The following is a 56,999-nucleotide window of genomic DNA, read 5'->3' as shown; positions in this document are numbered from 1 at the left end:
CGGTCGTACGGAAGCTTTCTGGCCGAACTTCCTTTTAAAGGAATGGCTCGTCGGATCCGTCTTCCTTATCGGCTTTTTGATATTGACGGCTGCTCACCCGTCACCGCTCGAGCAGCAGGCAGACCCGAACAACGCTGGTTATATTCCTCTGCCTGACTGGTATTTCCTGTTTTTATACCAATTCTTGAAGTATCAGTACGCAGGCGGAGATTATATTGTGATCGGAGCAATCGTCATACCCGGTCTTGCTTTCGGAGCACTGCTCCTCGCGCCATTTCTTGACCGCGGACCTGAACGTCGTCCACATAAACGCCCGATCGCTGTCGGGCTGATGCTCATCGGATTCATTGCTACGTTCTGGCTGACATATGAATCTGTTACGCATGCCGATTACGAGATGCGTGCGGAGAAATATGGTGTTAATATAGAAGCAGTCGAGTCAACGATTGACAAATCAGATCCGGGCTATGCCGTGTACGAAGCGAACTGCCTGAGCTGTCACGGAGACGCGCTTCAAGGGCAGGGGAACTACCCTTCCCTCATTGATGCGGAGCTGACGGTGGATCAGGTGAAAGACATCGCCGTTAACGGTAAAGGCGAAATGCCTGCTGGTATTTTCGGCGGCACGGATGAAGAACTGCAGCAGCTCGCTGAGTTTGTCGTTTCTGCCGGTTCCGGTGAAGGCGGCGGATCGGAGGAAGAAGGATCTGCTGAAGAAGATGCAGCGGAGTCGGAGGAAGGTGCGGATGACGCTTCTGAAGAAGAAGGATCCGCTGATTCTGAAGAGGCTGCAGAGGAAGAATCATAACTAAAGAACCGATCTTTTCGCCGCGCTTATATAAGCGCGGCTTCATCTATGTAAGGAGGCACCACGAACATGAGAAGTCTTATTTCCTATGTATTAACGAGTCGTTCTTTTCTTATCCTTTTATTTGTAGTTAATTTATTCGGAACGATTTATGGATTTATTTGGTACGAACCACAGTTGTCCATCACAGAACCTAAGTTCCTGCTTTTCGTTCCTGACAGTCCTACAGCAAGTATGTTCTTTACCATTTTTCTTGGGTTTTATCTTTTCGGGCGAAACGTCCCGTATATAGAGGCCCTTGCGCTTATTACCTTAATGAAGTACGGCGTCTGGGCTGTCATCATGAATATACTGACGATGATGGAATATGGTTCCCTGCCGTGGACGGGATATATGTTGATCATTTCTCACAGCGCTATGGCTGTTCAGGGAGTTCTGTATGCCCCGTATTACGCAATTCAGCTCAGACACCTGGCTTTCGCCGCTGTGTGGACACTCCATAATGACGTCATTGATTATGTTTTTGAACAAATGCCGATTTATCCGGCAATTGTCGAACATATGAATGAAATTGGCTATTTTACGTTTTGGCTGAGCATTTTGTGCATAACACTCGCATACATACTGACGCAAAGGCATAAACCAACGGTCTAAAAAGCTCTTCTCTCACATACGTTTTAATTAAGACTTCAGTGGGAGGGGAGAGCTGGATGGGACGGGCATGGAGCATAATATTAATCGCTTCCCTTATCTTTTTATTTCCGGTGGCTGTTCATGGAGAGAAAACGGTGGATCTTTCTGTTTCTTTAGACGGTTTTGTGGAGCAGTATGAACGGTTAGTCTACGACGGGAAAGAGGAGCTTGCGGAAGAGCTCTTGTATAACCGTTTCGCTGATATGGAAAACTATATGAAGACAAGATCTATGGAAGAACAGTTCGTTTGGTCCACAGTCCTGGATCGCGTTAACAAAAGGATGTCCGCTGAGGAACTGAAAACGATCGTTAAAGCTTTTGAAACCCTCTCTTCCCAAAAGTCCGGATCTGATATGGATATGATGGAAGAACTTCATTCGTTTGCAGATCGTGCTTCAGACCTGAATATTCCGGCAGCCGTCCTTACGTATGAATGGGAAATGCACCGTCCTTATTACGAAGAGATCCTGGGGCAGGAGTCCGTCTCCATCATTACCAACAGCTTAAGCAGTATGACAGGTGGGAGTATGTCGGCAAGGGAGAAGCTGTTGGCTGAGCTTAACTATATAAAAGCAGAGTCTCCCAAAGAAGACGGGTTCATGCTTGCGATTGGCGTTGTCGGTGGATCGATCCTTGTCACCTTAACCTATGTCGCCATTCGGAAACACCCCTCACGTTCAAAAAATAGACACAACCTTAGAAGGCAAAACAGTTGATTTTGTCCGACATTTTGACTAAAATTGACCTAAGCTAATACATCCAAGATGGAGGAGTGAACCATGAGTTTTCTCATTTATTTCGCCCTGATTCTGATCATTCCGATCTGGGCCCAGTCTAAAGTTAAAAGTACGTACAAAAAATACTCAAAAGTACCGACATCATCCGCTATGTCCGGAGCAGAAGTCGCACGAAAGATATTAGATGACAACGGTTTGTATAATGTCGCTGTCGAAGAAGTACGTGGACAGCTGACAGACCATTATGATCCACGTTCGAAAGTTATCCGTCTGTCCACAGATAATTTTCATGGACGTTCCGCTGCAGGCGCTGCTGTTGCCGCTCACGAAGTAGGGCATGCCATCCAGGACGCTCAGGATTACGCGTTCCTGCGTTTCAGAAGCGCGCTTGTACCTGTGGCGAGTTTCGGTTCCAACATCTCCATCTTCTTAATTATCGGTGGTTTTCTTCTTGGTATGATGCAGCTTGCTGTTGTGGGGATCATCTTCTTCGCAGCTGCCGTGTTGTTCCAATTGGTCACGCTGCCGGTCGAATTTGACGCATCAAATAGAGCGATGAGTCAACTCGTTTCCACCGGCATTATCCGTAATGATGAAGAACGGAAGACGAAGAAAGTATTGAATGCTGCTGCGATGACTTACGTCGCTGCTGCACTGGTCGCACTCGCTGAATTGCTGCGATTCGTCTTCATGTTCGTAGGTATGAACGAAGAATAAAACGAACCCCCTCGGATCCCGAGGGGGTTTTTTGTGTTTTTATTCAATAGGGTTTTTATTCTCATCCAAGGTGAATCCTTCTCCCATGACATCGTGTACATGATTGACTGCGACGAAGGCGTGCGGATCAATGTGGTCTATGATTGATTTCAACCGTACGATTTCGTTTTTGGCAATGACGCAGTACAGGACATCGCGCTTGGCGCCAGAGAATGAACCCCGGCCTTCCAGTACCGTTACACCTCTGTCCATTTCTTCCATGACACGTTTCGATATTTCCTCGCTTTTCTCGGAAATAATGGTCGTCCCTCTTGCAGCATAGGCACCTTCTTGGATGAAATCAATGACCCTGGCACCTATGAACACGGCCAGTAGAGTGTACATGCCGCGGATATGGTCCAGGTAAGTAAGGATCGAGACAAGGATGACGACCGCGTCGAAGGCGAACATTGCCCGTCCCATACTCCAGCCGAAATATTTATTGATCAGGCGGGCAATGATATCCACCCCTCCGGTCGTTCCCCCGTATCGAAAGATGATTCCGAGCCCGATTCCTATGAAAACCCCTGCAAATAAAGCCGCAAGTGTCATATCAGACGATAAAGGGATATCGATCATATACAATTGGGAAATTTTAATGAAGACGGATACAGCGACGATACCGATTAAAGAGTAGTAAAACGTGACTCTCCCCAAGCTCTTCCAACCAATGATAAGGACTGGAATGTTGAGCACAATATTCATGACGGCCGGGTCCCAATTAAACAGATAAAGAAGGAGCAGAGTAATCCCTGTGAAACCACCTTCTCCAAGCTGATTCTGAATATTAAAGTGGACCAGCCCAAATGAGAAAACAGCGGAACCGATCAAAATAAACAGGATGTTCTTCAAGCGCAAACCGAAAACTTTCAAACGACCACCTCCATAAAATCTGTCCATTTTCCATTATAGTTATAGTGTCGACAGCCGGCAATAGTGTATGGTCTTGTAGAAAAGCTAAATGATTTGTCAAAAGCCGTCCTATTGGCTAACATTTAGAGAGAGTTTATACTAGAAAAGAGGGGTTTCATGGGCAATTACACGACGAATGATATTCAGGAACGTGTGGACCGTTACATATCGCAATTCAAAGAGGGCTATTTTTCGCCGCTTGCTCTTCAGGCACGATTAACGGAAGAGGTCGGAGAGATGGCGAGGGAGATTAACCACAGGTACGGAGAAAAGCCGAAAAAAGAGACGGAAGCGGATAAAGCACTGGAAGAAGAGCTTGGAGATGTACTTTTCGTATTGACTTGCTTCGCCAACTCTCTAGATATGGATTTGTCAGAAGCGTTTGAACGATCCATGAGTAAAATCGAGACGAGAGACAAAGATAGATGGACAAGAAAAGAAGGGAGTTCTGGACATGAATGAAATCAAAGTAATCGTTGCAGGACCGCGTGGCAAGATGGGGAAAGAAGCTTTGCAAATGATTGAAAAAGAGGAATCGCTCATCCTTGCTGCCTGTATCGATCGTAAGAATGACGGCATGCGGGTAAAAGAGATTAAAGGACTGACTGAATCGGAAGCGCTTATTTACACCGATGCGGCCGTCTGCCTCGCAGAAACAGATGCGGACGTACTTGTGGATCTGACAACGCCTGAAAACGGGTATAAGCACACGAAGCTGGCGCTGGAGAACGGTGTACGTCCGGTTGTAGGAACAACAGGCTTCACGGAAGAGGAGCTCCGCGAACTTACGGCGCTTGCAGAAAAGAATAAAATTGGTGCGGTCATCGCTCCAAACTTTGCCATTGGAGCAGTTTTGATGATGCAGTTCTCTAAATGGGCGGCCAAATATTTCCCTGATGTGGAAATTATCGAAAAGCACCATGATCAAAAACTTGATGCACCTTCAGGGACGGCATTGAAAACGGCGGAGCTCATTAAAGAAGTGAGAGAGGCTCACAAACAGGGACATCCGGAAGAAAAGGAAACGCTGCCTGGTGCCAGAGGAGCAGATGTTGAAGGTATGAGGATACATAGTATGCGCCTGCCGGGCCTTGTGGCGCATCAGGAGGTGACTTTTGGAGGGCTTGGAGAGACGCTTACCGTCAAGCATGATTCCATACATCGGGAATCTTTCATGAGTGGTGTTAAACTTGCCTCCGAAAAGGTAATGGAACTGGATATGCTTGTGTACGGTTTAGAGCATTTACTTGACTGAAGAGAGGGAGAAGGACAGATGAAAATCGCGTTGATCGCTCACGACAAGAAAAAGAAAGATATTATAGAGTTTGCGGACCGATACAAAGAGGTTTTAAAGAAACATGATCTTTATGCGACAGGGACGACCGGGATGCAGATCCATAGTGAAACAGGACTTGAAATTACACGTTTCCAGTCCGGACCCCTTGGTGGCGACCAGCAGATCGGTGCGAAAATTGCGGATGAAGACATGCATATGGTTTTGTTTTTCCGCGACCCTTTGACAGCTCAGCCGCATGAACCGGATATAAGCGCTCTTCTACGTCTTTGTGATGTTCACCAAATTCCCGTAGCAACGAACCGAGCAGGGGCAGACATTATGATCCGTGCGCTCGACCATGAAGACTTTGAGTGGAAAAGCATCATAGAACACAACAGAAAACAGGAGTGAGCAGGTAATGGCTAAAATAGGAATCACATGTTATCCCACGGTTGGTGGCTCGGGGGTAATTGCGACAGAGTTAGGTAAACTTCTGGCAGAAGAAGGCCATGAAATCCATTTTGTCGCATCTCAGGTCCCCTTCCGGCTGAACAGGGTGTATCCCAATATTTACTACCACGAGGTGGAGGTCAGTAATTATCCCGTTTTTCAACATCCACCCTATGATTTAGCGCTGGCTGCCAAAATGGCCGATGTTATAAACAGGGAAGAATTGGATATCCTTCACGTTCATTATGCCATGCCGCATGCCATTTGTGCTATTTTAGCCAAACAAATGTGTCAACGGGATGTTAAGATTATTACCACGCTGCATGGAACGGATATTACGGTACTCGGTATTGATTCCGCTTTAAAACAGATGATTAAATTTGGTATTGAAGCGTCCGATCGAGTAACAGCCGTCTCCCACAGCCTTGTGGAGCAAACGAAAGAAATGATTCAGACAGACCGTAATATCGACGTCATCTATAACTTCGTAGATGAACGGGAATATCATAGAAAAGACAATTTCGGCTTGAGAGAACAGTATGGGATTAAAGAAGATGAGTCCGTTCTCATTCACATCTCAAACTTTAGAAAAGTCAAACGTGTACAGGATGTCATACACACCTTTGCTGAAGTGGCAGCGGAACGTCCGGCTAAACTGCTTCTTGTAGGGGACGGTCCCGAGTATTCCGACTGTCACCAGCTCGTCAGAGAGTATGAATTGGAAGAACAGGTCCTTTTCCTTGGAAAACAGGATAACGTCAGTGACCTGCTTTCCATTTCCGACCTTAAATTGCTCCTGTCAGAAAAAGAAAGTTTCGGGCTTGTTCTTTTGGAAGCGATGGCGTGCGGGGTACCTTGCATCGGTACCAATGTCGGGGGTATACCGGAAGTGATCACCCATGGTGAAGCCGGCTATGTGACGGAACTTGGAAATATCGAGCAGATCGCGCACTTCGCCAACAGAATTCTGGAAGACCGCGAGCTTCATCGATCCATGTCAAAGGAAGCAAAGCGGCTGGCTCAAGAGAAGTTTGCAACGAAAACGATACTTAGACAGTACGAAAACCTCTATGAACAGGTGTTGAAGGATGAGTAGGAATTCTATTTTCCGTGAGGCATTCGAGGTTTTGGCTGAAATAGAAGCGGCTGGAGGAGAAGCCTATGTCGTTGGAGGTGCAGTCAGGGACTATTTGAGTGGTCGTCCTGTAGGGGACATCGATATAGCATCATCAGAACCACCGGAACGGATTCAGGAGATTTTCGACAAAGTGATACCGGTCGGCGTCGAACACGGAACGGTCATCGTCCGCTACCGGTCTGAATCTTATGAGGTGACAACGTACCGTAAAGAAGCAACCTATTCCGATTTTCGGCATCCGGATGAAGTGACGTTCGTGCGCTCCATTTCCGACGATCTTGCCCGCAGGGATTTCACAATTAATGCAATGGCAATGGATCGACATGGAACAATTATAGATCCATTCAACGGGAGAGAAGCTGTAGACGCTAAACGGATTGAGGCTGTTGGAGATCCTGTCCAGCGTTTTCGGGAGGACCCTTTACGGATGATGAGGGCTGCCCGGTTTCACAGTCAGCTTTTGTATACGCTCGATAAGAAAACAGAGGATGCATTGAAGAAAGAAGCATCGATGCTCCGTCACATATCCATTGAGCGAATTGCGGAAGAAATGAGAAAGCTGTACGCCGGAGAAGGTTATAAAGAATCGTTGCAGCTGTTGGAGCGTACCAGCCTTAAGCAGGAGCTTCCAATCCTTCAGGGTATGGAACTTTCTACTATTATCCCTTCAGGCAGGCTTGTCAGCTGGGGGGAATTGGCGGCATTTCTATGTTTGAGGTCTCCAGAATGCACACCGGCAAAATTCGTCAAGCAGTGGAAACTCTCTAACCGGATCCGCCGGGAAGCAGACCAATTGACGGAGGCTTTTTGCACTTATCAGGAGCAGAACGCCATCCGCCCCTGGCTCGTGTACCGTCTTCCTTTCGAGTTGTTTCCATCTTTCAGTAGACTGGCAGCGGCAGAGGGGACGGCACAGGAGCAAAAGGTATTATCCGATCTCCATGCTCTTTATGAAGAACTCCCAATTAAAACGCTGAAGGAAGCAGCTTTTCAAGCGGAAGATCTAATTGCAATGTTCCCGGACAAAAAAAGAGGGCCGTGGATTGCAGATAAGATGAAAGCGATGGAGTACGAGATTGTTACAGGTAAATTGAAAAATGAATACGACGCGATAAAGGAGTGGGCTGTGTCATGGAATCCACCCGTAAACGACTGATCCGTCTGCTGGATCAAAAAGAGGGCTACATTTCCGGTCAGGAGCTTTCCGAGCAGCTGGCCATATCAAGGACTGCTGTTTGGAAGCATATGAACGAATTGAAGAATGACGGATACGAAATTGAAGCGGTGCAGAAAAAGGGATATAAAATTGTTTCGTCGCCGGATAAGATCAGCGGCAATACCCTCCAATGGGGACTTGATACCAAATGGCTTGGTCATGAACTGCATCATTATGATCAAGTGGAGTCCACGCAGGACGTCATACATCAAATGGCTAAACAAGGAAAACCTCATGGTACGGTTGTGATCGCGGATGAGCAGGTGAAAGGAAAAGGACGGATGGCTAGAAATTGGTATTCTCCGAAAGGGAAGGGGATATGGATGAGTATCCTTCTAAGACCCGATCTCCCACCTGTACAGGCACCACAGCTGACTTTGCTTGCAGCAACCGTGTTGGCTAAGATGGTCGCCGAACGATCCGGTCTTGAGCCGAAAATCAAATGGCCGAACGATCTTCTGATTAATCATAAGAAGGTGTCCGGTATACTAACCGAGATGCAGGCGGAACAGGATACAATCCAGTATATCGTTCTCGGGATGGGGATGAACGTCAACCAAAGTAGGGAAGAAATACCGGAAGAACTTCATCATAAAGCGACATCACTGCGAGTGGAAGCAGGAGAGGAATGGGACATTCAAACCACCATCCAGCATATTCTGCACTTGTTGGAACAGTCATACGAAGAGTTCCTGAAGTTTGGGTTCGACCGTGTCAAAAAAGAGTGGGAGCATTATGGATACCGGATCGGGGAGGATGTGACCATTTCTACGATGAAGCGGACGTGGGAGGCAGTGCTTGTCGGCATAGAACCGGATGGAGCTCTGCTGGCCAGAGACAAGGAAGGAAAAGAAGAAAAACTTTATTCCGCTGAAATTCATTGGGGAAAGGGAGGTTATCATGCTTAACAAAAGTCATTTTCTGCAGATGAAGAAAAGTCAGGAGAAGATCGCCATGGTTACAAGCTATGACTACCCTTCCGCTAAGATGGCGGAAGATGCCGGTTCCGATATGATCTTAATCGGAGACAGCTTGGGGATGACCGTCCTTGGCTATGATTCTACAATTCCAGTAACGATGGATGATATGATCCACCACGGAAGGGCCGTAGCCCGTGGTGCAAAAGATACATTCAAAGTAATCGATATGCCGTTTATGTCTTACCACATTTCTAAGGAAGATACGTTGAGAAATGCCAAACGGTTATATCAAGAGTCGGGCGCACAGGCGCTGAAGCTTGAAGGCAGCGGGGAAGTGTCGGAAGCGATGAAACTTCTCATCCGAGCAGGAATCCCCGTAGTCGGGCACATTGGGCTTACTCCTCAGTCGGTCAACGTTCTCGGCGGCTACAAAGTCCAAGGGAAAAATTCACAGGATGCTTCCCGTATACTCGAGGAAGCTTTGGAGATTGAATCAGCAGGTGCAATGGCTTTTGTACTGGAGTGCGTGCCGCGGCAGCTTGCAGCGTTCATCACGGCTAAACTCTCCATACCTACAATCGGTATCGGGGCAGGGGTGGATTGTGACGGTCAGGTCCTTGTCTATCATGACCTGCTCCAGTACGGAGTGACACGCCTTCCTAAATTTGTGAAGTCCTATATGGACAGCAATCAGATTCTTGGAGAAGCGCTCCATTCCTATGTGACGGAAGTGAAAGAAAAAACGTTTCCAGAAGAGAAACATACATATACGATGGATGTTTCGGACTTACCGGAAGATTAAGGAGAAGCAGTATGGATGTTTTGAATCGAATCAGTGACGTGCAGTCGAAGGTGGAAGGTTTTGTTAAGAAAGGGAAGACCATCGGGTTCGTTCCGACGATGGGTTATCTGCATGAAGGACACCTACGTCTTTTGCAGAAGGCAAGGGAAGAAAACGATATCGTCCTGTTGAGCATTTTCGTAAACCCACTTCAATTTAATGAAGCGGAAGACCTTGCCGGTTATCCTCGGAATGAAGAGCGCGATGCAGCTCTGGCTGCAGAAGCCGGTGTCGATCTGTTATTTATGCCAACCCCGGAAACCATGTATCCCGAAACACCTTCCATTCGAATGGAAGTGACAAAACGGACGGATGTCTTATGTGGAAAATCCCGTCCCGGGCACTTTGACGGAGTGGTGACCGTCCTTACAAAGCTGTTTCATATTGCAAGGCCTACAAAAGCATATTTTGGAATGAAGGACGCCCAGCAGTATGCAGTGGTGGATGCACTCGTCCATGATTTTAACTTCCCGATACAATTGGTTCCAGTTCCAACGGTGCGGGAGAAAGATGGGCTTGCGAAAAGCAGCAGAAATGTTAATCTTTCGGAAGTGGAAAGGCAGGAAGCCCCAGCTATCTATCAAGCCCTCCTGAAAGGCAAAGAAATGATATTGAACGGCGAGGTGGAAAGTGCTCCTGTGCTGAATGCAGTCCAGGAGTTTCTTGAGAAACGAACTCGTGGTAAGATAGATTATATTGAATTATTGTCCTATCCGGAACTGGAGCCGGTTAAGGCTGTTAACAGACAGGTTATACTTGCGGCGGCAGTCTTTTATGACCAGGCACGTTTGATCGATAATATTGTTTTTCGACCGGACCGGGGATAAGGACAGGAACCAGGGGGAACAGAGCATGCTTCGAACGATGATGAAAGCCAAAATACATCGGGCCCGCGTAACGGAAGCGAACTTAAATTACGTCGGCAGTATTACGATTGACCATGATTTGTTGGATGCCGTCGGGATCTTGCCACATGAAAAGGTCCAGGTGGTGAATAATAACAATGGAGCCAGATTGGAAACCTATGTAATTGCTGGAGAGCGCGGATCGGGTGTGATTTGTTTGAACGGGGCGGCGGCAAGGCTTGTTCAAAAAGATGATATTGTAATTATCGTAGCTTATGCGATGCTTTCGGAAGAGGAGCTAAGCAGCTTCCGTCCGAAAATCGCGTTAATGGATGCGGATAACCAGATTCAACAAGTAGTGGATGAAGAGCCACCGTTACAGGCAATACCTTTATGAACAGATACCAGGAAGAACATGGGATCTTTGCCGATTAAGATAGGTGAGGGTCCTTGCTTTTTGTGAACGAAAGTAGGGGATGACATGACTACATTTGCAATCGTAGATTTAGAAACAACAGGAAACGCAGCTTCTAAAGGGGACCGGATTATCGAGATAGGGGTCGTGGTCGTCACGGAAGAGGGCAGAACGTTGGAGGAATTTTCCTCCCTTGTTTATCCAGAAAGAGAGATCCCTCCTTTTGTATCTTCCCTGACAGGAATTAAGGAAGAGGATGTCCTGGAAGCCCCGCTGTTTTCAGAAATTGCAGAGGATATTCATCCTCTTTTTGACCATGCCTACATAGTAGCGCACAATATTGAGTTCGATTTAGGCTTCCTTAACGACGAATTTAAACGATGCGGACTTCCGCCACTACATAACCCGATCATCGACACGGTGGAGTTCGCCAGACTTATGCTTCCCACATCCCCGACATTCAAACTGGGTCAGCTGGCTGAACGTCTTGGATTAGGGCATGACCGCCCTCACAGAGCACTATCCGATGCTCAGGTAACATCTGATTTACTGCTCTATTTATTGGGGCAAATGGAGGGTTTACCTGAAAAGACGCTCGATCACCTTATAAAGGTGGAACCAAAGCTTAAAAGTGATTTTCGGCCGTTTTTAATAAAATATATGGAAGGTAAGCGGTACGGACGAACTGTTAGTCGGGAATTCGACATCCATCACGGGATTCCCATCCGGAAACAGCTGCAGAGGAGCACCGATGTTTCTGGAACGCGCCTTCTGGATTTCCGTAATTGGAAGAACCAGGTCTACGAAGGGAATGAAGGATTGAAGAGCATCGTTCAGGGTTATGAAAACCGTGCTGGTCAAAAGGAGATGACCGACCACGTTTATCGTGCGCTGGAGAATAAGAGGCACGCAATTATAGAAGCCGGGACTGGGACGGGAAAATCCGTTGCTTATCTGCTTGCTTCTGCCTTTCATGCCTTAAAAGAAGAGAAACGAGTTGTCATCACAACGTACACGACCTCCCTTCAAAAGCAGCTGCTTGAAGATGAAATCCCTAAAATTGAACGGATGTTTCCAAGGCCTCTGAAAGCCGTTCTCTATAAAGGGAAAGGGCATTATATCAGTCTCGTTCATTTTCGTTATGAACTGGAGCATTCGAGTCAGGACAACTATGATATTGCTCTTACTAAAGGGATGATTCTCGTATGGCTGACACGGACGCGCACTGGTGATGTAGATGAAATTCAACTCCCTTCCAATGGAAGACAGTTTTGGCATAAAGTTTCCGCTGAGCAGTCATCGAAGAATGTGCAATTGGGCTACATAGATGATTCCTTCTTTCAATGGGCGCAGAAAAGGGCTTTGGAAGCGGATTTGATCATTACGAACCATGCTTTGTTTTGTATGGATATGGTCAGGGAAGACCCTGTGTTACCGGAATATTCGTGCGCTGTCGTCGATGAAGCCCACCACTTGGAGTCGGTGGCAAACCGTTATTTCGGAGTTCGGATGGATTACAAAGAACTGCAGCGTCATTTGAGTCAATGCGGGGAGATATTCCAAAAGGGCATGTACCGACCGTGGAAGCTTCCAACCGGCTTTTCTCAACACTTGCGTAAAGGCCAGTACGCTGTCGATGAGGCCAAAGAAGAATTGAGTCAGCTGTCCAAATATATACACCAGAATGTAAAAAAAGAGAAGCGCTCCGATAAGGGAAGAAGCGATGTAGGAAGAATGCAGTTTCTGCTGCAGCCTTCGGCATTGCCGTCTTTTATTACAACAGCGAAAGAAATGTCCCATCGTTTTCTTGCTGCCGTTCAGAAAATGGTCGTTCAAATGTCAGCTATGGAAGAGAAACTTGCCACTCTTCTTTCCTTGAAAGAAGATAATGGCATTCCCGTGGTCATTACTCGGATACAAACCCAGCTGGAATTGTGCAGGACGGTCCGTTTAGAGCTGATTCATTATTTCGACTTGGACCAAGACGAAGTGAAATGGATTGAAATTGAAGGGGAAGGTGCGGCAAACTCCATCTATCTTTTCAGTGAGCCATTTGACGTAGCCGGGTTACTCCAAAGGAAATTGTTCCATAAAAAAGAGAGTGTCGTTTTAACGAGTGCGACGCTCGCCACCGATCATTCCTTTGACTATATGAGGCGTTCCCTTGGATTGGATTTAAAGGAAACCATGGAAGTCCAGATTCCTTCTCCTTACGATTACCGCAACCAAGTTCAAGTAATGGTACCGAACGATTTCCCAAGTGTAAAAGACGATCCTGAATCGTTCATTGAAGCAATCAGTGAAGCCGTGTATTCTATCGCGCAGGTGACCAAAGGCAGGATGCTTGTCCTCTTCACCTCCTACGATATGTTGAAGAAGACCTACCTGCTGCTTAAAGAATTTATTGATCCCGAAGAATTCATGATTTTTGCTCAGGGTATTTCGAGTGGGAGTCGTGACAGGCTTAAGAAAAACTTCCAGGCGTTCGATCAATCGATTCTGCTCGGTACGAGTTCTTTCTGGGAAGGGGTGGACATCCCCGGTGATGATTTATCTTGCGTCATGATGGTCAAGCTGCCATTCCAACCGCCTGATCAGCCTGTGCAGGCGGTTCGGAAAGACCGTTTCAAGAAAGAAGGGAGAAACTCCTTCATGGAGAAATCTCTGCCAAACGCCATTATTCGATTCAAGCAGGGATTCGGTCGTTTAATTCGAAGTGACAGCGACAGAGGAATCATCTTCATCTGTGACCAGCGCCTTATGGAGGCCAAATATGGAAAACACTTCCTGGACTCGCTCCCGGAGGTGCCGGTAAGTTATCAATCCACACGTCAGCTCATTGATAAAATTGAAAATTGGTTGTAATAAGCGCAGAACAAATCAATAGAAACTGTTATAATGTAAGACGGGAAATTCAATACTGGTAATACAAAGTACCATGGAGGTTTGACGATGGACAAAAAAATTGAAACATTATCGACCGTCAGGATTCAGAAATCAGACGACTTATATAAAGTCGTCGATACCTTGAATCGGACATTAAAAGAAAATAATCTCATGTTTGGACTGGCTTTAGATGATGACGATGCTGAGACAGCAGTCTTCACGATTTACCGTACCTAAGTGGGTGTGGTTTTCTCTGACAGCTCTGGCGGTGGTTCTGCTTCTTGGTGTTTCCTTCCTTGTATGGATGTACACGAGCATCAGTCACGATAGAGAAGCTGGTCAGACAGAGGCGGAAGCTCTCGCATTAGCAGAGACGGACCTTGCAAATGTGGAGAATGTGTCAACCTACAACGGTAACATTCCTATCCATATCGTAAAGGGAAGTACAGAGAATGGCACAGAGCAACTTGCCTTTCTCGACCTTTCTGAAAAGAAGGTGCTGAAGGTGGAAGATATGAGTGGTCAAATATCTCCTGAAGCGATGAGACAACAGTGGCAGCAATCGTGTGCATCATGCCAATTCAAAGATATTCAATATGGATATGAAGAACAAGAACCAGTGTTTCAGCTCACGTATATAGATGAGCAGAACCGCTATGTATTCGACTATTTTACATTATCCGGCGATAATTTCGATCAACGTTTCGCCTTTAAACGAACCCAATAATAGGAGTGAAAAATATGCAATTAGCTGAACGTGTTCAATCATTAACGCCATCCACCACCCTGGCCATCACAGCGAAAGCCAAAGCATTAAAAGCAGAAGGGCACGATGTAATCGGTTTGGGTGCAGGCGAGCCTGATTACAATACTCCGTCCTACATATTGGATGCTGCCAAACGGGCGATGGACGAAGGTATGACGAAATATACTCCAGCTGGCGGAATTCCGGAATTGAAGAACAGTATTACGAGTAAGCTGAAACGCGATCAAGGGTTGAACTATACAAACGAACAGATTATTGTAACTACAGGAGCGAAGCATGCCTTATTTACACTGTTCCAAGTTCTTCTGAATGAGGGCGATGAAGTAATCGTCCCTGCACCGTACTGGGTCAGCTATCCGGAGCAGATCAAGCTTGCACAAGGTAATCCGGTGATCGTGGCAGCAGAAGAGGAGAACCACTTTAAATTAACTCCGGAACAGCTCAAGAATTCTATAACGTCACGGACAAAAGCGGTCATCATCAACTCACCGAGCAATCCGACGGGGATGATGTATTCCAAGGACGAGCTGGAAGCTCTCGGCAGCGTATGCGAGGAAAATGATATCCTTATCATTTCCGACGAAATCTATGAGAAGCTGATTTATACGGATGAGCAACATGTGTCCATCGCTCAGATTTCTGACGCATTATACGACCGGACCGTCATTATCAACGGTGTGTCAAAGTCTCATTCGATGACAGGGTGGCGAATCGGATTTGCCGCCGGAAACAAAGACATAATTAAAGCGATGTCCAACCTGGCTTCCCACTCGACATCCAACCCGACTTCTATCGCTCAATACGCAGCACTGGCAGCGTATACGGGCTCTGAAGAGAAGGTAGAAGAAATGAAAGAAGCATTTAAAGGACGTTTGGATGTTCTTTATCAACGGCTTGTGGAAATTCCGGGAGTGACATGCGTGAAGCCGCAAGGGGCTTTCTATTTGTTCCCGAACGTGAAACAGGCAGCAGAGCAAGGCGGTTTCGGAAATGTGGATGAATGGGTGAAGGCTCTTCTTGATGAAGAGAAAGTAGCACTCGTTCCGGGTTCCGGCTTTGGAAGTCCGGATAATGTCCGACTATCCTACGCAACTTCATTAGACCAGCTGGAAAAAGCTGCGGAACGAATCAAACGGTTCGTAGAAAATCATCAATCATAAAGCAATGTTGGAGGTATTATTTTGAAGACAACTATTAAAGAAGCAGCAAAATATATAGGAGAGAAAGTAACGATTGGAGCCTGGCTCAGCAATAAGCGGTCAAGTGGTAAAATTGCCTTCCTGCAGCTTCGTGACGGAACGGGCTTCATGCAGGGTATTGTCGTCAAAGCAGATATTGGAGAAGACAAGTTCCAAGAGGCCAAAGCGCTAACACAAGAGACGTCCCTTTACGTAACAGGTGTGATTGCCGAAGATACCCGCTCACCGCTCGGATATGAAATGCAGGTAACGGACTTTGAAATCATTCACGAGGCGGTCGATTATCCCATAACACCGAAAGAACATGGAACGGAATTTTTGATGGATCACAGGCACCTATGGCTGCGTTCCAAACGTCAGCATGCCGTCATGAGCGTTCGTAATGAAATTATTCGTGCAACGTATGAATTCTTCAACGATAACGGTTATGTCAAAATCGACCCGCCGATCCTGACGGGTTCATCAGCAGAGGGTTCGACAGAACTGTTTCACACCAAGTACTTTGAAGAGGATGCCTATCTTTCTCAAAGTGGTCAGTTGTACATGGAAGCTGCTGCGATGGCATTCGGTCGAGTATTCAGTTTCGGGCCGACTTTCCGTGCTGAAAAGTCGAAAACACGCCGTCATTTAATTGAGTTTTGGATGATCGAACCGGAAATGGCATTTATGGAACACGGGGAAAGCCTGGAAGTTCAGGAGCAGTACGTATCCCACGTTGTTCAGTCTGTGCTGAAAAACTGTGCCATTGAATTGGAAGCACTTGGGCGTGACACAGAAAAGCTCAAACAAATTCAGGCACCTTTCCCGCGCATCAGTTATGATGATGCGGTTCAGCTCTTGAAGGACAAAGGATTCGATGACATTGAGTGGGGAGAAGACTTCGGGGCTCCGCATGAAACAGCCATCGCCGAAAGCTATGATAAACCTGTATTCATAACCAACTACCCTGCTGAAATTAAGGCGTTCTACATGAAGCCTGATCCGGAACGCCCGGAAGTTGTCCTCTGTGCGGACTTGATTGCTCCTGAAGGGTACGGGGAAATCATTGGAGGTTCCCAGCGGATCGATGATCTCGAATTGATGAAACAACGGTACGAAGAGCACGGTTTAACGGATGATGCTTATAAATGGTACCTTCAATTACGGGAGTACGGCAGCGTTCCACACTCCGGATTCGGATTGGGTCTGGAAAGAACAGTTGCTTGGATCGCCGGCGTCGAGCATGTTCGTGAAACGATTCCATTTCCGCGTCTGCTCAACAGACTTTACCCTTAAGAACTGCATGAAATGTGGAAGAAGCACCGATGCCTCGCCTCTGGCGGATCGGTGTTTTTCATTCCATTTAGGTATATACGAAAAATCGGAGGGATTTGTTTGGCTAAATACCAAAGCTTCCAAAACATCATGGACAACCAAATGGTCGTTCCCAAGCATTTGTTGATGCATTATAAGAAGCTGAACATAAGCGAAACGGAACTTGTTATTTTGTTGCAGATACATCGTTTCCGTGCAGATGGTAACGGATTTCCTACACCCGAGGAAATAGCTGATCATTCCACGCTTTCTGCTCAGGACTGTTCCAAAGTATTGCGGAGTCTTATCCAGAAACGGATGCTGACGATCGAACAGAATCATAGCGATCACGTTTTGAATGAAAGTTACTCGATGGAACCGCTGTTTGAAAAACTTTTCACCGTAACGAGAGAAGTCCAAACGAGTAGTTCCGCTTCTTACAATGAAAATATATTCCCGCTGTTTGAACAGGAGTTTGGAAGGCCGTTGTCTCCATTTGAAATTGAAACCATTAATATATGGCTGGATGAAGAAAAACAATCACCTGCACTGATTAAAGCCGCGCTTCGGGAAGCTGTTTTGATGAGTAAATTGAACTTCAAATATATTGACCGTATTCTAAGAGAGTGGAACAGGAAAGGAATTCGGACTGTCGAACAGGCGAGGGAGCAGGGAAAGCAGTTCAGACAGGGCCAGCAGCCAAGACAGACGCGTCCGCAGGAAAGTAAGAAAAAGGATATATCGTTGTATTATAACTGGTTGGAGGAGGACTCTTAAGAACCGTTATGCTGAATAAAACACAAATTCGTTACTGTTTAGATACCTTTGAAGAAATGTTTCCGGAGGCGGAATGTGAGCTGAATCACAGTAATCCGTTTGAACTGCTCGTTGCTGTCGTTTTGTCTGCACAGGCCACAGATGCCCTTGTGAACAAGGTAACCCCCGGGTTGTTTGCCAAATACAAGACACCGGAAGATTATATTGATGTTTCCCTGGAAGAACTGCAGGACGATATAAAAAGGATTGGACTGTTCCGGAATAAAGCGAAAAACATCAAGAAATTATCCGAAACACTCATCCTCCAGTTTGACGGTCAAGTACCGCCTACTCAAAAAGAGCTGGAAAGTCTGGCGGGAGTAGGAAGGAAAACGGCGAACGTTGTCGCATCCGTCGCATTCGGGGAACCTGCGATCGCTGTCGATACCCATGTGGAAAGGGTGTCAAAAAGGCTTGGGATCTGCAGATGGAAGGATTCTGTGTTGGAAGTGGAAAAGACGTTAATGCGTAAAATTCCGAGAGAGGAATGGAGCGATACCCATCATCGGATGATTTTCTTCGGGCGTTATCACTGCAAAGCACAACGCCCGAACTGTGAAGCCTGTCCTCTGCTGGATTTATGCAGAGAAGGTCAAAAGCGTATGCGTAAAAAAGCACAACATGAAAAAAACACCCTCGAATGAGGGTGTTTTTTTGTTAGGCAGCAGGTTCTTCCTGCGGCTGTTGATCGGGCTGATCGGCAGGTTGGTCTTGAGCTGGTGGTTCCTCTTGAGGAGGTTCAGGCGTTTGCTGCTCGTCTGAGCCGTTATTATTTCCGCCTTGCCCGCCGTTTCCTTGGCCGTTGTTACCTTGCCCGTTGTTACCTGAATCATTTTCGTTTTCATTTCCTTGATCGTTTCCACTGTCGTCCGTTTGATCTTGATTTTCCTGTTCGTTCTCCTGCTGTTGTTCATCTTCCGGCTGTTCTTCGGTGTTCTCTTCCTGCGACTCGTCCTGTTCTTCTGCTTCCTCTTCCGGTTCTTCATTGGAACCAGGGGTATCGACACGGACGGTAGCAGGATCGCTGTTTTGAGCATCCTCATCGCTGCTGATGGCGGTAACGGAGAATTCGTAGCTTGAACCTTGATTGACATTGGTGATCTCCAGACTTGTATCACCGGTAGTCGTAAGTTCTCTGCTCTCTCCGCCGTCAATGGATGCTGCGACCCGGAAGGTGACTCCATCTGCATCTCCATATTTCCAACTCAGATCGATGCTTCCTGTTTCTTCATTGAATTTACCAGCTAATCCTTTAACGGAATCCAGTTTCTGGAACGTCTTACTAACTTTAGATGGCTGATTGTCAACGTGGAACAATTCGGTCACGATTCTGCTTTCCGGAGTATAGGCACTTGGAAGACGTGCAGGATTGGATCCTTCTTCTACATCGACGGAAACAACGGTGTCCGGTTTACTAAAGTCTTTCGTTTCCACCCCTTGCGACAACTCGGTCATCAGTGGTTTAAAGATCTGCTTCGGAATATCTTTCGAAGCATCGGACAATCCGCGTGAATTATCCTCTCCGTATCCGGTCCAGATCGATATCGTATAATTCGTCGTATAGCCGCTGAACCAGGAGTCAGGTGCCACATCACCAAAGTTGGTGGTTCCTGTTTTACCAGCTACAGGGAGTCCGGAAATATTGGCGGCACGCCCTGAACCTTCTGTCATGGTCGTTTTCAACATGTCTGAAATCATATAAGCAGTGTAGCTGCTCATCGCTGATTCCGGCTCTGGAGTAAGGTCAATAGTCCCTTCTCCGGGAACTTCTACTTTTCTTACCGTGAACGGCTCATTATACACACCTTCGTTACCAAATGCGGCATACGCACCGGCAAGTTGAACCGGATTGACGCCGGTATTACCGCCGCCGATTGCATCGTTTAAGGCCATTCCATCTTCACCGAAGTCGATGCCTAATCCTTCCGCAAAGTCCTGCCCTTTGCCGACGCCTACTTCCTGAAGGGTTTTAATAGCCGGAATATTTAAGGACCTGCTTAAAGCATAACGGGCAGAAACCCATCCGCGGAATTGATTATCGAAGTTGTTTGGGCTCCAGTTACCGAAATCGGTTTTCTCATCTTTAATTTGGTGATACGTAGAGATCTTGTCATATTCGATGGCAGGGCCGTAAGCCGTTATCGGTTTGAACGTCGACCCAGGCTGGCGATTGATATCTGTTGCATAGTTATAACCGCCTTTCTGATAGTTGCGTCCCCCGCCGATGGCGCGGATCGCACCGGTCTTAGTATCCGTAACTGCTAGGCTTGTTTGAAGTTCATCATCCGGCCACGCGATTGGACCTTCGTTGCTGAGCATTTGTTGGACATTATCCTGTGCGTCGGTATCAAGAGTGGTATAGATTTTCAATCCATCCTCATAGATTTCCGCACCATCCATTTTCTCTCGTACTTCTTCCTCCACGCGGTCGATGAACGCCTGGTAAGGTGTTGCTTTTTCCGTCTGGCGTTCGACAAGCATATCTTCCACCTTCACGTTACGCGCTTCTTCCGCTTCCGCTTCGGTGATCTTTCCGTGCTGGACCATCAGGCTGAGGACGGTGTTTTTTCGTTTTTGTGCCAAATCAGGATGATCGTATGGCATATATCCGCTTGGACGCTGAGGCAGTCCTGCAAGCAGAGCGGCTTCCGGGAGCGTGAGTTCGCTCAAGTCTTTTTTGCCGAAGTAAGTTTCGGCCGCTACCGCGACACCGTAGGCTCCGTCCCCGTAGTAGATCTTGTTCAGGTACATTTCAAGAATTTCTTCTTTTGTGTATTCCTGGTCGAGTTTTATTGCCAGGTACTGCTCCTGGACTTTACGTTTAAGCGTCTTCTCCTGGGAAAGGAACGACTCTTTGACAACCTGCTGGGTTATAGTACTGGCACCTTGTGCTCCGAAGCCGCCGGTTATGTTCGCAATGACGGCACCTCCGATTCGTCGGAAATCGATTCCCATATGGTCATAAAAGCGAACGTCTTCTGTCGCAAGAACCGCATCCTCCATGACTTGTGGAATATCGTCATAAGTAATTTTCGTTCTTTTTTCATCGCTGGCAAGGTCAGCAACCAGTTCATCATTTTGATCGTACACTTTCGAAGAGAAAGGAACGGATAATTTCGATGCATCGAGTTCCGGTGCTGTGACGATGTAGTAGCTGAATAATAGTCCTACACCGAGGGCCAGAAGTAAGCCGATGGTAAAGAGGATCATAAATATACGTTTTACTTTTCCGGTTTTCTTGGTTTTTCCTTTTTTCGTGCTTTGAGCTTGCTTTCTTCGTGCTGAACGCGATTGGCTGTCGTTGGACATTTATCTTTCCTCCATTTCAAAAATAGAGCTTATCGAGTACAGAAGCATAGTCGACCCGTGCCTGATAACGGAAAGGAATCAAGCTTCCTTTTTGTTTAATATAGGAGTAGGGAATCGATTTGCGACCTCCTTGCCACTGCTCGTCCCAATAAACGAATAAATCTTGAGCAGGGAGGAGATAGACCTCATCCAAAGGGGTGAATTTGACGATCAGAAAACTGATGCCGCCGTGAAGTTGAACCGCCTTCATATGATCGATCTGATGCTGGTGTACGTTACTTAAGGGAAAGGACGTTTTGTTTTTCGTCTCTTTCGCTTCAAAATCGATGTATTTCCCGCGATAAACTCCATTGAAGTCTGTCGTCGAAGCTTGTTTAAAGTATGCTTCTTTGATAACGGCAGCGCTTCGTTTCGGGTAATCCACATTTACAATTTGTACCGGTGTCGGTTTTTTATGGACCACGGCTGTCTGAGACGCAAGGTAGTGCTCGTTGGTCACATTAATATCCTCTTCCAAAGACATCCCACGGTTGCTGAAATCTGTCTTCGTCTTACCTTTTGGGGCGAGCGAATGCTTTATAGCGCGCTTCCCGTTGGGATAATTCAAACGCCATCCCTCCTTATAGCCATGAGAGTATCATAACAAAAATAAGGGTCGAAGGATATATCAAAATGGTTCAAATATGTTAGACGTGTGAACAACAAAAAAGTTTCATTTTTTCACAAAACCGACAAGTTTTTTTGGGGAGCACCGGCATGTTATACCCGGAATCATCAAACGTGAAACCCATCTAATTTATTCGTCAAGGGTTGAGGTTTTAAGGGGGAATCGTTGAAAAAAAGCTGCTGCTATAGCATAGCAGCAGCTCTGACGTCTTAGGTGGACGGACGATTCTCCCCCTCAAGCTTCGGGTTTCCCGTTTTGGCAGGTGTCGGTTTCTTTGCTTTTTGATCTTTTTTCTTCGCCATGGTCATGACCTCCTTTGTGTCGAAGGGTCTTGTGATAGTGGCTTGTTTTGTAGCTTTAGTTCTAGTCTTGTCAACGGGGAAGGACTTATGCATTCCCTGGCGAAAATGTTATTACCAGAAATGAGGAGGAGATTCTTTTGAAAAAAAGTCAGGTCGTCACACCGGTCGAATTCGAACAGCAGCTGTCCAACATCCGTGATAAGTTCGCCTTGCTGGAGCGCCGGCTGTCTATGAAGACGGATGAAATCGTCTTTTCGATGACGGTCTCCCATCGGAAGGACATAGAGAAAGTCAGGGAAGATGTTATGCAGTTGACGGTTAACAGACAGCGTGCAGGCGCTGCTTTACAAAGGGCACACCTTCTTTCAGCTGCTAAAGAAGCGAAACAAAGGACGGTCGGTTAAATTTTTGCTTCTATATTATCTTCCGTGCTAAAGTAGATGTAAAAAGGTGAGTCCTATGTCAATAAGAACGTATACAGAAGAAATGAAAGAGATGATCGACCAACTTCACCAAAAGTTCCTCAACACAGAAGGTCCTGTCGATCGAAGGAGCCACGAATTTTTTCAAATGGTTAAGAAAGAAACCGCACCTCTGTTTGATCTTACCAGCAATTGGATGGCGGCCGCGGAAGCATTCGTGAAAAACCGAAATTCCTCAGTTCATCCTAATCAGGTGAAATCCACCCACGAGAATGTCGAAATGATTATTTTGCACAGCTATTATTTGGATGTCGAGAGGAAAAGGTATAAAGAATTGTACCAGTCTTCTCATTATGTACTGGATATGCTCCTTTCAGATATGGATTGATATGTAAAAGAAGCTCCCGGATGGGAGCTTCTTTTCATTTTATTCTGCTGTCTTTCTTTTCGTGACCTTTGCAATAATCAAATAGAAAGATGGAACAAGCAACAAGGTTAGTATGGTCGAGAACAACAGACCCGAGACAATCGATATCGCGAGTGGTTTAAACAATACGTCTCCTGTAATGATAATCGGCACAAGAGCAGCGATCGATGTGAGGGACGTCAGAACAATCGGGCGTATTCTCGCCCTTCCTGCCTCGATGGCGGCTTCCCTTATAGAACCATACCTTTCAATGTTCTGCTCGATGAATTCGACCAGAATGACCGAGTTCCTTACTACGATTCCAGATAAAGAAACAATACCGAGAACTGCAAGGAAGCTCAATGGTTCACCGGATACAAACAGTCCTACGATGGCACCTGTAATCGCCAAGAATACCGTTCCTGTAATAAGCAGCGGCATCAACAGGGAATTGAACTGGATAGCAATCGTCAAGTAAATAAGGAACAAGACGATAACAAACAATTTAGCGACTTCCACGAAGAAGTCTGTTGTAGCATCTGATTCACCTGTTTCAACGAGGGAATAGTTCTCCGGAAGTTCGTTTTTGATTTTTGCGATCACGTCTTCTGCTCCAGCAGAGAACGTTTGATCCTTACCTTCCTCCGGATAGGCCTCGATGGTAATCGTCCTCGTACCGTCAAGGTGGGGAATTACTCCGATTTGTTCAACCTCTTCGGTAGAAATCGCGTCTTCAAGAGATATAGTTTCCGGAGGTCCGGATTGGCCTGCCGTGTTTCCGGCAATGGAAAGTGCACTTAAGTCGACGCCGTTCGCCACTCCGTCATCAATTTTCACTTCTATTGGAAGACGCTCCACGCCATTGTCGAAAGTACCAAGCGGCACGCCGGTATTTGCCAGTTGGATGAGCGATGTGACTTGATCGATCGTGATGTTATTATCTTTGAGTAATTCACGATCCGGATTATATTCAATAAAGGACTGTCCTTCACCAGCATTGACGGTCGCGATTTCTGCACCTTCAACATCCGAAAGCAGGTCCCGTGCTTTTTTCGCTTCCTCGACAAGTGGGGAAAGCTCCGGCCCTTGAATCTTCACTTGAACTGGTGGAGAAGGAGGTGGTCCGGATACAATCGTTTCCAGGAATATTTCAGAATCTGGAAATTCTTCTCTTAAAGGTTCTTCCCATTCCTTAATAAAATCGGATGCGCTCGTTTTTTCTCTGTCAATACGAACGAGCAGCTGTCCGGTATTTTCTCCAGAACGCTGAAGACCCGAATTAAAGATATTAGGAAGGCCGGATCCGGCATAAACAGCCGTTTCTGTAATATTTTCATCCTTGCTTTCCAAGTATTCTTCCATAGATTGCAGCTGATTTTTTGTCTCCTCGAGAGGTGTACCCTGCTGATTCTCGATGGAAATGGTAACTTCCTGGCGGTCGGCTGCCGGGAAGAACTCAAATGGAATTTTGATAGCCAATAAAGCAAGCAGAAGACAAAGGACAAGACCGGATATGGTCGTTAACCATGGTTTCTTCGTTGTTTTCGGAAGGATTTTGTCTGCATAAACTTTCTCCATACCATTGAACAGGCCGCCAAGCAGTCCCGTCTTCGCTTTCGTCTTCTTCTTACTGTTCCGTTTTCTTGCGTATTGAACAGTTGGGATGAATGTCAATGCGATAAAGGTTGAAGCAATGACGGTAAAGATGAGTACAGAAGGAAGGGCACGTATGAAATCGCCGTTGGAACCAGAGATGAACGTTAACGGGAAGAAGCTGAAAATAATCATCAACGTAGAGGTGATGATCGATTTACCTACTTCCTGTACACCCTTAATAGTTCCTTCCAAAGGCCCGTCTCCAAGCTGGAATCTTCGTTGAATGTTATCGTTAACGACAATGGCGTCATCAACAAGGATACCAATGGCTATAATCATTCCAATTATGGATATTTGATTGAGGTCCACCCCTGCATAAGGCAGCGGAATCAGTCCGATGATAATGGAAATGGGGATGGCCAAAGCAACCAAAAGGGCGGATGACAATGGAAGTCCCAAGACCATGATGACGATAACTGCAAAGAATGAAATAGCAAGGGATGTTATTAAGTTATTAAAAACTTCATCGATAATCGTACTTTGTGTATAAAAACGATCGACGGTTATCTCGCTTGGAAGCTCTTCTTTCAGGGTATCCAACTTTTCAGTGATTTGATCTTGAACGGAGGAGATGTTTACTCCTTCATCGGCCATTACCGTAACCGAAAGTGCCGATTGACCATCATAAGTAATTAAATCATCCGCATCCTCATTTGCCACTGATACGGAGCCTATATCTGACAATGTGACGGAATCTCCCTGGTCGTTCGTTCCGACCCCAAGATCATTCAGCTCATCCACGCTCTTAAATTTGTTGAAAATGAGCTGTTTGATTTCATTGTCCTGTTCTTCCGTTCCAATGGCTGCAGGACCGATTTCTTCCTGAATAGTACTAATAACGTTGAACGGTTGAATTTGATTCTCTTCGAGCTGCTCATTATCGAGAGAAACGGAAACCTTCTGATCCGGAAGGCCCTTAATCATAATGGAATCCACACCGTTAATCGATGTTAACTCTTCCTCCCAATCATTCAGTTGATCGCGGAGACCGTAAAGAGTTTCTGTATTTTCCGCGAGCAGATGATAAGAAGCTACTGCTGAGCCGGATACGTCCGTATTAATAGAAGGGTCTTGAACTTCGTCAGGAAAACTTCTGGAAACGTCTGATACAGCTTGATTGATTTTCGAATTTACCGTGTTTCGATCCGCATCCCCGGCCAGGGTCACGGTTATAGAACCGAAGCCGGCAGTGGAGGCGGAAGTTACTTCATCGACACCTTCAATGGAAAGAAGTTCTTCTTCCACAGGATTCGTGATGGTCCTTTCCACTTCTTCCGGTGTTGCCCCGGGATATACAGTCGATATGGATGCTACATTAACGTTGATCTCCGGAATTTCCCTTTTCGGAAGCTGTAGATAAGTGAAAATTCCCGTGAAAACGAGAAGCGCTATGAACACCCATACAATCTTTTTGTAAGTAAGGATAGATTTCACCTTGTTTTTCCCTCCCAAATCTATGTTTTATATGATGCATTCTAAGTATAAACTTTTTTCTGACACAGGTGTCAACTATTTAACCTGCCGATGTGCTGAGCCCTTATTTTGTAATCGCTTTACAAATTCAGAAAATTTATATATAATTACGTTCCCATATTAAGGGAGGGGATAACGTGGATCATACACAGTTGATCGAAGAAGCGAAAAAAATCAGAGAACATGCCTATGTTCCTTATTCGAAATTTCCTGTAGGTGCTGCTTTAATTACAGAAGACGGCAGTGTCTACACAGGTTGTAATATTGAGAATGCGGCATATCCTGTCAGCTGCTGTGCAGAAAGGGTTGCCATTTTCAAAGCTGTGTCGGAAGGTCACAGCAGGTTTCAGGCACTGGCTGTCGCCGCTGATACAAAGCGTCCGGTACCGCCATGCGGTTCCTGTCGTCAAGTAATGAGCGAATTCTTTACAACCGATACTACGATTTATACGACGAACCTAAGAGGCGAAACGAAGACGTTTACAATGGACGAGATTCTGCCGTTTTCGTTCCAGTCCACCGATCTAACCGGAGAATAATGATGCAAAAGGGTGTGTGAGCACCCTTTTTTTGTATGGAAAAAGGAAGGGACACAGCATAAAATAGGAATAGATGGTGATATCGCCCAGTACGTTCTCAGGAATGATGACATACGCTGATAAGGAATAACAGAACAAGGAGTGAAAGCTGTATGCATCATTCAATGCAAGGTTCCTGCGGTTGCGGTCCTGCTGCTCAACCTGCGTGCAACCGTCGACCTATCGTATGTCCCGTTCAACAATGTGTGGTAGATAACCACTTCGTAGAAAATCAGGATTATATTCATCCGACTCACGTGCTTGTCCAAAATCATCATTTGTTAAATAATTTCCATTACTTCCCTTATATGGTATCCGAACAGAACAGTTTCCAAACTCAAGAGTTCGCTTATCCGCAAGGGTCATCTCCAGACTATAACTGGATGGAGTATATGAACCAGGATATGGGGCAGATGCCTATGGGCGGTCAAGGGCAGATGCCGATGATGCCTCAGCAGATGATGGGTCAGGAAGGCCAAATGCCGATGATGAATCAAATGCCGATGATGGGTCAGGGCGGTCAAATGCCGCAGCAAATGATGGGTCAGGGCCAAATGCCGATGATGAACCAAATGCCGATGATGATGGGTCCTGAAATGGAATAACAGAATAAAATAAGCCTCGGGACCCGGGGCTTGTTTTATTTTTCCCAATATCCGTATTAAAATAGAGAAAGGTTACACGGATGCAGGAGGGTACATAATGAAGACTGTCGTCGTCACAGGATACAAACCGATGGAAATTGGTATATTTAAAGCCAACGACCATAAAATTGAATTTGTGAAAGAAACGATACGTAAACGATTGTTAGCCTATATGGAAGAGGGGCTGGAGTGGGTGATCCACTCCGGACAAATGGGTGTGGAACTGTGGACAGCAGAGGTTGTTCTGGATTTGAAGGAGGAGGGCTATAATATTAGGCTTGGAATCCTCCCGCCGTTCGAAAATCAGCAGGAGCGCTGGCCGGAAGATCTTCAGCAAGTGTATGAAGAAGTGACGATGCTGGCAGACTTCTTCCGCCCCCTCTACCAGAAAGGATATGACGGACCATATCAGTTCCGTGCCAGAGACCAGTTTCTGGTTGAGCACTCGGACGGCTGCCTCGTTCTTTACGATGAAGATACGAAGGGGAGTCCTGATTATTTCCTTAAAACGGCGGAAAAGTATAAAGAAACAAAAGATTATCAAATTCTTTACATTACTCCCCTGGACCTTGAAGAAACGGTAGAGGAAAGGCGTATGAGCGATCCGGATTACTGGAATCAATGAAACTTTCCATAAAGTCAAATTGACATTTGGCCAACCTTTTGAAAAAATATATATAATGTGCTGAACAGAGGTGAAATGATAATGAATTCAGAAGAATATCACTTGACAGGCAAGGCCATACTGGAGAAAGATTTCAAGACCTCCATGCGGGGGTACAACCAGGAAGAGGTCGATGAGTATTTGGACCTTATCATTCAGGATTACGATCGATTTCAACAGGAAATTGAGCGTCTACAACAGGAAAACGAACGCTTGAAGAAGCTCTCATCAAGAGAACAGGCGCCCCGCCAAAGACAAAGCAATACAGGTAATCACCAAGTCAACTATGATATTTTGAAACGAGTTTCCAATTTGGAAAAAGCGGTTTTTGGCAACAAATACGCTGATTGATGCAAGATTACCAATGACAAACAGAGTAATATCTGCTATACTTTGTCAAGTGCGTCACTTATGAACGTCACAACCAAACATTTGAATACTCGGGTAATCGCTGCATGTCCTACATGCAGAGGAAAGTCCATGCTCGCACAGGCTGAAATGTCTGTAGTGTTCGTGCTTGACGAAACCATAAGTCAAGGTAGTTCTTTTTGAACTAACGGCAGGGAAACTTCCTAAGTCTTCGGATAAGGAAGGAATACCTTGAAAGTGCCACAGTGACGGAGCCGTCGTAGAAATACGCCGGGTGGAACGAGGTAAACCCCGCGAGCGAGCAACCCAAATATAGGTAGGGGCACTCTCTGGAAGGAATCAAACGGAAGGAGAGGTCGTTGTAAGACGGCAGATAGATGATTGCCACCGGAGTACGAGGTTGACCACCGTCTGCAGTACTATGGAACAGAACATGGCTTACAGAGTATTCAAAGGTCGCTTTATGATGACAATACACCCTTCTGAAAAGCCGCTGCTTTTTAGGAGGGTTTTTTACTGTTCATACATAACTAAAGGAGGTAATCACTTGCAAAAGAAAATCACACTGATTGCAACTGCAGCCATGGGTTTGGAAGCAATTGTAGCAAAAGAAGTAAAGGATCTCGGATATGACGAAGTAACGGTGGAGAACGGACGCGTTATTTTCGAAGCGGATGTAAGCGCAATCCCACGTGCGAACCTATGGCTTCGTACAGCTGATCGTGTCAAGCTTCTTGTTGGGAGATTCAAAGCAACTACATTCGATGACTTGTTCGAACAGACGAAAGCATTGCCATGGGAACAATTCATACCGGAAGACGGAGAATTTCCTGTCATAGGTAAATCCGTCAAGTCCAAGCTCTACAGTGTTCCGGACTGTCAATCGATCGTTAAGAAAGCAATGGTCGACCGTTTAAAACAAAAGCATGGAGTTTCTTCTTGGATGAAGGAAACGGGTGCCTTTTACCGGACGGAGGTCGCTATTCATAAAGATGAGGTTCTTCTCACATTGGACACCTCCGGGAGTGGGCTGCATAAACGCGGTTATCGAGCAGGTCAGGGGGAAGCTCCCCTTAAAGAGACCCTTGCTGCTGCTCTCGTTCAAATTACTAACTGGCACCCGGATAAACCCTTTGTAGATCCTTTCTGTGGTTCAGGTACGATTGCCATTGAAGCGGCGCTGATCGGGCAGAATATCGCACCTGGCTTCAACAGGGAATTCGCTTCTGAAGGATGGGACTTTATCCCGCAGAAAGCATGGGATGATGCTTTTCAGGAAGCTGAAGAAGCGGCGAACTACGATCAACCCCTTTCCATTACAGGCTCCGATATCGATCCGAAGATGATAGATATCGCCAAAGAGAATGCAATGGAGGCAGGACTGGGTGATCTAATCACGTGGAAACAAATGCAGATGAGTGATCTCTCTCCTAAGCAGGAAGATGGATATATTGTCTCCAACCCTCCTTATGGAGAACGGATGGGAGAGAAGGAGCAGGTAGAACAGATGTACCGGGATCTCGGTTCGATCATGCGTGATCATCCATCATGGAGCGTGTACATCCTTACTTCCCATGAAGGTTTTGAAAAGCTTTATGGAAAGCCGGCTACAAAGAGACGGAAGCTTTTTAACGGATTCATCAAGACGGACTATTATCAGTATTTCGGTAAAAGAAATCGATAAAGGAGAGGTCGCGGGATGAAGGAAACAGTGAATGAGTTCATGGATTTATTAAGGGAACAAACTTCCTACGGGGAAGCGATTGGTTTAATTGCATGGGATATGCGGACAAAAGCCCCGAAAAAAGCGATGGATAACCGCTCGGAAGTCCTCGGTGTTCTTGCGCAGAAAGTCCATGAAATTCAAACCTCCGAAGCAATGCGGAACTGCATCGATAAGCTTAAAGGGAATGTTTCAGACCCTGTTGTGATCAAATGCCTGGAAGAGGCGGAGGAAACGTATAATAAAACAGCTAAAATTCCAAAAGATGAGTATCGGGCTTACGTCACCCTGCAGTCAAAGTCAGAATCAAAGTGGTCCGAAGCAAAAGCACAGAATGACTTTGCAGGTTTTCTCCCGTACTTAGAGAAGCTCGTAGAATTCAATCGTACCTTCGCTGACTATTGGGGTTATAATGGACATCGTTATAACGCGTTGTTGCACAATTATGAACCCGGAGTGACGGTGGAACTGCTGGATCAAGTATTTCCAAAGATAAGAAAAGCGTTGACAGAACTGCTCGGTCGTGTGAAAGAAGCTCCGGCCCAACCTGATCCTTCTGTATTGAAAGGGCATTTTCCTAAAGGTCAACAAACGGCGTTCAGTAAAGAAATTTTGAAGCGGATGGGTTATGATTTCGATGCAGGACGCTTGGATGAGACCGTTCACCCTTTCGCCATCGGATTGAACGTGAACGACGTACGGGTAACGACCAAGTACGATGAGAGCGACTTCCGAACGGCTGTTTTCGGAACAATCCATGAAGGCGGACACGCCCTTTATGAGCAAAATATTTCTGAGGATCTATCTTTCACACCCCTTGCTACAGGCACGTCCATGGGGATCCATGAATCTCAATCATTGTTTTGGGAGAATTTCATCGCCCGCAGTGAACAGTTCTGGGAAAATCACTATCCGCTATTTCAAACGTATGCCCCGGATAATTTCCGCGAACTTTCCCTTAACTCGTTCTTTGCTGCCGTCAACGAAGTGAAACCATCGCTTATCCGAATTGAAGCGGATGAGCTGACTTACTGCCTTCATATTATGATTCGTTATGAGCTGGAAAAAGCCCTTATCGCCGGTGATATGGATGCGAAAGATCTCCCTTCGCGCTGGAATGACAAAATGGAAGAGTACCTCGGTGTAAGACCGGATACAGATGCGGAAGGAGTCCTTCAGGATATTCACTGGTCCGGCGGTGATTTTGGTTATTTCCCATCCTATGCACTTGGGTATATGTACGCTGCTCAATTCGATGCGCAAATGAGAGAAGAAATCGACGTTGACAAAGCTGTTCGGGAAGGCGATTTTCGAATAATTAAGGAATGGCTGAAGGAAAAGATCCACCGGCATGGAAAAATGAAAAAACCGCTGGAAATTTTGACGGAAGTCACAGGAGAAGGACTTAATCCGGACTACCTGCTCCGTTATCTCGAAACCAAATATAAACATATATATCAATTTTGAATAAAAACCCCCTGGTGCTCAGATGCACCAGGGGGTGTGTTTTTAGGAAAGTTCTTTCATCATATCAGGTGCTGCAAGTCCAGCATCTTCAAATACTTTTCCGATCTTTTCATTGAATTCTGCTGCTTTTTCATCGGCTGCTGTGAAGTCTGCTTCTTCGATGCTCTCATCGAGAGCCTTGGATACTTCTTCGTAGTACGCTTGCAGGGATGGAACAGCTTCTTCAATCTGTGTCTTCACCTCATCGGATACATCCGCTTCTACTTCAAAACCAGTAGCGGCCTCAGCTGCTTCATCAGCCGCTGTTTTTGCTTCTTCACCGGCAGCTTTCACTGCTTCGGCATCCGGTTCTTCCGCGGATGCTGCTGTTTGATAAGCGGTGATCTTTTCTTGATAAGGATGGAACGTGTCCTTCATGTTCATCTGCGCATCGATGACGGCTTTTTTAGCGTCTTGTTCATCGCCGGATTTCTCATCTGTTTGTTCTGTCTGATCCGTGTTTTCTTCTGCCGATTCGTCGTCCGAGCTGCAGCCTGCAACGACGATGGCACTGGTCAAGCCCAAAGCCAATAACCATTTCTTCATGTGACCTACCCCTTTCTATATGTATAGCAAATTCCATTTTAAGGGAGACGGAGTAAAATGTAAAGAATTTGCTAAAATGTTAAACTATACTGATTATTCTAATATTTATTTTTTACTTTTAGAGGTGGGTCTTTCTTAGTTTTACGCAGGAATGAAGAATAATGGAATGTTTTTCTCCTTTTTGCAGATGATAAGGAAAAAAGGAGGCGGAAGAACATGCCTTACATACTAACAAGTGGTATTCAGGAAGCGGATTACTCTGCCAAACAGAGTACGGTACAGGATATGATCGATGACCTTTTCCCGTTGAAACCCCATGAGAAGAAACGATTGCTTCCTATTTTTGAGAACGCTCATATTTCCGAGCGGCAATTTTCTCAGCCTCTCGACTGGTTCCGTACCTCGCATGGATTAAAGGAAAGGAACGAGATATACCAGGATAAAGCACTCCGTTATTCGATCGGTGCGGTTGAGAAGTGTCTGAATAACAAGGAATTGTTGAAGGATAAGGTAATTCCCTCGGAGATTGACCATATCTTATTCGTTTCTTCAACGGGGATAGCAACGCCGACGCTCGATACCTATATCATGAACGAAATGGGGATGAGGGAAAATGTAAAGCGGACTCCGCTGTTCGGACTCGGCTGTGCAGGAGGGACGAGCGGGGTGGGGAAGGCGTACGAATGGCTGCTTGGTAACCCGGAAGGGAACGTCCTTGTTATTTGTGTGGAGCTTTGCAGCCTTACTTTTCAAAGGAAAGACCCACGGGTGAGCAACTTCGTAGGAACCGCACTTTTTGGTGACGGAGCTTCTGCAGTTCTCTTGACCGGGGACGCTTCAACATTAAATGAGAAGAGGAGAGGTTCTGTTCCAAAGATAACCGGATTCGATTCAAAGACGAAGAAGCATAGTACGGATGTGATGGGCTGGCGTATTGTAGATACCGGATTTGAAGTTATTTTTAATAAAAGCATTCCGAAATTGGTTAGAGATTTTTGGAGTGGACATGCAAAGGAAGTATTGGATCGGAACGGTTGGAGAGTGGAGGAGCTGCCATTTTTGATTGCGCATCCCGGCGGAAGAAAAGTTCTGGAGAGCTATCAAGAGATTTTCGGATTGGATCCAAGCGTTTTACGCCATTCTTCTGAAGTCCTTGCCCGACATGGGAACATGTCTTCCCCGACCGTTCACTTCGTCCTAGACCGGGTTCTGCAGGATCGACCGCATAAGGGGGTGAAGTCCCTTATGGCTTCCCTTGGACCTGGATTCAGTTCGGAAATCGTCAGTTTGGAGTGGGTGTAAGATGGAACTGCTTCTATGGTTGATTCTTATCTTCTTAGTCGTTCAGCGATTGGCAGAGCTTCAAATAGCGGACCGGAACAGGGAGTGGATGATGGAACGGGGAGCCAAAGAATGGGGGAAGGATCATTACTTTTTATTTCTGATTCTTCATACGTTATTCTTTCTTTCCCTGCTTGGAGATTTTCTCCTTACCCCTGCTCCGGAGCCGGGACCGCTGTTCTTTACAGCACTTTTGTCGTTCATCGTCTTACAAGCGCTCCGGATTTGGTGTATAGGGACGCTCGGAAAGAGGTGGAACACCAGAATTATCGTACTGCCGGACGAAGAACCAATTAACAGAGGTCTGTACAGGTACATCAAACACCCGAATTACGTGATTGTCTTTTTTGAACTGCTCGTCATTCCCGTCCTTTTTCAAGCGTATGTAACAGCTCTCGTATTTCCATTTCTCCACCTGCTTGTTTTACAGGTGAGGATTCCCGCGGAAGAAAGGGCTCTACGGGAGCGTGTGTAACTATTACAGCCAGGCATTGGATCCACTGTATTTCTAACCCACTAAGGAAAACACTTTCAATGAGGGAGGTGCGAAGTGGGATGGTGTTCCTTATTATCGGAAATTGGTTTTCAGCCCGCACGGTCGGTATTGGCTGAGTGGAAGGGTCGGCCCATACCGCCTGCATCTAATCATAAAAAAGATGAATAGGATCAAATTATTTCAGCCAGGTGATTCCCACTTGGCTTTTATTTTTTGTTATGATTGGTAGAAAGAAAAGAGAAATTGTCGAACGAATACAAAGGATAGTGATTTCCAGGAAGAAAAGGAGCGAATTATGGAGAAGAAGCATGCACTCGCTTATTTCTTAGAAGATCTATGGTCGAAGGGCTTCAAATTGAGTGATGAAGACGTACGCTTCATTTATTTTGGAAAGAATTCCACCAATGCCTCCGAGTGGAAGACGATCATAGCTGTACGAACCACTCTGAAAGTCCAACAAAATTTCGATCCAAGCTTTTATATCAGTATTTTAGAATTAATTGCTGCCCCGTCCATCCGTACAAAGCGTCACGCCTACAGGCACATTGATCAGCGGCTCTCCGTCGGCGGGTCAGCTGCAAAAAAAAGAGTCTGACCTTAATGGTCCAGACTCTCATGTTGGATCAGGCATTGCTTAGCCACCCGATCGGCGTTTCTATTCTGTTTCTCAGGAATCCACTTATAAAATACAAAAGGAAAGGACGCCTGAAGGGTTTGTATCCGTTCAAGGAGCGGAAGAAACTTACCGTTTTTTGTAAAGTTCTTCTCAATCGTCTCGACGGCTGTCTTAGAATCAGACCGGATGGAGATGATTTCATCCGGGAAATGGTGTACACATACTTCTAATGCATGGATGATAGCTAAAAACTCAGCTTCATGATTGGACCAAGTCCCAAGATATTTAGGAAACTCGTACACTTGGTTCTTTTTCTTGATAACAACCCCTGCGGCACTCGGTCCGGGATCACCGCCGGAAGCTGCATCTGTGTAGGCTTCGATCATTGCAACATCTCCTATTCTGAAGGTTTGATCTTCTTAGCCCAATAGAAGAACGGGGTATCAAGCGCCGCCACTGCAAATTTAATTATATAGGTCGTCAGGAAGATTTCCAAGAAAATTCCGCCTGGATACAGTCCGTAAAACGCGATGGTACAGAAGATTGCTGTATCAAGCAGCTGACTGATCATCGTACTTCCATTGTTGCGGATCCATAGATGACGATCGGCTGGAAACAGCTTTTTCAATCTGGAGTAAAGCCAAACGTCAAAATACTGGCTGACAATATAGGCGGCAAGGCTTCCGATTGCTATTCTAGGTACAATACCGAATAACGTCTCCAAAGCCGGCTGGGCCATATCATTTTCCCCGGGTGCAAACAGCAGTGCTGTCTGCATGATCATCGTCATGATGATCAGGGTGGAGAATCCCATCCAAACCGCTTTTTGTGCGTCTTTCCTTCCGTATTTTTCATTCAATATATCCGTCGCTAGAAAAGCAGTCCCATAGACAATGTTCCCGAGCGTTGCGTTCAGCCCGAAAAGTTCGATGGTTTTGACGACCTGGATATTTGCAAGTACCGTTGACATCCCGATCCATACGAACAACCCGGGTTTACCGAACAGACGGTACATAGATATCAATAGTAGGAAATTAATAAGGGCAAAGCCTATCCAAATCCATTCGTTACTCATTTTAGTTCCTCCTTAGTTTTGGTATCGCGGGAGGTTTCGAACCGCGGTAATAGACCAACAGCCCTAAATTATACGATGGATTGGTAGACAATGCAATATGTAAAGTTTTAGAAAGCAGCTGAAAAAGGCAACCGTCAGCGGTTGCCTTTTTCGGCTGCTCTGTTTATGCTTTCACGACGTTGGCAGCTTGTGGGCCGCGATCGCCTTCAACGATTTCAAATGTGACCGCCTGTCCTTCTTCCAATGATTTGAATCCTTCCTCCTGGATGGCGGAGAAGTGAACGAATACATCGCTGCCGCCTTCTACCTGTATGAAACCGTAGCCCTTCTCAGCATTGAACCATTTCACTGTTCCGTTTTGCATAGGCTTCTTCCTCCTGTAACTTGCACGTAAAACGTGGGAATTACAAATATCCAAACGAAAAAAACATAGACGGCAAGGGAATAATAAAACGCCAAGCATTTCTATGGGAGCTACCTTGCTTTTGTGATTACGCTCAGTATATTTGCTTGATTTCAATATATCTTATCCGCTTAAAAGCGTCAATATTCAGACTATATGAAGGGTGAAGAATAAGAGGTTTCAGCACTTCCCTATTTCTATAGTAGATAGTGGGGTACAATAAGGTCGAAACCGTTTATTGGAAAGGATGAAGGACATCATGAAAACAGATATAGAAATCGCAAGGGAAGCAAAGATGAGACCGATTAATGAAATCATTGATCAACTGTCCTTAGGTAAGGAAGATTGGGAGCCTTATGGTCATTATAAAGCAAAATTATCCGACCGCCTGCTCGATAAATTGTCTGATCGTCCAAATGGTAAGATCATACTTACGACTTCCATTAATCCAACCCCGGCAGGAGAAGGGAAATCCACCGTGACTGTCGGGCTTGGTCAGGCGCTGAACCAAATCAACAAAAAGACCGTCATCGCTTTAAGGGAGCCCTCCCTTGGTCCGACTATGGGAATAAAAGGTGGTGCAGCCGGCGGAGGGTATGCTCAAGTCGTTCCGATGGATGACATCAACCTGCATTTCACAGGAGACATCCACGCCATTACTGCCGCGAACAATGCTTTGGCAGCATTCATTGATAACCATATCCATCAAGGAAATGCGTGCAACCTTGACCCGCGGAGAATAGAATGGAAGCGCGTCCTGGATATCAATGACCGTGCACTTCGACAAGTCGTAGTAGGGTTGGGAGGTCCTGTGAAAGGAGTGCCGAGAGAAGATGGGTTCCAGATTACCGTAGCGTCTGAGATTATGGCAATCCTCTGTCTCGCTACAGATCTAAAAGACCTAAAGCAGCGTCTGTCTAATATCGTTGTCGGTTATACATACGATAAACAGCCGGTATATGTGAAGGACCTTGGTTTTGAAGGTGCGTTGACGCTTCTTTTGAAAGATGCTGTAAAACCAAACCTCGTCCAGACGCTTGAGAACACGCCTGCCATTATCCATGGAGGACCATTCGCCAATATTGCTCACGGATGTAACAGCGTTATTGCCACACGACTGGCGGCGAAACTCGGTGACTATGTAGTTACAGAAGCCGGCTTCGGTGCAGATCTCGGGGCAGAGAAATTCTTAAATATTAAAACACGTGCCGGTGGTTTTGAACCCGATGCTGTCGTCATAGTCGCAACAATCCGAGCCCTGAAAATGCATGGTGGAGTAAAAAAAGATGCGCTGGAGACGGAAGATATCGCCGCTTTAAAACGAGGTGTTGCGAACTTGAAGAAGCACATGGAGACCATAGAACAATTCAATCTTCCTTATGTTATTGCCATCAACGCATTTCCGACAGATACGGATCGGGAGAAAGAAACGTTAGTGGATTGGTGTGAGGATGAAGGAGCCGTTGTCTCTCTTGTTAATGTGTTTCAAGAAGGGGGCAGAGGCGGTATTGACTTGGCAGAAAAAGTTGTAACGGCGTCGGCAGCAAAGACGGGTTCCATGAGGTATATGTATGATATAGAAGACAGCATTGAAGAAAAGGTGAGAAAGATTGCGGTTAACGTGTACGGGGCCGATCAAGTGGAATGGTCATCCAAAGCCAAGAAGCAGATCAACCAGCTGGAAGAACTGGGATATGGGAACTTGCCGGTCTGCATGGCTAAAACGCAGTATTCTTTAACGGATGACCCGGAAAAGCTCGGCCGGCCGGAAGGCTTTTCGATTCATGTGAAAGAATTTCATGCCTCTGTGGGTGCCGGATTTCTCGTTGCTTTGACAGGTGACGTGATGACAATGCCGGGGCTGCCTAAAAACCCTGCAGCGCTTCAAATGGATGTGAAGGACAACGGAACCATCACCGGTTTGTTTTAAGGAGTACCAGGACTCTTCTAGTCAGGAAGAGTCCTTTTTTGGTACAATATCGATAGTCTTAAGTGAAGAAAGCTTGAGTAAAGGAGGTATGGTGGGTGGGCGTGAAGATCGGTTTAACCGGTTGGGGAGACCATCCGGCTTTATATACGGAACAGACCAGATCAGAAGAAAAGCTTGCGGAATATGGTTCTCACTTTCCGGTGGTGGAAGTAGATACGGCTTTTTATGCCATTCAGCCCAGAGAAAGGTATGAGAAATGGCTGAAGGAGACGCCCGATTCGTTTTCCTTCGTTATTAAGGCCTTTCAGCAGCTGACCGGACATGACAGGGAATCCAGGTCTGTGCAGGAAGCAAGGGATTTAATGAAGCGGTACGAAGAGTCCATTCAACCAGTGTGGGAGAAAGGACAGATCGACTGCCTTTTGTTCCAATTTCCTCCCTGGTTTGATGTCAGAAAAGAAAACATAAGGAAATTGAGATACATACGTGATTGGCTGGAATCATACCCCTTGGCCCTGGAGTTCCGTAACCGGTCTTGGTTCCAAGAGGGGTATAAAGCACAGACATTGGATTTTATGAGAGATCAAGAGTGGATTCATACCATTTGTGATGAACCACAGGCGGGGGAAGGTTCTGTCCCGCGAGTGCTTGTACCCACCCACCCCAAAAAAACACTGGTACGCTTCCATGGACGAAATATTCATGGATGGAACAAGAACGGCCGGAAAGATTGGCGAAAAGTCCGTTTCTTATACCGATACAACGCAGAAGAGCTGCAGGAGTGGGCGGATCGTATAACAGAACTGCAGAAAAAAACACCGGAGATCACCCTGCTTTTTAATAATAATTCCGGTGGAGATGCGGCAGATAACGCAAAAGAAATGCAGGATCTGCTTAAGATTCAATATCATGATCTCAATCCAAGGCAGATGGATCTATTCGGATTTTAAGGGGGATCTTTGTTGAAGGAAGCTGAGAAACTGACAGAAATAAAAGCATTTGTATTCCGGCTTTTCCATGACGATGTTACAGGGCACGATGATAATCATATGCAAAGGGTCGCAGAGTGGTCGAGGTTACTTGCCGTGAAGGAAGGCGCGGACCCATTTCTTTCTGAGGTGGCCGGGTGGCTTCATGACGTTGGCGATGACAAGCTGTTTGCATCGAAGGAAGATGCGATAAAAGAGCGGGATGAGCTGTTGAGGAATCTTCATTTTTCGGAAAGAGACATCACTTATATCCATCATGCCATTGAGACCGTATCATTTCGAAAAGGGAAAACTCCGGACACTCTATTAGGAAAAGTCGTGCAGGATGCGGACCGTCTCGACGCCATTGGTGCGATTGGGATTGCTCGAACATTTGCGTTCGGCGGCGCGAAGAACCAACCCCTTTATCGAAAAGAAGGGGGCAGCTCTTTTTCTCATTTTCACGAGAAACTGCTTCTTCTTAAAGACAAAATGAATACGCCCTCCGGCAGGGAGGAAGCAGATCGACGGCATCAGTTCATGGAAGAGTTTATCAATCAATTCAACAGGGAAACAGCTTCAGAGTAAAAGGAGAATCAACATGGTGAAGAATGAACAGGCTTATCTAGATTTATGCAGAATGGTGAAAAATGAAGGAACGATAAAGCAGGACCGGACAGGGACCGGTACAAAGTCGGTTTTCGGTCATCAAATGCGGTTTGACTTGAAGGATGGGTTTCCACTGCTGACAACGAAACGGATCCCCTTTCGTTTGATTGCATCGGAATTGCTCTGGTTCATTAAAGGCGATACGAATATCCAGTATCTGCTGAAGCATAACAACAATATTTGGAATGAATGGGCGTTTCAGAAATGGATTGAAAGTGATGCCTATCAAGGGCCTGATATGACAGATTTCGGACGTCGGAGTCTCGAGGATGATTCCTTCAAGGAACGCTATGATAAAGAGATGGCAGCATTTAAGGATCGTATTCTTGAAGACGATGCATTCGCAAGAACTTACGGGGACCTCGGATCTGTTTATGGAAAACAGTGGAGGGAATGGCGTACGTCAAGAGGAGATACGATTGATCAGCTTAAAAATGTCGTAACAGCAATTAAGCATAATCCGGATTCAAGAAGACATATCGTAACAGCCTGGAACCCGGAAGATGTTCCATCCAATATGGCGCTGCCGCCATGCCATGCTCTTTTCCAATTCTACGTCGCAGATGGCAAGCTTTCCTGTCAGCTGTATCAAAGAAGTGGAGATATCTTCCTCGGCGTTCCTTTTAACATTGCGAGCTACGCGTTACTTACGCATCTGATTGCACATGAATGTGGACTGGATGTCGGGGAATTCATCCATACGCTTGGAGATGCCCATATTTACAGCAATCATTTAGAACAGATCGACACACAGCTTGCACGCACACCGAAGGATTTTCCTCAATTGAAGCTGAACCGGGATAAAAAATCCATCTTCGATTTTGAAATGGAAGATATTACAATCGAAGGGTACGAGCCTCACCCGGGTATTAAAGCGCCTGTAGCTGTCTAAAAAACATAAAGGATGTGGAAAAATGATATCTTTCATTTTCGCAATGGATAAAAATCGTTTAATCGGCAAGGACAACGACCTTCCTTGGCATATACCTAACGATTTTAAATTTTTTAAAGACATGACATGGGGAAAGACGATCATCATGGGACGTAAAACGTTTGAGTCGTTCGGTAAGCCTCTTCCAGAGCGTAAACATATCGTTATTACCAGCAATCCGGACTATGACAGGGACGGCTGCACAGTGATTCACTCTATGGAAGATATCCTAAAGCTTGAAAGGGACGAGCCTGATAAAGAATGGTTTGTCATCGGGGGAGCCGTATTATTTGAAAAGATGCTTCCACATGCGGATCGAATGTATTTAACCTATATCGATGAAAGTTTTGAAGGGGATACGTACTTTCCAGCTTTCCGGTTGGAAGATTGGGAATTGGTAGCTGAAACGAAAGGGTTGAAAGACGAGAAGAATCCGTACGATTATTATTTCCGGACATACGAGAAAAAGGAAGGGAGTAAATGACCCGCCTTTGCGGACTCGTATTAAACGGTGGTAAATCTACGAGAATGGGGACGGATAAGTCTGCACTCGTCCTTGGAGATCGTCCGGTTCTTGCACATGTAATTGATACAATGGAGCGGCTCACTTCTATTGTTGTCATCAGTCAGAACCGAGGGGATTACCCGGGGTATCCGACTGTAATGGACCACCTGAATGATGCAGGGCCGCTGTCCGGGCTCCATGCGGCTATGGAAGAAAGGGAAGAAGATTGGTTCATCGTAGCAGCAACCGACATGCCCTTTGTTCATCCCGAAGTTTATACTCATTTACTTATGCAGAGAAAAGATAAGGCCGTCATCCCTTCCTTTGACGGTCTCCTCCAGCCTATGTCAGGCATTTACCCAAGGACGATGCTTCATACACTTGACCGCTATCTTCATCAAGGCGGAAGATCCGTGAGAGGACTGCTGGAAACGGCCGGTTATACGAAAGTATCTGATTTCAGCTCATTAAAACCCGAAGTACTAAACAGGCACTTCTTTAACATGAATACATGGAATGAGTTTGAACAAGCGAAAGAGCTCTCGAAATTTACCGGCAGATAGAGACAATCTCTACCAGAACATGGTATGATGAAAGAAAGAGCGGTTTCTTTTCCCGCTTCTGTCTTTTTCTTATGAAAACGGTTAAACTAAGAATGCAAGTTATCTGAGAGGGCGGTGAAGCTGTATGGCCAGCATAGGTGTACCTGGATTGATCCTCATACTTACGATTGCACTTGTCATCTTTGGACCGAAGAAACTGCCTGAGATTGGAAAGGCTGCCGGGGAAACATTGAAGGAATTCAAGAAGTCTACACGGGAGCTTACAGAGGAGAGCAAAGACGATAAGACAGGGAAATAAGGGTTCTGTCTCTTTGTCTAATGGATGGAGGAATTGTCTTGTTTTCTAATATAGGGATACCAGGGCTTATCTTGATCCTTGTGCTTGCTCTCGTCGTTTTCGGCCCTTCTAAACTTCCTGAGATAGGAAGAGCTTTCGGCTCGTCCCTGAGGGAATTTAAGAAAGCGGCAGGGGATATTCTTTCTGACGGAGAACAGCAGAAGGCAGACAAGCCGGGCAAAGAATAATGAAAGGTGTAAGGGGACTCCCTTGCATCTTTTTTCACGTCGCGTATGGGAGGTAATGGAATTGGCTGAAGAGAAATACGACAGAGATTTAGAGATGAATGTAACGGAGCACTTGAGTGAACTGCGCAGAAGAATTATTTGGACCCTTCTCTTCTTCGTCCTTTTTTTCATTGCAGGTTTCCTCTATGTTAAACCGATTCAGGCATTTTTTGTGAAAGACCTCCCTTTTGAATTGAATATGACGAGCCCTGGAGAAATCATTTGGATCATCTTTACCATCGCAACCATTGTTGCAATTATCGGGACGCTTCCCGTTCTAGCCTTTCAGGCGTGGTTGTTTGTTAAACCGGCACTTACGCCGAAAGAAAGAAAAGTTTCGCTGTCCTACATACCTGCTGTATTCCTTCTTTTTCTGGCAGGACTGACATTCGGATATCTCGTGTTTGTCCATCTAATTCTTCCTTTCTTGTTGTCGCTTAACGATGGAATGTTTAATGAGATCTATACAGTGGAAAGATATTTCCGCTTCTTATTCCGTGTGACCATCCCGTTTGCCATCTTGTTTGAGATTCCTATTCTGGTTATGTTTCTCACAAGTCTTGGTATCGTTACCCCAGGCTTTCTAGTCAAAATTAGAAAGTATGCATATTTCGTACTGGTTATTATCGGAACCATTATTTCCCCTCCGGATTTCATTCTTCAGCTTGTCGTGGCGGTTCCTCTGATCATTCTTTATGAGATCAGCATTCTCCTATCGCGTGTCGTTTACAGGAAGAAGAAGGAAGCGCATGAAGCGTTTATGGATGATTCCAACGGGTAAAGGGTTGTCATACTTATAAGACAGAAGAATCCTCGATATACAGGGGGTTCTTTTTTTCTTTTGTCGTTGAATTTATTGGAAAAAACCGTAATGTTTTGCCGAATTCGTCCGTTCGTGATAAAAATAAGGAAGAAGATCGAGGAGGAAACAGAAAATGAGATCGTTTTACCATTATATGATGCGTTACCGCGGTAACCTGGTTTTAAATGAAGAAAAACAGCTTGCAGAGTGGATGTTTAAAGACCACAGTTTTCCGAGACAAGCGAAGACGTACGATGAGATCAGCAGATACTTGGAATGGAATGCTCCTTTCCCCTCTGCCTTATCAGCATTTGACAGACTTTACGAACAATATATGTTAGAGGAGGAGTAGGCATGAAATTCATCCATACAGCGGATTGGCACCTCGGCAAAATCGTAAACTCGGTACATATGACAGAGGATCAGCGTTGGATTCTCGCTAAATTCATAGAGATAGTGAAAACGGAGGCTCCGGATGCAGTGGTGATTGCAGGAGACCTCTACGACCGCTCCATTCCTCCAAAGCAGGCAGTGGAGTTGTTAAACGAGACCCTGACAACTTTAATTAATGACCTGGGCATCCCTGTACTTGCCATTTCAGGTAATCATGATAGTCCTGACCGCCTTCAATTTGGTAGTGAACTGTTCAGGAGGCAGGGACTTTTCCTTGATACGAAACTGAAGCCGAACAGACAGCCTGTTACGTTATACGATACGCACGGCCCGGTACATTTTCACTTAATTCCGTACGTCGAGCCGGCAGAAGCGGCATCTGTTCTGGAAGATGATACAATCCATTCTCATCAGCAGGCGGCAGAAGCGCTTGTGCAGGATATAAAGGATAGATTTAACGAAGAGGAACGGCACGTGTGGGTAGGTCACTCCTTTTTAGCTGGAGGAATGGAGAGCGAGTCCGAAGAAAGGCTCTCCATGATTGGAGGCAGTCCCTATGTCGATGCTGCATTATATGATGGATTTTCTTATGTAGCGCTCGGGCACCTGCATCAATCCCAGCGAATCACTAGGGATTATATCCGCTACAGCGGATCCATTCTAAAGTACTCTTTCTCGGAAGCCAATCATAAGAAGTCAGTCACAGTTGTCGAAATGGATGAGTCGGGAGACACTACATTTACTAAAGTTCCCCTTGTTCCAGAGAGAGATTTTGAAATCGTTGAGGGATTTTTCGAAGATCTTATGGTAGGAGAGGCGGCAGGAAACCCAGAGAATTATCTGCACATTCGATTATTGGATGACGGCCAGCTGATTGATCCGATGGGAAAATTACGTCAAGTTTATCCTAATATACTTCATTTGGAGAGAAGAAGATCCCTTACCTATGCGAATCTGGAAGATCTCCATGAAGTGAAAAAGCGACAGACATTATCGTATCAGGATCTATTTCGATCTTTTTATGAAGATATAAAGGGAGACGAAATATCAGAGCATCGAAGCCGGTTGGTGGAAGATGCGGTGCAGCACTTGAAACAGGAGGACAGGGGGCGTTGATATGAAGGCATTAGCTATTCGAATGGGAGCATTTGGTCCCTACAGGAATGAACAAGTGGTCGATTTTACAATGCTCGGCGGTGAATCGATCTTTTTAATTACCGGACCTACCGGAGCTGGTAAAACAACAATTTTTGATGCCATGTGCTTTGCTTTATACGGGCGTGCGAGCGGAAGTGACCGGGATCAGGATACAATGAGGAGTCACTTCGCCCATCCTAATGATCCGACGTTTGTGGAGTTTTCCTTCGAGCTGAGAGGGAAAACCTATCGGGTGGTAAGAATGCCCAAACAGACAAGAAAGAAGGAGCGGGGAGAAGGGTTTAAGGAAGACCCGGCTCGTGCGGAGCTGTTCCTCTTAACAAACGATCAGGAACAGCTGGTTGCATCGAAGGTGAAGGAAGTCAACGAATATATTGAGGAAATCATCGGTTTAGATTATGAACAATTCCGTAAGATGATCATGATCCCTCAAGGGGAATTCCGTAAGCTTATTTCCGAGAACAGTAAGGAACGGGAGGAGATACTTCAACGTATCTTCAAAACGAAGTTCTTTGATGACATAACCGAATACTTTAAAACACAGTCCAAACAGCTGGAAGAAGAAATCAAACAGTTTGAATGGAAGATCGAGCAGGAACGGAATCAAGTCGTTTGGGAAGATCAAGAAGCCACCTATGAAAGCGAGGAACTATCCCGTTTCAATACGCGTCTGGATGATCGCCTGGAAAAACAGGAAACACTTGTCGCTGCGGAAAAAGAAGCGGTGGAACGACTAGAAATAGAAGTCGATGAATGGAAAAAACGGTACCACCACTCGGAGCAGCTCCTGGAATTGTTTGAGGAAAAAGCATTGCTTGATGAAGAGAAGCACGCACTGGATCAGAAGCACAGCGAAGTGGAAAAAACAGAGAAAGAGCTGCAAGCCGCAAGAAGAGCCGCCGAGATCACTCCCTATGAGAAACAATACAAGGAACGGATGGAGGAATGGCAGAAGTGGCAGAAATCGTATGAAGATAAACTTGCAAGTCTTAAAACTATTCGTGAAGAATTCCATCAGATCGATGAGGCTTATCACAAGCTTTCAGGAAAAGAGGAAGAGCGGGAACAGTTGAAAAGCTCTTGGGAGCAAGCAGTGGAAGAGCAGGAGAATGTAGCCATTTATAATAAACTGCTCGAAGACAGCAAAGCATACACAACATCCATTGCAACGAAGGAAAAGAAGCTGGGCGAGCGGAAGGAAGCATTGGGCAAATGCGAAAACCGTGCGGAAGAATTGAAAAATCAACGAAGAAAAGAGCGGGAAACGTCCGATTCCTGGTATGAAGCGAAGCAGCGAATAGACGTACTCTATAAGCGGTTGGAAGGGCTTCGGCAATTGCAGGAGCATTGGCGTAAACTTGAGGAGATGCGCAGAAACTATCAATCTTTCATGAAACAGTATAAAAACGCAGAGGTCCGTCAACAGTCTTCCAAGCAGGCTTACGAGGATTCTCTCGAAGAAATCCGCCATCATCATGCGTACACTCTTTCTTTGAAGCTGGAAGAAGACACGCCGTGTCCTGTTTGTGGAAGCAGCGATCATCCCCGCCCGGTCGATCGTCCATTAAATGTCCCGGCTCAGGAAGAGCTAGACCGCCTGAAACAAGTTTATCAAGAGGATGATGCTGCTTATCAAGAAATGCAGCGCCAATTGGTAACAGTTACATCGGCTGGAGAAGCGCAGAGACAGCTGACGGAGAAGGCCATGGAAGAATGGGATGGTTATGTGAAAACGCTGGATGAACAGGCCATTCAACGGGCCATTATTCAATCTGAAGAGGATCTGAAAGCGGCAGAGCAGCGCTTTGAAGAGCTTGATGCCATGTGGAAATCGTTGACGGAAGCGGCGAAAGAACTGGAACAGGTGGAAGAACGTTCGGCGAAGCTTCGATCCGCTCAGGAAGAAACGAGAAGTCGTCTGCACGAAGAAGAGCAGCAACACGTCAAGATCCTTTCCAAGGTGCAGGCCATGGAAGAAAATTATGCGTTCTCTTCCACAGATGTCACAACGCTGAAAGAAAAAGCAGAGAACCGACGCGGTCTCTATGTTAAAGCTCTAAATGAGTGGGAAGAGTTGAAGGAGAAACACCGTACCAAGAAGGAGCAGCTGCAGCAGTTGACAACCGCTGTCGAGGAAGGTGGGCGTTATTTGGAGGATCTGGATAAAGCTGTTAAAAAGTCGAAAAAACAACTTGATCAAACGCTCGTTCAATTTTCTTTCCATGATCATGAAGCATATAAGCAGGCGGTGCGTTCTCCGGGGTTCATAGCTGAGAACCAGCGTATTGTCGATGATTATGAGAAGAGGAAAAGCATAGTGAAAGACCGTGTGAAAGATCTCGATCAACGCCTTGCTGATAAGCATAAGCCGGATTTGGAAGAGCTCCAGTCTCTCCTTGATGAAAAACGCCGAATACTTGCCATTAAGCAGGAAGCTTTCAATGAACGGAGCGCAGCGTACCGAAAGAACCGGGAAATCCGGGAGAAGATAAATATGCTCATGGATGACCAAGGGGAACTGGCTTCCAAGTATTACGATATTGCAGAACTAGCCCAATTGGCAAAAGGGGACAACCATCTCCGCCTTTCTCTTGAACGTTATGTTCTAGCTTCTTACCTTGATGAAATCCTTGTTCAGGCAAATGTGCGCCTGGATCAGATGACCGATCACCGCTATCAGCTGATTCGCAGTGACGCAGTTGCCAAACGAGGAGCTCAGAGCGGGCTGGATTTGGAAATAATTGATCACCATACAGGAAAACAACGTTCGGTTCGAACCCTGTCCGGAGGAGAAGGCTTCAAAACTTCTTTAAGTCTTGCCCTTGGTATGGCTGATGTGGTACAGGCCCATGCGGGTGGTGTCCAGCTGGATACCTTATTCATTGATGAAGGCTTTGGAACGTTGGATGAAATTTCCTTAGAGCAGGCAATCTCCTGCCTTCGCAGTCTCCAAGATGGAAACAGGCTGCTTGGGATCATTTCCCACGTCCCACAGCTGAAAGAAGAAATTCCTGCCAAACTGCAAATCCGTGCGGGAGTAAGGGGATCCACATTGGAATTCACTTTTCAGTAACGGAATGAACAAGTATTCGACAAAGGATCAGACACGAAATAAAAGCGTATGACATGGAACGACGGTTTAATCTTCCTATTGTCGCTACGTGCGCTTGCCCGGGAAATATAGACTGGGAAATCTTAAAAGAGAACGGGGAAATACTGCACCATTTGGAGGGAGGGGTACGTATGTTAAATAATGATTGGAATGAGTTGCTTGAAGAGGAAAAAGAGAAGGATTATTTCCTTCAACTGAAACAGAAGTTGAACGAGGAATATAAAGAGCATCGGGTCTATCCTGCTAAGTCGGAGATATTGAATGCTCTTGCTTTCACTCCCAGGGAAGCTACCAAAGTAGTCATTCTCGGCCAAGATCCTTATCACGGCAAGGGACAGGCGCATGGGTTCAGTTTTTCCGTTCGTCCGGATGTTACCATTCCCCCGAGTTTAAGGAATATATATAAAGAACTGCACCATGATTTAGACATCCCAGCACCTAATCACGGCTGCCTGCTGCATTGGGCGGAACAAGGGGTCCTGCTTCTGAATGATGTCCTGACCGTCAGAGAGAAGCAGCCTAATTCCCATAAGGGGATAGGGTGGGAGCGATTTACAGATGCTGTCATAGAAATACTTAATCAAAGAGAACGACCGGTAGTGTTCCTTTTATGGGGAAAACACGCACAGAAAAAAGGCGCTTCTATAGATACAGAGAAGCATATGGTGATCGCTTCCCCTCACCCAAGTCCATTTGCGGCTCACCGTGGATTCTTTGGGAGTAAACCATTCTCCCGCGTGAACGAATTTTTGAAAAAGCATGGGGAAGAACCTATCGATTGGAAGCTTCCAGCCGATTGTCCGGACGCATGAGCCCAAACCAGATTGAAAGAAGGGCATATGCTACAGTATTCTAAAGTTTCGGAGGGGTTTATATGTTTCCTACAGGTCAACCACCATACCCTCCTATGGGGCAGTTTCGAGGGTTTCAACAAGCCGTCCAACCGAATATGATGCGTTCTGCAGCACCCTTTTTCCAAGGAGGGGGACCTGGAGGGGCCATGCGTGCTTTCGGCGCACCCGGCTTCGGAGCTCCTGGTTTCCTGGGTAATGCAGGATCTGCAGTCCCGGGATTCTTCGGAGGCGGATCCGGTTTGGGTACGAAGGCGTTAGGTGCAGCAGGCACAGCTGCTAAAAGCGGAGGGGCAGGATGGATCGGTTATATGCAGACCGCGTTGAAAGCGATGCAGTCAGCGGCTCCGATGATGCAGCAATACGGACCGATGTTGAAGAACATCCCGGCGATGATTAATATGATGAAAATCATGAATGAGCCGGATGAAGAAGAAACATCGCCGGAAAAGGAAGAGAAAGAAGGGACGTCAAATGCTTCCGAATCGAGCAGTTTCGGGAGTTCAGAGTCCGAGCAGCAAGAAGATCAAGGAGCATCACAGCCTAAATTGTATATTTAGGCTGTGCGTGTCACTTGATTTTTTTTTATGAATTAGAAAGAATAGGAACATGCAGGAAAAGCATGAACCTACGTTTAGGAGGTTTTTAATAATGAGTAATCAAGTAGAAAAAGCAACATTTGCCGGGGGATGTTTCTGGTGTATGGTGGAGCCGTTCGACGAACGTCCGGGTATCCACTCCGTTGTTTCCGGCTACACCGGAGGCCATACGGAAAATCCGACATACATGGAAGTTGTATCAGAGACAACGGGACACCGGGAAGCCGTGCAAATCACCTACGACCCGGAGATCTTCCCTTATGAGCGTCTCCTGCAGCTGTTCTGGCAGCAGATTGATCCGACAGATGCCGGCGGTCAATTTGCAGACCGAGGCCAGTCTTATACGACAGCTATTTATTATCACAGTGCAGAACAGAAGCGTTTGGCCGAAGAGAGTAAACAAGGTTTGGAGGAGTCCGGTAAGTTTAAAGCTCCGATTGTGACGGAAATCCTCCCTGCTGAAGTTTTTTACCCTGCAGAGGACAAGCATCAGGACTACTACAAGAAGAGCAAGTTTCATTACAAGCGATACAAAAAAGGCTCCGGAAGAGCAGATTTCATCAAAAACCATTGGAGCTTTCCGAAGGATAAAAAGGAACTCCGCAGTCAATTAACGGATATTCAATATATGGTGACGCAGGAAAATGGTACCGAGCGTCCATTTCAGAACGAATACCATGACCATGAAGGGGAAGGAATTTACGTTGACATCGTTTCCAAAGAACCGCTTTTCAGTTCCAAGGATAAATACGATGCCGGTTGCGGCTGGCCGAGCTTCACGAAGCCCATTGAGAAGGTGAAAGAAGAATTGGATACATCCCATGGTATGTTCCGGACAGAAGTTCGATCGGAGCAGGCGGATTCTCATCTTGGCCACGTTTTCGATGACGGTCCCCGGGACAAGGGTGGATTGAGATACTGCATCAACTCCGCTGCGCTCGAATTCGTACCGGCAGAAGAAATGGAAGAAAAAGGGTATGGGTACTTGAAGCACTTGTTCCGCTGATGATCCTGTTCTCCCATCCTCATTCTTCTTGGGTAATGGTATAATGAAAGGATGAGGGGGAACGGAAGTGGGAAGAAAAAGGGCACTGACACAAGAAGAAATATTCAAGGTGACAGGCGAAGTTATGCGTACCGAGGGAATCAAAGGTATCCACTTCAAGAAACTTGCAACAATGCTTGATGTGAGCAGAAGCACCTTTTATGATTATTTCGAAAACAAAGAAGCACTGATCCTCGCCTATATGAAGGCAATGATGGATGAGATGGAATCCAAAATATCTGAAATCCCTGCGGATATCGCACCGAACCAAAAGCTCTACCGGCTCTTGATCGTCCTTCTTGAACATGCAGAGGTTCATCATATCGATCAGATGATCCGTGAACTGCAGTCCGGGGATAAAAGCCTTACTTTCTTTATCCGTACGGAAGTCCATCAGAATTTGATGGAGACATATAAGAAGATGCTTGATTGGATCAATGCCAGTAAAGAGGAAGGGATTTGGAATCATGATGTCGATACAGAACTGCTCGGGGATTTGATTTTCCATTCCATCCTGTTTCCACAACGAGAAAAACTTGGTGTGAAGAAGTTGGCCGATCAACTTTTTCATATGCTGGAACGTGGAGTTCTTCAAACAAGGTGACAGCCGGTATCCTGATTAGAGGATACCGGCTGTCCTTTTTACAAGAATTCAGAGAAAGGGGTTTTTCCATTCTGTTAATAAACCGTAGTTGCAGGATTCCGCATCTTCCAAATAACCTGGGACAGGCCGGATGGGAGACCGCCCGGACTTTAACAAAAAAGTAAGCACAGGATCTTGTATCTCAGAAGCTATAACGAGATTTACATATTCCTCTGCTGTCCATTCGTGGCTGTATTTATGGTAAAGAGGCATCCGTGCGCCCCCTACAAGCCTGGTCAGCCCGAACTGAATAACGATTTCATACATGGCCTGTGTCAACTGTCTGCCGAGTCCGAGGGAACGGAAGTCCGGATCGACACACAAGTCGACGACATATAAAGTATCCCCTTCCGGGTCGTGCGTCTCCATGGAGCCGTCTGCTGTGATCTCCTTCCAAGTATGGTCTTTGTCATCATCCAGGTGTACTTGCATCGCCGTCATGGAACCAGCGATCGTTCCTTCCACTTCTATACATAAACAACCGGTGGGAAAAGCGGCAAGCTGCTGACTCAATTGCTCTTTGGTCCACCACAAATCAGAGGGGAACGGGGGAGGGAATGCTTTTTTCTGAATGTTTATCAACGTTTCGAAATCCTTTTCTTCATAAGGTCTGATATGAATGTGTCTGTACTTTTTTTTCATCTTATCGTATCCGTAGAGCCATTTATTCATAAAAACACCTCTTTAATAAAATTTAAAATTTGAAAGGGGAGGGAAACATGAGGTATCCTTCACTCTCCACCTATGCCATTGCTCTTTTAGGCGGTTGTATGTTCCAGCTGCTCCACATTCCAATTCCGTTCATTCTCGGTCCTGTGACGGCCATTGTGTTTGCTAAATCCCTTTTCCATATGGAAAGCAGTACGTTTCCATTAGCAAGAGATATTGCCTTTGTCCTGTTGGGAATTCAAATCGGCCATACGTTTACTTCCGATACGTTCACGAGTATTTTCCCATATATGCTTCCATATGCGCTGCTTTCTTTTCTAATGATAGGAATCTGCCTCGTCATCGGGTTGGGGATATCGAAACGGACGGGAATGGATAAAACGACGAGTATGGTCGGAAGTTCTCCCGGTGGTTTATCTGCAATGATCGCTATCAGTGAATCGCTGCAAGGGAACAGCGGGCTTGTCACAATCTTTCATACGCTGCGTCTCATGAGTGTTTTATTCATTATACCTTTTTTTGTCACCCATATGTGGGGGGGAGAAAATTCCGCCGCGGTTGATTATTCCCTTTCCGTCGACGGGCCTTTGTGGACGGTCCTCTTTTACATTCTCGTATTCTTCATCGGCATGAAGGGAAAGCATAAGATACCCGCAGGGCTCGTCGTCCTGCCTATGATTGTTATTGGGGCCATTCAGACTTCCGGGCTCTTCCTGTATTCGCTCCCGTCCTCTTTATTTTCAGCTTCTCAGCTGATGGTAGGGACGTACCTCGGCCATACGATCATGCCGAGGGAGATTGTCCGTGCAGGTAAGAGCTGCTTCTACTTTCTATCTCTTTCTATTTTCATAATCGCTGTAGGGATCCTGTTTGCCTTTTTGTTTTCATTCTGGACAGGTGTCGATATTGTCACGTCCGTCCTTGCTCTGGCGCCTGGAGGATTAGTGGAAATGTCTATTACCGCCGGCCAGACGGGAGGAGATCCTGCCGTCGTAAGCTCGCTTCAAACCATTCGGTTATTGACTATTGTACTCGTTCTGCCGCTTTTATTTAAACGGATGGAAAGGCATATACGTATGTAGTATTTTGACATTGTCTCGAATTAAAGATAATATAAGTAAGAATAACACTTACAATTAACTGTATTTATATTATGTAAATTAAACTCAAGGAGGGTACTATGATGAACAGAAAACATATTTATAAAGAAGGGGCCAACCCATCGGGTAACGTTTTGCTATTGTTGCACGGAACCGGTGGTACAGAACAGGATCTCCTTCCGTTAGCTGAGATGATTGATTCGGAAGCAGCGGTTCTTTCTGTCCGTGGAACCGTCACAGAAAACGGAATGCCTCGCTTCTTTAAACGACTTCAAGAAGGTGTGTTTGATATAGAGGATTTGGTCGCTAGAACAGAAGAGCTGAATCAATTCCTCGATGAAGCAGCAGATCATTATGGTTTCGATCGTAAAGAGGTTATTGCCGTCGGTTATTCCAACGGTGCGAATATAGCGGGAAGTCTTCTATTCCACTATGAAAAAGCATTGAAAGGAGCCATCCTCTTCCACCCAATGGTACCAAGAAGAGAAATCGAACTTCCTGAACACCCCGGCCTTCCGGTATTTATCGGGGCAGGGGAAAATGATCCGATCTGCCCCGCGAAGGAAACAAAAGATTTGAAAAACCTGTTGGAGGAAGCAGGAGCGGAAGTTGAGGAGCATTGGGAGCAGATGGGACATCAATTGACGGCTAATGAAGTGAAGGCTGCTTCGGAATGGTATAAGCGGACATTTTAACAACCTCTTGTTGAGTCTCTTTGTTCGTTGTATGATAGAAGACACGCAAGCAGCGAGGAGGTTGGATCATGATTCATAAGACATGGGAACAAAACGAAACAACAAAACAGGTGGAGTGTATTCACAACGACGCCAAGAAATTTGTCGTCCACAATGTATTAACACCTGGAAAAGTATATGATGTCAAAAATGAGAGCGAAGAATTTTATTTTGTCATCGATAATTCCGGCCGCATGGGCGGATTTTATAAAGAATACTTTAAGGAAGTATAAACAGATAAGACCAGGAAGGGCGAAACCTTTCTGGTTTTTTTATGTTGCCGGTAGAATACTGCAGGAAAAAGCTGGACATCCTAATATCTGGTGGAGAGACAGACTTCGTTCCCTCCATAGTTAGGAACTGGTTTGCTGTTTTAATGAAGCTATACCAGAAAGTCCGTATATAAAGTGAAACAATTCACCAACTTTTCTTGTAAACACTCGATTCATCGGCGATAATGAAGGTAAGCTGATGGAAGGGGAGGATGAGTTTTTTATGGATAAATTGATAGTCGTTCGCCATAGTGAGACAGAAGGACAGCATGAAGATTCGCCGTTGACGAAACAGGGCATCAGGCAGGCACAAACACTTGCTTATTTCCTTGACCGCGCCGGTCATGAAGTAGACCGAATCATCTCCAGTCCTTTTTTACGGGCCGTTGAAACAATTAAACCCTATGCCAGAAAGAAAGGGCTAGAGGTGGAAACCGACGAACGGTTGGAAGAACGAGTATTAAGCCATGAACCACTCAATGACTGGGAAGAAGTTCTGCATGATACCTTCCAGGATCCTGAACTTAAGCTTTCCGGAGGAGAATCCTCGAAGGAAGCGAAGAAACGAGTCCTCTCCCTCATCGAAGAATTGGAGCAAGAGGATTGTGGGAACGTTCTCCTTGTGACACACGGGAATCTGCTCGCTTTACTTCTTCAAAAGTATAAACGCGAAATTGGATTCTATGAATGGAAGCGGCTGACGCGCCCGGATGTATTCCTCGTTCAGAAGTTTGGAGGGGAATATACCGTCGAGCGGATATGGGAGGACTGATGCCCAGGCATCGTCTTCTTTTTTTCACGCGCACGCGAAGAAAGTCGAATGATTACAGGAATTGCGATTTTTCGATAAAATCGTTATTATAGATGGTGGTGTTTATCTTAACCATTATCGGTGAATATAGTAATATAAGCACACGAACTCTATTCGTAAAGGAGGAGAAAATCGATGGCATTTGTAATTACATCCCCATGTAAAGATGAAAAAGCGGGAGAATGCATGGATGTGTGCCCGGTTGATTGTATCGAGGAAGGGAAAGATATGTTCTATATCGATCCTGCGATTTGCATAGATTGTGGTGCATGTGAAGCCGTTTGTCCGGTAGAAGCAATCTACATTGAAGACGAGGTACCGGAAGAAGAAACCCCATACATCGAAATTAACCGCAAGTTCTTTGAAGAACAGTAAGTAACATAACCAGGAACCGCCTCTCTATATAGAGAGGCGGTTTTTTTGATACCTCCCGGTGCATACTTTTCCCTTTATGCGGGTAGATACATAAAGAACTGTACTTACTTAGGAGGTAGGGATCTTGACGAATCTACAAAAAAAATCAGTTATCATAACCGGAGCGAGCAGTGGGATTGGAAAGGCGATCGCTCATGAACTCGCATCGAACGGGGCAAACGTTGTTCTTGCTGCCCGAAGATCTGAGCGTCTGAAAAAACTGGCCGATGCTATCGAATCGGAGCATGGAGTTGAGGCGAAGGTTGTAGAAACGGATGTGACGAAGCGGGAAGATGTCGAAAATCTTGTTCAAACGACAAAGGATACATTCGGTAGTGTAGATATCCTGATAAATAATGCTGGTGTCATGCTGTTGTCTTTTCTCAAGAATGATCACGTGGACGAGTGGGAACAAATGGTGGATGTAAACATCAAAGGTGTACTGTTCGGAATCCATGCAGCCCTACCGACAATGATCGAACAGAATACTGGACACATTATCAATGTTTCTTCGGTCGCAGGTCATGAAGTTTTCCCGTCGAGTACTGTGTATAGTGCAACAAAATATGCAGTAAAGGCACTTTCTATGGGGATGGAGAAGGAATTGTCGAAGACGGGTGTCCGTGTCACGAATATTTCCCCTGGAGCGGTGGAAACGGAATTGACGGATCACATTACAGACGGGGATGTGATTGAGATGTTTAAGGAGCGCAGCATGAAGCCGCTGGAAGCGGATGATATTGCCAAAGCTGTAGGATATGCGGTAAGTCAACCTGCTTCGGTCAACGTCAATGAAATTATTGTTCGCCCGATGAACCAGAAATAATGAAAAAAAGGCCGCAGCGGAACTGCGGTCTTTTAATGAATGACTTTAAATTTGTTATGCTGCTTAGAATCCTCCCGGTCTTCCTGGTCGATATGACGGATGGAGCTGAAGGGCGTCGGACCTTTGGAAATCTCATCGACAAAAGTGTTAAGTACCGTTTCTTCTCCTTCTGCTTCCATTAAGACGGTCCCGTCCGGCTGGTTTTTCACCCACCCGCATATGCCGAGGTAATCAGCCTTCTGCTTTGCTGCTGCCCGGAATCCAACGCCCTGGACTCTCCCGTGGATCGTCAGCCTCTTTCGTTTCATATGGTCTTACCCCTTTCTTTACAGGCTTCAGTGATATTGATTCCCTGAAAGGATCAAATAGAAACACAACAGGAGGTTGCTGGATGAAAGAAATAGATATCAGGAACGTATCCGATTTTTTTATAGGACAGACGGAAGATAACACCGGTACAACAGGGTGCACCGTCATCCTGAGTAAAGAAGGGGCGGTCGCTGGGGTTGACGTCCGTGGTGGTGCTCCTGGAACGAGGGAGACGGATCTAATGCGATCGGAAAATATGGTTCAAAAGGTACATGGGCTTTTTCTTGCTGGAGGAAGCGCATATGGTCTTTCTGCAGGAAGCGGGGTCATGCAGTGGCTGGAAGAACACCATATTGGGTTTGAGACAGGCCCGGTGAAGGTCCCCATTGTCCCGGGGGCTATTTTATATGATATTGATCCGTCCCGACCTGCTGTCCGTCCCGATGCAGCCATGGGCTATGAAGCGGCACGGATAGCGTGGGAGAACCCTCCCTTCAGCAATGGAAGATACGGTGCCGGTACTGGAGCGACAGTCGGAAAGCTCTTTGGGAGAGAGAACAGCATGAAGGGCGGCATCGGAAGTTATGCTTTCCAATCTGGAAAGGTGAAAGTAGGAGCGGTAATCGCAGTAAACTGTTTTGGTGATGTGGTTGACCCAGGCACGGGAAGAATAGTTGCCGGTCTGCATAAAAATGGAGAATTTCTGCGGACGGAAACACATTTGATGAATAACGTCTCCACGGCACCAGTCACTGATTCCTTCCAAGGGAATACGACGATCGGCGTTCTTCTGACTAATGCTTCGTTACATAAGTCGGAAGCTAATAAACTTGCATCCATCTCCCATAATGGGTTGGCTAGAACCATCCGTCCATCTCATACCTATGTAGATGGGGATACGCTTTTTACCATGCACGGGGATGAAGTAGCATGTGATGTTAACGGACTCGGGGCGATGGCTGCGTTCG

The 56,999-nt window shown here is 45.9% G+C and carries 64 protein-coding genes and 1 other RNA gene (2 of these 65 only partly in view); 55 read left to right on the top strand and 10 right to left on the bottom strand.

The genetic code is table 11. From position 1 onward, the window contains the following. The 4 genes from QRD89_RS10085 to QRD89_RS10070 form a co-directional block, all read left to right on the top strand. Window positions 1-808, top strand: partial view of a menaquinol-cytochrome c reductase cytochrome b/c subunit gene (locus QRD89_RS10085; protein ID WP_008638533.1) — the 3' portion only. Its footprint begins 92 nt before the window's first position; the window shows 808 of its 900 coding nt (coding positions 93-900); its start codon lies off the left edge, out of view; its stop codon occupies window positions 806-808. Window positions 809-877: 69 nt separating this feature from the next. Further along, complete coding sequence (gene lhaT / locus QRD89_RS10080) at window positions 878-1,462, top strand: lipoprotein heptaprenylglyceryl N-acetyltransferase LhaT (protein ID WP_008638531.1); 585 nt, start codon at window positions 878-880, stop codon at window positions 1,460-1,462. Between the two features lie 56 nt (window positions 1,463-1,518). Next, window positions 1,519-2,217: a hypothetical protein gene (locus QRD89_RS10075; protein ID WP_026577360.1), complete on the top strand. Its 699-nt coding sequence runs from the start codon at window positions 1,519-1,521 to the stop codon at window positions 2,215-2,217. A gap of 63 nt (window positions 2,218-2,280) precedes the next feature. Further along, window positions 2,281-2,955 (top strand): zinc metallopeptidase, encoded by a 675-nt coding sequence (locus QRD89_RS10070; protein WP_008638529.1) that lies wholly within the window; start codon window positions 2,281-2,283, stop codon window positions 2,953-2,955. 39 nt (window positions 2,956-2,994) lie between these two features. On the opposite strand, the gene QRD89_RS10065 is transcribed toward QRD89_RS10070, so the two are convergent. After that, window positions 2,995-3,894 carry a YitT family protein gene (locus tag QRD89_RS10065; RefSeq protein ID WP_035387989.1) on the bottom strand — a complete coding sequence of 300 codons (900 nt, stop codon included), beginning with the start codon at window positions 3,892-3,894 and terminating at the stop codon, window positions 2,995-2,997. A gap of 129 nt (window positions 3,895-4,023) precedes the next feature. On the opposite strand from QRD89_RS10065, the gene QRD89_RS10060 reads away from it, so the two are divergent. The 16 genes from QRD89_RS10060 (at window position 4,024) to nth (ending at window position 18,611) form a co-directional block, all read left to right on the top strand. Next, window positions 4,024-4,368, top strand: a complete 345-nt coding sequence (locus QRD89_RS10060; RefSeq protein WP_008638527.1) for a nucleotide pyrophosphohydrolase — start codon at window positions 4,024-4,026, stop codon at window positions 4,366-4,368. Beyond that, window positions 4,361-5,161 (top strand): 4-hydroxy-tetrahydrodipicolinate reductase, encoded by an 801-nt coding sequence (gene dapB / locus QRD89_RS10055; RefSeq protein WP_026577361.1) that lies wholly within the window; start codon window positions 4,361-4,363, stop codon window positions 5,159-5,161. The genes QRD89_RS10060 and dapB overlap by 8 nt, the downstream gene beginning before the upstream one ends. A gap of 18 nt (window positions 5,162-5,179) precedes the next feature. Further along, window positions 5,180-5,593, top strand: a complete 414-nt coding sequence (mgsA, locus tag QRD89_RS10050) for a methylglyoxal synthase (RefSeq protein ID WP_008638525.1) — start codon at window positions 5,180-5,182, stop codon at window positions 5,591-5,593. 7 nt (window positions 5,594-5,600) lie between these two features. Beyond that, entirely contained in the window at window positions 5,601-6,728 is a 1,128-nt protein-coding gene (gene bshA, locus QRD89_RS10045; RefSeq protein WP_008638524.1) for an N-acetyl-alpha-D-glucosaminyl L-malate synthase BshA, read from the top strand. Further along, window positions 6,721-7,926 carry a CCA tRNA nucleotidyltransferase gene (locus QRD89_RS10040; RefSeq protein WP_286095175.1) on the top strand — a complete coding sequence of 402 codons (1,206 nt, stop codon included), beginning with the start codon at window positions 6,721-6,723 and terminating at the stop codon, window positions 7,924-7,926. Before bshA ends, QRD89_RS10040 begins: the two co-directional genes overlap by 8 nt. Continuing rightward, window positions 7,902-8,894 (top strand): biotin--[acetyl-CoA-carboxylase] ligase, encoded by a 993-nt coding sequence (locus tag QRD89_RS10035; RefSeq protein WP_286095174.1) that lies wholly within the window; start codon window positions 7,902-7,904, stop codon window positions 8,892-8,894. Before QRD89_RS10040 ends, QRD89_RS10035 begins: the two co-directional genes overlap by 25 nt. Further along, window positions 8,887-9,708: a 3-methyl-2-oxobutanoate hydroxymethyltransferase gene (gene panB, locus QRD89_RS10030; RefSeq protein ID WP_286095173.1), complete on the top strand. Its 822-nt coding sequence runs from the start codon at window positions 8,887-8,889 to the stop codon at window positions 9,706-9,708. Before QRD89_RS10035 ends, panB begins: the two co-directional genes overlap by 8 nt. A gap of 11 nt (window positions 9,709-9,719) precedes the next feature. Beyond that, window positions 9,720-10,574 (top strand): pantoate--beta-alanine ligase, encoded by an 855-nt coding sequence (panC, locus tag QRD89_RS10025; protein ID WP_008638516.1) that lies wholly within the window; start codon window positions 9,720-9,722, stop codon window positions 10,572-10,574. A gap of 25 nt (window positions 10,575-10,599) precedes the next feature. Then, window positions 10,600-10,989 carry an aspartate 1-decarboxylase gene (gene panD, locus QRD89_RS10020; RefSeq protein ID WP_026577365.1) on the top strand — a complete coding sequence of 130 codons (390 nt, stop codon included), beginning with the start codon at window positions 10,600-10,602 and terminating at the stop codon, window positions 10,987-10,989. A gap of 84 nt (window positions 10,990-11,073) precedes the next feature. Further along, window positions 11,074-13,872 (top strand): ATP-dependent DNA helicase DinG, encoded by a 2,799-nt coding sequence (dinG, locus tag QRD89_RS10015; protein ID WP_286095172.1) that lies wholly within the window; start codon window positions 11,074-11,076, stop codon window positions 13,870-13,872. 87 nt (window positions 13,873-13,959) lie between these two features. Beyond that, window positions 13,960-14,130, top strand: a complete 171-nt coding sequence (locus QRD89_RS10010; protein ID WP_008638509.1) for a YpmA family protein — start codon at window positions 13,960-13,962, stop codon at window positions 14,128-14,130. After that, window positions 14,084-14,620, top strand: coding sequence for a cell wall elongation regulator TseB-like domain-containing protein (locus tag QRD89_RS10005; RefSeq protein WP_152413403.1), 537 nt, complete (start codon window positions 14,084-14,086; stop codon window positions 14,618-14,620). The genes QRD89_RS10010 and QRD89_RS10005 overlap by 47 nt, the downstream gene beginning before the upstream one ends. Window positions 14,621-14,634: 14 nt before the next feature. Then, window positions 14,635-15,819, top strand: a complete 1,185-nt coding sequence (locus tag QRD89_RS10000) for a pyridoxal phosphate-dependent aminotransferase (protein ID WP_286095171.1) — start codon at window positions 14,635-14,637, stop codon at window positions 15,817-15,819. Window positions 15,820-15,840: 21 nt separating this feature from the next. Beyond that, a complete protein-coding gene (gene asnS / locus QRD89_RS09995) occupies window positions 15,841-17,133 on the top strand; it encodes an asparagine--tRNA ligase (RefSeq protein WP_008638503.1) in 1,293 nt (430 codons plus the stop codon). A gap of 99 nt (window positions 17,134-17,232) precedes the next feature. Then, on the top strand, window positions 17,233-17,928 hold the full coding sequence (locus QRD89_RS09990) for a DnaD domain-containing protein (protein ID WP_008638500.1): 696 nt from the start codon (window positions 17,233-17,235) through the stop codon (window positions 17,926-17,928). Between the two features lie 8 nt (window positions 17,929-17,936). Continuing rightward, the gene (gene nth / locus QRD89_RS09985; RefSeq protein WP_008638498.1) at window positions 17,937-18,611 is read left to right on the top strand and encodes an endonuclease III; all 675 of its coding nucleotides are present in this window, start codon (window positions 17,937-17,939) and stop codon (window positions 18,609-18,611) included. Between the two features lie 13 nt (window positions 18,612-18,624). On the opposite strand, the gene QRD89_RS09980 is transcribed toward nth, so the two are convergent. After that, window positions 18,625-21,276, bottom strand: a complete 2,652-nt coding sequence (locus QRD89_RS09980; RefSeq protein ID WP_286095170.1) for a PBP1A family penicillin-binding protein — start codon at window positions 21,274-21,276, stop codon at window positions 18,625-18,627. 16 nt (window positions 21,277-21,292) lie between these two features. Then, the gene (recU, locus tag QRD89_RS09975; RefSeq protein WP_286095169.1) at window positions 21,293-21,883 is read right to left on the bottom strand and encodes a Holliday junction resolvase RecU; all 591 of its coding nucleotides are present in this window, start codon (window positions 21,881-21,883) and stop codon (window positions 21,293-21,295) included. Between the two features lie 499 nt (window positions 21,884-22,382). Here recU and QRD89_RS09970 point away from each other — a divergent pair, with 499 nt between their 5' ends. After that, window positions 22,383-22,649 carry a hypothetical protein gene (locus tag QRD89_RS09970; protein ID WP_026577373.1) on the top strand — a complete coding sequence of 89 codons (267 nt, stop codon included), beginning with the start codon at window positions 22,383-22,385 and terminating at the stop codon, window positions 22,647-22,649. Window positions 22,650-22,704: 55 nt separating this feature from the next. After that, on the top strand, window positions 22,705-23,055 hold the full coding sequence (locus QRD89_RS09965; protein ID WP_008638489.1) for a YppE family protein: 351 nt from the start codon (window positions 22,705-22,707) through the stop codon (window positions 23,053-23,055). A 39-nt stretch (window positions 23,056-23,094) separates the two neighbouring features. On the opposite strand, the gene QRD89_RS09960 is transcribed toward QRD89_RS09965, so the two are convergent. Further along, a complete protein-coding gene (locus QRD89_RS09960) occupies window positions 23,095-26,163 on the bottom strand; it encodes an efflux RND transporter permease subunit (protein ID WP_286095168.1) in 3,069 nt (1,022 codons plus the stop codon). A 176-nt stretch (window positions 26,164-26,339) separates the two neighbouring features. Here QRD89_RS09960 and QRD89_RS09955 point away from each other — a divergent pair, with 176 nt between their 5' ends. The 7 genes from QRD89_RS09955 (at window position 26,340) to QRD89_RS09925 (ending at window position 31,647) form a co-directional block, all read left to right on the top strand. After that, window positions 26,340-26,741, top strand: a complete 402-nt coding sequence (locus QRD89_RS09955) for a cytidine deaminase (RefSeq protein ID WP_026577375.1) — start codon at window positions 26,340-26,342, stop codon at window positions 26,739-26,741. Window positions 26,742-26,893: 152 nt separating this feature from the next. Next, on the top strand, window positions 26,894-27,385 hold the full coding sequence (locus QRD89_RS09950) for a CotD family spore coat protein (protein WP_026577376.1): 492 nt from the start codon (window positions 26,894-26,896) through the stop codon (window positions 27,383-27,385). Window positions 27,386-27,482: 97 nt separating this feature from the next. Next, on the top strand, window positions 27,483-28,049 hold the full coding sequence (locus QRD89_RS09945; RefSeq protein WP_286095165.1) for an SLOG family protein: 567 nt from the start codon (window positions 27,483-27,485) through the stop codon (window positions 28,047-28,049). Window positions 28,050-28,130: 81 nt separating this feature from the next. Then, entirely contained in the window at window positions 28,131-28,439 is a 309-nt protein-coding gene (gene gpsB / locus QRD89_RS09940) for a cell division regulator GpsB (protein ID WP_008638483.1), read from the top strand. Window positions 28,440-28,524: 85 nt separating this feature from the next. Next, window positions 28,525-28,903: RNase P RNA component class B (gene rnpB, locus QRD89_RS09935), an RNA gene on the top strand. Window positions 28,904-29,004: 101 nt separating this feature from the next. After that, complete coding sequence (locus tag QRD89_RS09930; RefSeq protein WP_286095164.1) at window positions 29,005-30,141, top strand: THUMP domain-containing class I SAM-dependent RNA methyltransferase; 1,137 nt, start codon at window positions 29,005-29,007, stop codon at window positions 30,139-30,141. Between the two features lie 15 nt (window positions 30,142-30,156). After that, window positions 30,157-31,647, top strand: a complete 1,491-nt coding sequence (locus QRD89_RS09925; RefSeq protein WP_286095163.1) for a carboxypeptidase M32 — start codon at window positions 30,157-30,159, stop codon at window positions 31,645-31,647. Between the two features lie 42 nt (window positions 31,648-31,689). Here the strand turns inward: QRD89_RS09925 and QRD89_RS09920 are convergent, their stop codons facing one another. Then, window positions 31,690-32,232 carry a hypothetical protein gene (locus QRD89_RS09920; protein ID WP_008640578.1) on the bottom strand — a complete coding sequence of 181 codons (543 nt, stop codon included), beginning with the start codon at window positions 32,230-32,232 and terminating at the stop codon, window positions 31,690-31,692. Window positions 32,233-32,448: 216 nt separating this feature from the next. Here QRD89_RS09920 and QRD89_RS09915 point away from each other — a divergent pair, with 216 nt between their 5' ends. The 3 genes from QRD89_RS09915 to QRD89_RS09905 all read left to right on the top strand — a co-directional run bounded on the left by QRD89_RS09915 (window position 32,449) and on the right by QRD89_RS09905 (window position 34,664). Then, window positions 32,449-33,534, top strand: a complete 1,086-nt coding sequence (locus tag QRD89_RS09915; RefSeq protein WP_026577379.1) for a type III polyketide synthase — start codon at window positions 32,449-32,451, stop codon at window positions 33,532-33,534. A gap of 1 nt (window position 33,535) precedes the next feature. After that, entirely contained in the window at window positions 33,536-34,048 is a 513-nt protein-coding gene (locus QRD89_RS09910) for an isoprenylcysteine carboxyl methyltransferase family protein (RefSeq protein ID WP_026577380.1), read from the top strand. Window positions 34,049-34,364: 316 nt separating this feature from the next. Continuing rightward, window positions 34,365-34,664 carry a DUF6123 family protein gene (locus tag QRD89_RS09905; protein WP_008640573.1) on the top strand — a complete coding sequence of 100 codons (300 nt, stop codon included), beginning with the start codon at window positions 34,365-34,367 and terminating at the stop codon, window positions 34,662-34,664. Window positions 34,665-34,666: 2 nt separating this feature from the next. Here the strand turns inward: QRD89_RS09905 and QRD89_RS09900 are convergent, their stop codons facing one another. From QRD89_RS09900 to QRD89_RS09890, 3 genes are all read right to left on the bottom strand, one after another. Next, window positions 34,667-35,071, bottom strand: coding sequence for a ribonuclease HI family protein (locus QRD89_RS09900; protein WP_008640571.1), 405 nt, complete (start codon window positions 35,069-35,071; stop codon window positions 34,667-34,669). An 11-nt stretch (window positions 35,072-35,082) separates the two neighbouring features. After that, window positions 35,083-35,760, bottom strand: a complete 678-nt coding sequence (locus QRD89_RS09895) for a queuosine precursor transporter (protein WP_008640569.1) — start codon at window positions 35,758-35,760, stop codon at window positions 35,083-35,085. A 163-nt stretch (window positions 35,761-35,923) separates the two neighbouring features. Beyond that, window positions 35,924-36,124: a cold-shock protein gene (locus QRD89_RS09890; protein ID WP_008640480.1), complete on the bottom strand. Its 201-nt coding sequence runs from the start codon at window positions 36,122-36,124 to the stop codon at window positions 35,924-35,926. A 298-nt stretch (window positions 36,125-36,422) separates the two neighbouring features. On the opposite strand from QRD89_RS09890, the gene QRD89_RS09885 reads away from it, so the two are divergent. The 16 genes from QRD89_RS09885 (at window position 36,423) to QRD89_RS09810 (ending at window position 50,857) form a co-directional block, all read left to right on the top strand. Beyond that, window positions 36,423-38,093, top strand: a complete 1,671-nt coding sequence (locus QRD89_RS09885) for a formate--tetrahydrofolate ligase (protein ID WP_286095161.1) — start codon at window positions 36,423-36,425, stop codon at window positions 38,091-38,093. 95 nt (window positions 38,094-38,188) lie between these two features. Beyond that, window positions 38,189-39,043 (top strand): DUF72 domain-containing protein, encoded by an 855-nt coding sequence (locus tag QRD89_RS09880; RefSeq protein WP_008640482.1) that lies wholly within the window; start codon window positions 38,189-38,191, stop codon window positions 39,041-39,043. A gap of 12 nt (window positions 39,044-39,055) precedes the next feature. Further along, window positions 39,056-39,649, top strand: a complete 594-nt coding sequence (locus QRD89_RS09875; protein WP_026577384.1) for an HD domain-containing protein — start codon at window positions 39,056-39,058, stop codon at window positions 39,647-39,649. 13 nt (window positions 39,650-39,662) lie between these two features. Beyond that, window positions 39,663-40,622 (top strand): thymidylate synthase, encoded by a 960-nt coding sequence (locus tag QRD89_RS09870; RefSeq protein WP_062513492.1) that lies wholly within the window; start codon window positions 39,663-39,665, stop codon window positions 40,620-40,622. 22 nt (window positions 40,623-40,644) lie between these two features. Next, on the top strand, window positions 40,645-41,145 hold the full coding sequence (locus tag QRD89_RS09865) for a dihydrofolate reductase (RefSeq protein ID WP_008640485.1): 501 nt from the start codon (window positions 40,645-40,647) through the stop codon (window positions 41,143-41,145). Next, complete coding sequence (mobA, locus tag QRD89_RS09860; protein ID WP_286095160.1) at window positions 41,142-41,729, top strand: molybdenum cofactor guanylyltransferase; 588 nt, start codon at window positions 41,142-41,144, stop codon at window positions 41,727-41,729. The genes QRD89_RS09865 and mobA overlap by 4 nt, the downstream gene beginning before the upstream one ends. Before the next feature lie 124 nt (window positions 41,730-41,853). Further along, on the top strand, window positions 41,854-42,027 hold the full coding sequence (locus QRD89_RS09855) for a twin-arginine translocase TatA/TatE family subunit (RefSeq protein ID WP_062513489.1): 174 nt from the start codon (window positions 41,854-41,856) through the stop codon (window positions 42,025-42,027). A gap of 38 nt (window positions 42,028-42,065) precedes the next feature. Further along, entirely contained in the window at window positions 42,066-42,254 is a 189-nt protein-coding gene (tatA, locus tag QRD89_RS09850; RefSeq protein ID WP_008640498.1) for a twin-arginine translocase TatA/TatE family subunit, read from the top strand. Window positions 42,255-42,309: 55 nt separating this feature from the next. Then, window positions 42,310-43,074 (top strand): twin-arginine translocase subunit TatC, encoded by a 765-nt coding sequence (gene tatC / locus QRD89_RS09845; RefSeq protein WP_026577387.1) that lies wholly within the window; start codon window positions 42,310-42,312, stop codon window positions 43,072-43,074. A gap of 154 nt (window positions 43,075-43,228) precedes the next feature. Next, complete coding sequence (locus tag QRD89_RS09840) at window positions 43,229-43,447, top strand: YozE family protein (protein ID WP_008640502.1); 219 nt, start codon at window positions 43,229-43,231, stop codon at window positions 43,445-43,447. Window positions 43,448-43,449: 2 nt separating this feature from the next. Continuing rightward, window positions 43,450-44,604: an exonuclease SbcCD subunit D gene (locus QRD89_RS09835; RefSeq protein WP_026577388.1), complete on the top strand. Its 1,155-nt coding sequence runs from the start codon at window positions 43,450-43,452 to the stop codon at window positions 44,602-44,604. A 1-nt stretch (window position 44,605) separates the two neighbouring features. Beyond that, window positions 44,606-47,719, top strand: a complete 3,114-nt coding sequence (locus tag QRD89_RS09830; protein ID WP_286095159.1) for an AAA family ATPase — start codon at window positions 44,606-44,608, stop codon at window positions 47,717-47,719. 170 nt (window positions 47,720-47,889) lie between these two features. Further along, entirely contained in the window at window positions 47,890-48,570 is a 681-nt protein-coding gene (locus QRD89_RS09825) for a uracil-DNA glycosylase (RefSeq protein WP_026577390.1), read from the top strand. 62 nt (window positions 48,571-48,632) lie between these two features. Then, window positions 48,633-49,169: a VrrA/YqfQ family protein gene (gene vrrA, locus QRD89_RS09820; protein WP_286095158.1), complete on the top strand. Its 537-nt coding sequence runs from the start codon at window positions 48,633-48,635 to the stop codon at window positions 49,167-49,169. Window positions 49,170-49,260: 91 nt separating this feature from the next. Next, window positions 49,261-50,214 (top strand): peptide-methionine (R)-S-oxide reductase MsrB, encoded by a 954-nt coding sequence (gene msrB / locus QRD89_RS09815; RefSeq protein WP_062513479.1) that lies wholly within the window; start codon window positions 49,261-49,263, stop codon window positions 50,212-50,214. A gap of 67 nt (window positions 50,215-50,281) precedes the next feature. After that, window positions 50,282-50,857 (top strand): TetR/AcrR family transcriptional regulator, encoded by a 576-nt coding sequence (locus QRD89_RS09810; protein WP_286095157.1) that lies wholly within the window; start codon window positions 50,282-50,284, stop codon window positions 50,855-50,857. A 48-nt stretch (window positions 50,858-50,905) separates the two neighbouring features. Here QRD89_RS09810 and QRD89_RS09805 read toward each other — a convergent pair whose 3' ends face one another. Continuing rightward, entirely contained in the window at window positions 50,906-51,568 is a 663-nt protein-coding gene (locus QRD89_RS09805) for a GNAT family N-acetyltransferase (protein WP_008640004.1), read from the bottom strand. A gap of 47 nt (window positions 51,569-51,615) precedes the next feature. On the opposite strand from QRD89_RS09805, the gene QRD89_RS09800 reads away from it, so the two are divergent. The 6 genes from QRD89_RS09800 to QRD89_RS09775 all read left to right on the top strand — a co-directional run bounded on the left by QRD89_RS09800 (window position 51,616) and on the right by QRD89_RS09775 (window position 55,722). Beyond that, window positions 51,616-52,647 (top strand): AbrB family transcriptional regulator, encoded by a 1,032-nt coding sequence (locus tag QRD89_RS09800; protein ID WP_026577393.1) that lies wholly within the window; start codon window positions 51,616-51,618, stop codon window positions 52,645-52,647. Between the two features lie 101 nt (window positions 52,648-52,748). After that, on the top strand, window positions 52,749-53,360 hold the full coding sequence (locus tag QRD89_RS09795; RefSeq protein ID WP_286096875.1) for an alpha/beta hydrolase: 612 nt from the start codon (window positions 52,749-52,751) through the stop codon (window positions 53,358-53,360). 68 nt (window positions 53,361-53,428) lie between these two features. After that, on the top strand, window positions 53,429-53,632 hold the full coding sequence (locus QRD89_RS09790) for a DUF6501 family protein (RefSeq protein WP_026577395.1): 204 nt from the start codon (window positions 53,429-53,431) through the stop codon (window positions 53,630-53,632). A 262-nt stretch (window positions 53,633-53,894) separates the two neighbouring features. Then, a complete protein-coding gene (locus QRD89_RS09785) occupies window positions 53,895-54,443 on the top strand; it encodes a histidine phosphatase family protein (protein ID WP_008640009.1) in 549 nt (182 codons plus the stop codon). Window positions 54,444-54,617: 174 nt separating this feature from the next. Further along, on the top strand, window positions 54,618-54,857 hold the full coding sequence (locus QRD89_RS09780) for a ferredoxin family protein (RefSeq protein WP_008640010.1): 240 nt from the start codon (window positions 54,618-54,620) through the stop codon (window positions 54,855-54,857). Between the two features lie 124 nt (window positions 54,858-54,981). Continuing rightward, the gene (locus tag QRD89_RS09775; RefSeq protein ID WP_008640011.1) at window positions 54,982-55,722 is read left to right on the top strand and encodes an SDR family oxidoreductase; all 741 of its coding nucleotides are present in this window, start codon (window positions 54,982-54,984) and stop codon (window positions 55,720-55,722) included. 32 nt (window positions 55,723-55,754) lie between these two features. On the opposite strand, the gene QRD89_RS09770 is transcribed toward QRD89_RS09775, so the two are convergent. Beyond that, window positions 55,755-56,030: an acylphosphatase gene (locus tag QRD89_RS09770; RefSeq protein WP_008640012.1), complete on the bottom strand. Its 276-nt coding sequence runs from the start codon at window positions 56,028-56,030 to the stop codon at window positions 55,755-55,757. Window positions 56,031-56,113: 83 nt separating this feature from the next. Between QRD89_RS09770 and QRD89_RS09765 the strand changes: the two genes are divergently transcribed. Beyond that, window positions 56,114-56,999: the 5' portion of a P1 family peptidase gene (locus QRD89_RS09765; protein ID WP_286095156.1), read on the top strand. The gene runs 38 nt beyond the window's last position; only the first 886 of its 924 coding nucleotides appear in the window; it begins with the start codon at window positions 56,114-56,116; its stop codon lies beyond the right edge, outside the window.

Source organism: Halobacillus sp. ACCC02827 (genome assembly GCF_030291935.1).
Taxonomy (GTDB): domain Bacteria; phylum Bacillota; class Bacilli; order Bacillales; family Halobacillaceae; genus Halobacillus.
This window is presented reverse-complemented; position numbering and strand designations above follow the sequence as displayed.

Coding starts and splice junctions, on each gene's coding strand:
- lhaT (WP_008638531.1), top strand. CDS start 878: ATGAGAAGTCTTATTTCCTATGTATTAACGAGTCGTTCTTTTCTTATC.
- QRD89_RS10075 (WP_026577360.1), top strand. CDS start 1,519: ATGGGACGGGCATGGAGCATAATATTAATCGCTTCCCTTATCTTTTTA.
- QRD89_RS10070 (WP_008638529.1), top strand. CDS start 2,281: ATGAGTTTTCTCATTTATTTCGCCCTGATTCTGATCATTCCGATCTGG.
- QRD89_RS10065 (WP_035387989.1), bottom strand. CDS start 3,894: ATGGACAGATTTTATGGAGGTGGTCGTTTGAAAGTTTTCGGTTTGCGC.
- QRD89_RS10060 (WP_008638527.1), top strand. CDS start 4,024: ATGGGCAATTACACGACGAATGATATTCAGGAACGTGTGGACCGTTAC.
- dapB (WP_026577361.1), top strand. CDS start 4,361: ATGAATGAAATCAAAGTAATCGTTGCAGGACCGCGTGGCAAGATGGGG.
- mgsA (WP_008638525.1), top strand. CDS start 5,180: ATGAAAATCGCGTTGATCGCTCACGACAAGAAAAAGAAAGATATTATA.
- bshA (WP_008638524.1), top strand. CDS start 5,601: ATGGCTAAAATAGGAATCACATGTTATCCCACGGTTGGTGGCTCGGGG.
- QRD89_RS10040 (WP_286095175.1), top strand. CDS start 6,721: ATGAGTAGGAATTCTATTTTCCGTGAGGCATTCGAGGTTTTGGCTGAA.
- QRD89_RS10035 (WP_286095174.1), top strand. CDS start 7,902: ATGGAATCCACCCGTAAACGACTGATCCGTCTGCTGGATCAAAAAGAG.
- panB (WP_286095173.1), top strand. CDS start 8,887: ATGCTTAACAAAAGTCATTTTCTGCAGATGAAGAAAAGTCAGGAGAAG.
- panC (WP_008638516.1), top strand. CDS start 9,720: ATGGATGTTTTGAATCGAATCAGTGACGTGCAGTCGAAGGTGGAAGGT.
- panD (WP_026577365.1), top strand. CDS start 10,600: ATGCTTCGAACGATGATGAAAGCCAAAATACATCGGGCCCGCGTAACG.
- dinG (WP_286095172.1), top strand. CDS start 11,074: ATGACTACATTTGCAATCGTAGATTTAGAAACAACAGGAAACGCAGCT.
- QRD89_RS10010 (WP_008638509.1), top strand. CDS start 13,960: ATGGACAAAAAAATTGAAACATTATCGACCGTCAGGATTCAGAAATCA.
- QRD89_RS10005 (WP_152413403.1), top strand. CDS start 14,084: ATGATGACGATGCTGAGACAGCAGTCTTCACGATTTACCGTACCTAAG.
- QRD89_RS10000 (WP_286095171.1), top strand. CDS start 14,635: ATGCAATTAGCTGAACGTGTTCAATCATTAACGCCATCCACCACCCTG.
- nth (WP_008638498.1), top strand. CDS start 17,937: ATGCTGAATAAAACACAAATTCGTTACTGTTTAGATACCTTTGAAGAA.
- QRD89_RS09980 (WP_286095170.1), bottom strand. CDS start 21,276: ATGTCCAACGACAGCCAATCGCGTTCAGCACGAAGAAAGCAAGCTCAA.
- QRD89_RS09965 (WP_008638489.1), top strand. CDS start 22,705: ATGTCAATAAGAACGTATACAGAAGAAATGAAAGAGATGATCGACCAA.
- QRD89_RS09950 (WP_026577376.1), top strand. CDS start 26,894: ATGCATCATTCAATGCAAGGTTCCTGCGGTTGCGGTCCTGCTGCTCAA.
- QRD89_RS09945 (WP_286095165.1), top strand. CDS start 27,483: ATGAAGACTGTCGTCGTCACAGGATACAAACCGATGGAAATTGGTATA.
- gpsB (WP_008638483.1), top strand. CDS start 28,131: ATGAATTCAGAAGAATATCACTTGACAGGCAAGGCCATACTGGAGAAA.
- QRD89_RS09925 (WP_286095163.1), top strand. CDS start 30,157: ATGAAGGAAACAGTGAATGAGTTCATGGATTTATTAAGGGAACAAACT.
- QRD89_RS09920 (WP_008640578.1), bottom strand. CDS start 32,232: ATGAAGAAATGGTTATTGGCTTTGGGCTTGACCAGTGCCATCGTCGTT.
- QRD89_RS09915 (WP_026577379.1), top strand. CDS start 32,449: ATGCCTTACATACTAACAAGTGGTATTCAGGAAGCGGATTACTCTGCC.
- QRD89_RS09910 (WP_026577380.1), top strand. CDS start 33,536: ATGGAACTGCTTCTATGGTTGATTCTTATCTTCTTAGTCGTTCAGCGA.
- QRD89_RS09905 (WP_008640573.1), top strand. CDS start 34,365: ATGGAGAAGAAGCATGCACTCGCTTATTTCTTAGAAGATCTATGGTCG.
- QRD89_RS09900 (WP_008640571.1), bottom strand. CDS start 35,071: ATGATCGAAGCCTACACAGATGCAGCTTCCGGCGGTGATCCCGGACCG.
- QRD89_RS09895 (WP_008640569.1), bottom strand. CDS start 35,760: ATGAGTAACGAATGGATTTGGATAGGCTTTGCCCTTATTAATTTCCTA.
- QRD89_RS09890 (WP_008640480.1), bottom strand. CDS start 36,124: ATGCAAAACGGAACAGTGAAATGGTTCAATGCTGAGAAGGGCTACGGT.
- QRD89_RS09885 (WP_286095161.1), top strand. CDS start 36,423: ATGAAAACAGATATAGAAATCGCAAGGGAAGCAAAGATGAGACCGATT.
- QRD89_RS09870 (WP_062513492.1), top strand. CDS start 39,663: ATGGTGAAGAATGAACAGGCTTATCTAGATTTATGCAGAATGGTGAAA.
- QRD89_RS09865 (WP_008640485.1), top strand. CDS start 40,645: ATGATATCTTTCATTTTCGCAATGGATAAAAATCGTTTAATCGGCAAG.
- mobA (WP_286095160.1), top strand. CDS start 41,142: ATGACCCGCCTTTGCGGACTCGTATTAAACGGTGGTAAATCTACGAGA.
- QRD89_RS09855 (WP_062513489.1), top strand. CDS start 41,854: ATGGCCAGCATAGGTGTACCTGGATTGATCCTCATACTTACGATTGCA.
- tatC (WP_026577387.1), top strand. CDS start 42,310: ATGGAATTGGCTGAAGAGAAATACGACAGAGATTTAGAGATGAATGTA.
- QRD89_RS09840 (WP_008640502.1), top strand. CDS start 43,229: ATGAGATCGTTTTACCATTATATGATGCGTTACCGCGGTAACCTGGTT.
- QRD89_RS09835 (WP_026577388.1), top strand. CDS start 43,450: ATGAAATTCATCCATACAGCGGATTGGCACCTCGGCAAAATCGTAAAC.
- QRD89_RS09830 (WP_286095159.1), top strand. CDS start 44,606: ATGAAGGCATTAGCTATTCGAATGGGAGCATTTGGTCCCTACAGGAAT.
- QRD89_RS09825 (WP_026577390.1), top strand. CDS start 47,890: ATGTTAAATAATGATTGGAATGAGTTGCTTGAAGAGGAAAAAGAGAAG.
- vrrA (WP_286095158.1), top strand. CDS start 48,633: ATGTTTCCTACAGGTCAACCACCATACCCTCCTATGGGGCAGTTTCGA.
- msrB (WP_062513479.1), top strand. CDS start 49,261: ATGAGTAATCAAGTAGAAAAAGCAACATTTGCCGGGGGATGTTTCTGG.
- QRD89_RS09805 (WP_008640004.1), bottom strand. CDS start 51,568: ATGAATAAATGGCTCTACGGATACGATAAGATGAAAAAAAAGTACAGA.
- QRD89_RS09800 (WP_026577393.1), top strand. CDS start 51,616: ATGAGGTATCCTTCACTCTCCACCTATGCCATTGCTCTTTTAGGCGGT.
- QRD89_RS09795 (WP_286096875.1), top strand. CDS start 52,749: ATGAACAGAAAACATATTTATAAAGAAGGGGCCAACCCATCGGGTAAC.
- QRD89_RS09790 (WP_026577395.1), top strand. CDS start 53,429: ATGATTCATAAGACATGGGAACAAAACGAAACAACAAAACAGGTGGAG.
- QRD89_RS09785 (WP_008640009.1), top strand. CDS start 53,895: ATGGATAAATTGATAGTCGTTCGCCATAGTGAGACAGAAGGACAGCAT.
- QRD89_RS09780 (WP_008640010.1), top strand. CDS start 54,618: ATGGCATTTGTAATTACATCCCCATGTAAAGATGAAAAAGCGGGAGAA.
- QRD89_RS09770 (WP_008640012.1), bottom strand. CDS start 56,030: ATGAAACGAAAGAGGCTGACGATCCACGGGAGAGTCCAGGGCGTTGGA.